Origin of the sequence: Brevibacillus fluminis, assembly GCF_052072235.1 — a bacterium.
GTDB classification, from domain to species: Bacteria; Bacillota; Bacilli; order Brevibacillales; family Brevibacillaceae; genus Brevibacillus_D; species Brevibacillus_D fluminis_A.
The window spans coordinates 481227-536990 of record NZ_CM125436.1 but is presented as its reverse complement, the minus strand read 5'-3'; the positions used below and the strand labels follow the sequence as shown (position 1 = coordinate 536990).

Here is a 55764-nt window from a genome sequence, read left to right as displayed (position 1 = left end):
CCCGCTAGCGGTTGTTTCGTCTTTGGAAATTGCTTCAATTACCACACGGTCACCTAATGGCTTTAACACAAAAAACACCCTCCTCAAAAATATGTAGATGTGTATTTCGTTGTTAGCACTCACCGGAGAGGAGTGCTAACACCCAATACCTATAATAATGAATCGACTCTCACATTGCAAGTAGTTTTCGGCAGTTTTTGTGTGAAATCCATCTTTACAATTTTCATGAAATGGAAAAAGCCTGTCAGCTCGCTTCACAGGCGGCCCGCTCCTGTCCCGAAAAATATTTCGGGTTCTAGCAACCTCTTTTCCTCATATAGTTAAGAGCAAAGCTAGTTTTACATGCAACGTTTAGGAGGGATACCTTTGCGCAAATGGATTGTCGCCGCCCTGCTTCTCGTAGTGTCTCTGGCAATCTCGCAAATTTTCGCTGGCGGTCACCAGGCACCAGTCAACGTCACGCAACGCACTCTCACTTTGTATATCGACGGCAAGCCAATCGGAAACACGAGCGCCTCTCAGCCGTCGGCTATCACGTACCAAGGCACTGTCTATGTACCACTTTCGCTTGTCGGCCAAAAATTGAACAAGCCTGTCGGAATCGACCCCGCCACCTCTACAGTATGGCTTGGCGAACGGCCCGCTAAACCTGCGGCAGTCCCGGCGATGGCGCCGCTTCAAGCCGAACCTGCCAAGACAAGCAAACCTGCTAAACCAGCTGCGGCACCCGCTCCCAAGACGGATGCCCCCTCGCTTTATGGCATATCTCTTGGCATGGGCCAACAAGAGGTGCTGACCGCCCTTGGAGCACCCGCTCGCAAGGAACCCGCTCAGCTCGGGTATGAGTGGTGGATTTACAACCGCGATCTCAGCCGCTATTTGCAGATCGGGATCATGGACGGAAAAGTGGTCGATCTGTATTCAAACGCTCCTACCGCACAGATTGAAGGCGTAGGAATCGGTACAACCTATCAATCTCTTTCCCGTAAATACTCAATTCAACCCATTGTCTCCTTTTCCTTCCAGCAAGCCGATGTCCAAATTACCAACCAGCCGAAAGATCGCCCGCTCGTGATCAGCCAAGGAACGCCGATCATTTTTTACCTCGACAAGCAAAACAGCGCAAACGTAACCGCCCTGCGTTTAATCGACCGATTGGCGCTTTTGCGGGGCGGTTTTTTCGAAACAAAATGGACGTATCAAGGCACTGCTCCCAACTTTGACCCACCACGGCTTTCTATCAAGCAGCAAGAGTACGTGAACAGCGCGCATGAGCGGCAAATTCTCGATCTGACCAACGTCATCCGCTACCGCAACAAGCTCCCTGCCCTCACAGCACTCGATTCTGCCGCCAACGTCGCGCGCCTGCACAGCAAAGACATGGAAATGAATCAGTATTTTGACCACGTCTCGACGATCACCGGGCTGGACCCATTCGAGCGGCTCAAACAAGCGGGTGTGACCTACAAGATGGCCGGCGAAAATATCGCAGCAGGCTTTCCGGATGCGATTGAAGCCTATGAAAGCTGGATGAACAGCCCGGGCCACCGGAAAAACATATTGGAAAAAGGGTTCCGTCAGCTAGGCGTAGGCGTCTACCTCGACTACTATACGCAAGACTTCGTGACCACCACCGACGCCCGCTAAGTCATGACGGCTTGTCGATCAACTGGCGCAGCCGGGCGAGCCCCTGGGTGAATTCGAGCAAAAGCGTCTCTTCCTTTTTCGTATGCACGATCAGCCACGGCTTGCGATTTTGTTGCTTGGGCATGATGACAAAAACCGACAGAACCTTTTCGTCAATTTTCGCTGCAGGCACGGCGAGCGATTTCGGCGGGGCAAGCGGAATTTTCACAATCAGCGCATGCTCCAGCGAGGGGGATAGCTCCAGCACCCTCCCAGTCACACTGTCTAAAATATGTAGCGCCTCCTCTTGAAATGCCGACGAATTCGCAAACGCCTGCACCACACGCTCCTGATCCGTATCGAACAGCTCCACCTGCTCTGCTGCCACGGACTCCAATGGGGAAAACAACAAGCAAAGCGCCAGAAAAAACTGCATCGCAATCCACCTTTCGCCTGTTTTCCCTAGTATTGCCGAAAAAGCAAAACCCTCTCCGCCTTTTTACGGCGTGAGAGGGTTTTCTTCCATTGTGTCATAATTGCGTTCCCATTCCTCGTCTTCCTTCAGCTGCTTGCGATAGACGACTTTGGACAGCCAGATGCTCACTTCATACAAAACAAGGAGCGGGATCATTACCATAAAGTCGCTGAGAAAATCGGGCGGGGTTAACGTGATGGCGATGACCGCCAGCACAAAGTACGCGATCCGTCTCATTTTCGCCAGACGCATCGGGTTCAGAATCCGCAATCGCGTGAGGAACATCACCACGATCGGGAGTTCAAACAGCACTCCGAACGGGATAACCATGTTAAACAAAAAGCTGAAATATTGGGCGATCCCATAGTTCGGATCGGCTTCCATCCCTTTTGTGATCCCGGCCATGAACTGCATGACCATCGGGAACACGACGAAATAGCCAAACGCGATCCCGGCAATAAACAGAAAGAATGCCACCGGAATGAAATAGAGGGTCATGCGTCGTTCCTGCACGCGCAATCCAGGACTGACAAACCGCCAGATATGAAACAAGGCGACCGGCAGCGTCACGATCATTCCGATAACAAAAGCAAACTGCATGTAAACCTGGAGAGCGTCGGAAGGATGGAACGACTTAAGCGGAACTCCTCCAGCCAAAGGGCTTTCTTTCAGATAGGTGATCACGGGATTCGCCAGAAACAACCCTGCGATCAGGGCAAGCGCAAACACGACAAGAACCCAAATAATCCGTCTGCGCAGCTCTGTCAGGTGTTCAATCATCGTCATATCACGGTCGACACTCATCCTTGCACCTGCCTTACGTTATTGCACTTTTTGCTGCTCCTCTTTCGCTTGCAGTCGCTCTTTTTCCAGTTTCTCACGGATTTCCGCTTCCATACGCTCGCGCTCGATTCTTTCGCGAATTTCTTTCTCCAGCTTCGCGCGGTCGATCGCATCTTTTTCTTGAGCGCTTACCGGAGCTGCTTCTACTTTTTTACGATCTTCTTCCTCGTCCTCGTCCTTGGTCAGGCCGCGCGTCGCATTTTTGAATTCTTTCAGGGTGTTTCCGACGGCACGTCCCAATTCAGGGAGCTTTTTCGGGCCAAACAGTACAAGTGCCAAAAGCAAAATAAGAATTAATCCAGGAATCCCAATCGAACTCATCACAAAACGCCCCTTTCAAATTGTGTTTCTTTTAACATTTGCGCAAGCCGCCATAGCCTAGCCGTGTCATATCATCCGCCGCGATGCGCTCGCCGGCCAAAATTCTCGGGAGAAACACATCGAACGATGTAAACGGCTCGTGCATGACTGCGCCTGGCAGGCCTAAAATCGGGATATTCCCGATATAGCCAACCAATAGCATCGACCCCGGAAGCATCGGCGTCCCGTAGCGGACCACTTCCGCCCCCGCTCCTGCGATCGCCCCTGGCGTCCGGTCATCCGGGTCAACCGACATGCCGCCGGTCACCAGAATGAGATCCACCTGCTGCTCGACAAAATAACGAATCTCCCGCTCGATCAGCGCCTTATCATCCGGCGCCAAGCGCTGCTCGACCACTTCAGAGCCGAACGCCTCCACCTTCGCCTTGATCGCCGGACCGAATTTGTCGGCGATGCGTCCGCCAAACACCTCGCTGCCGGTCGTGACCAAGCCGATGCGCCGCTTCGGGAACGGAATCACATCGACGATCGGACCTGCGAATGTCGCTGCCAGTTTTTCCAGCTCGACGATGCGCTCTTCCTCGATGATCAGCGGGATGATGCGCGTGGCCGCCACCGATCCCCCCGGCTGCACCACCTGATTGGTTTCGACCGTCGCGAGCGCAATCGCTTCCAGACTGTTGATGGCATGAATCGCCGCCTCATTGATTTTAGTCAATCCGAGGGTAGGTGTCTTCAAGCTAATTTTTCCTTCATACGGCTCTGTCTTCATCAGCGAAGGCCCTGCAACCGCTGCCGCGATACGTTCGGCAGCCTCGTTTTCGTGCAAGCAGTTTTCGGGCATGTCCAAGATGTAGATGTGCTCCTTGCCGATCGACAGCAAGGGCTCGATATCGTCTTCCGTAATCACATGCCCCTTTTTAAACAAACGCCCTTTAAACTCGCCGGGCAAAATCTGTGTCATGTCATGCGGCAGGACGAGCCCAACCGCTTCGCGGACTGGCACCTCTTTAAAAGAAGGCTTGTTTACCAACCCAATCCGCCCCAATCCTCATCCGCCTTTTCCGTTCCTTGCAGAATGTAAAGTGCGTCCGGAAGCATATCCGCAATCGCCTCAAAGCAGATTTTGACGCCTTTCGGGTGTCCTGGCAGGTTGAAGATCAAGGAATTGCCCCGTGTTCCGGCGGCTGCGCGCGTCAGCATGGCGCGTCTCGACTGCTGCATGCCTGCGCGTCTCATTTCCTCCACCAGTCCAGGCATCGGGCGGTCAATCACCCATTGGGTCACCTCAGGCGTTACGTCCCTTGGGCTTAAACCGGTTCCGCCAGCGACAATCAACAGATCGCACTTTTCACGGTCAACCAGCTCTATCATCGTTTCTTGCAGCTCTTCCATGTTGTCAGGCACTTTGCGATGAACGGCAACTTCACATTTCAACCATTCGCGAATCAGCACCTTGAGCAACTCGATGCGGTCATCCTCCCGCTCTCCGCGGGCAATTGAATCACTTGCGGTAATGACGCCGATTTTCCATTGGGACATGTTCATACCTCCAGTCAATACTCCATTATACTATATCGGTCCGCACTAGCTGCGTTCGAACTGTGGCGGAAATGTAGCAGATATACCTGATTCTGTCGCGATGTACGGAACGCGAAAATCATGGGGCTCTGTCGGAACTTCATCGACTACCTGCACGTCAAACGAAAGGCCGATCAAAAGCGGCGCTGCGGGCAATCCGGCAAGAAACCGGTCATAGTAGCCGGCACCATACCCCATCCTTCCACCTCGGCGGTCAAAAGCGACGCCAGGCAGCACGACCGCATCGAGCTTCGCCACGTCGGCGGGCGCACAGCGGGCAATGTCCGGCTCGCAGATGCCATACGATCCTAGCTTGAGGCAATCTTCCCCGGTATAAACATAAGGAATGATCCGCTTATTCTTCATATCGGTATACGGCAGCCACACCTCCTGCCCTCGCTTCTGGGCAAACGCTAAAAACGGCCGGGTGTCAATCTCGTCGCGGAACGGGTAAAACACCATCACGGTTTTGCAGGCGGCCAACTCATCAAACTGCATCAGAAACTGGACAGCCCGGGCCGACCGCTCGCATCGCTCCTGCTCGGACAACGCTTGGCGCCGTACCAAAACCTGATTTCGCAAAGCCTGTTTCCGCGCTTTCATCTCCATATGAAATTCCTCTCCCCTTGTCCACTCTCTCTTCATTGGGATACACTAGATAGAATGAATTACCTTGAGGTGAAATCATGATTTTATTACAAGCAGAACGCATCCAAAAAGCGTACGGTATCGATGTTATTTTACAAGATATTTCCCTTCAAATACAAACAGGAGAACGCGTCGGTTTGGTCGGTGTCAACGGCGCGGGCAAATCCACCCTGATGAAAATCCTCGCCGGACAGCTCAGCTATGACAGCGGCGCGGTTCGCATCCCCAAGGAAGTGACGATGGGGTATTTGGCGCAGAACACGGGGTTGGAATCGGAAAACTCGATCTGGGCGGAGATGTTGCTCGTCTTTACCGACCTGCAAAAGGAAGAAGCGGAACTGCGCAAGCTGGAAGCCATGATGGGCGATCCGGCTGTTCTCGCTGACGAGCGGCGCTACCAGCAAATTCTGGAGGATTACTCCCGGCGCTCCGAGGCGTTCAAGGAGCGCGGAGGTTACAGCTACGAGGCTTCGATCCGCGGCGTGCTGCACGGCCTGCGTTTTGCCGAAATGGACTATCAGTCTCCGATCAAGACGCTCAGCGGCGGACAAAAGACCCGCCTTGCATTGGCCAAGCTCTTGCTCCAATCGCCTGACCTTTTGCTGTTGGACGAGCCGACGAACCATCTGGATATCGAGACGCTCACCTGGCTGGAAGGTTATTTGCAAAATTACAAGGGAGCCGTCCTGATCGTCTCCCATGACCGCTATTTCCTCGACAAGCTGGTCAATGTGGTATATGAGATCGAGCGCACGCGAGCGACCCGCTATGTCGGCAACTACTCCCGCTTTCTCGACCTGAAGGCCGCCTCGCTGGAGCAGGAGCTGAAAAAGTTCGACAAGCAGCAGGAGGAAATCGCCAAGCTCGAAGATTTCATCGCTCGCAACCTTGCGCGCGCCTCCACTACCAAGCGGGCGCAGAGCAGACGCAAAACGCTGGAAAAAATGGACCGGATGGAGAAGCCGATCGCCCATAACAAATCGGCCAGCTTTTCTTTCGATATTGCCAAAATGAGCGGGCATGTGGTGATGAAAGCGTCCGGCTTGTCCATCGGCTATCCGGACGCCGTCCTCTCCCGCAACCTCAGCTTCGAGATCGAGCGAGAAGAACGAGTGGCATTGGTCGGGCCGAACGGAATCGGCAAATCGACGCTGCTCAAAACGATCGTCGGTCAATTGCAACAGCATGCCGGCACGTTCCAATTGGGCAGCAACGTGATGATCGGCTATTACGATCAGGAGCAGCGGCACCTCAATACAAGCAAAACGATTCTTGCTGAAATTTGGGATGATTATCCACTCATGCCGGAGAAAGATGTGCGCACCTTGCTCGGCAACTTCCTGTTTTCCGGGGACGACGTGCAAAAGCGGATCGGCGAGCTGTCCGGTGGCGAGCGAGCGCGGGTTTCCTTGGCCAAGCTCCTTCTGAAGCAAGCCAACTTCCTCATTTTCGACGAGCCGACCAACCATCTGGACATCCTCAGCAAGGAAGTGCTGGAAAACGCGCTGTACGACTACCCGGGCACCATCCTGTTCGTTTCGCATGACCGCTACTTCCTGAACAAGATCGCGACGCGCGTGCTCGAACTGTCGCCCGATGGCGTCACAAGCTACCTCGGCAATTACGATTACTTTGTCGAGAAAAAGCAGGAGCTGGCGGAAATGGCGGCTGAGCAAGCGGCAGCCAATGCTGCAAAACGCGGCGCTTCCGCCGAGCCTGTGGAAAAAAGCAGCTACGAGCAGGATAAGGATGCCAAACGCCGCGAGCGGCAGCGCCAAAAGCGGCTGGAAGAAATCGAAGCTGCGATCATGCAATGCGAGGAAACGATCGCCCGTCTGGAGGGTGAACTCTGCCTTCCGGAAGTATACAGCGATCATGTGCAGGCGCAGCAGCGCAACGATCAGATTCAGCAGGCAAAAACGCAAATCGAGTCGCTGTACGAAGAGTGGCAGGAGCTGTCCGAATAGCAGGATCGCGTATTCGATACGATGACAAGCTACGTGGACCGCTCAGCCGAAAGCGCCCGGTCATCAAGCGCCGCATACAACGCCGGGATGGCGAAGAAAATGATCGATGTGGCGGCAGAGATGATCCCCGAATCGTTCAAAATCAATCCGGCGAGAGAACCTGCGACGATCCCGCGGAACCCGCCGATGAGAAACGGCCATTTTCGGGCAAGGTGCTGCATGAAGCGGCCTGACCAAAATGTCAGCACGCCGAGCGCGATCAATGAGACAAAAAACCCTTTGCTCCAAAGCGAGACGCGGATCAACCTCACATTCATCGCCACTTTCCGTTCCACAATCTGCGCGATCGCTGTCCAATCGCCCGCCACGATCTGCTGGGCAACCTTGCCCACATGTGTGAGCGGTTCGGCGGACCAAAGGTTGGCTGCAATCAAAATACCGATTCCACCGGCGAGAATTCCCGCAAAGAGTAGGAGTTCTCGCCTTTTTATCGTCACTTGGCGGAATCGCAGCATCGCCATACCGAATCCGATCGCCCCCGCCAAAAACCCGCCTGCATTCGCCCCAAACGACGGCAAAGCCATATAGATGAGCACCCCCCCGAATACAAGGGCGGCAGCAAGATCACACGTCCGCCCCCGCCGCCTGCCTCCCCTTTCGTAGACAGCCGCCGCAAAAAGAATGCTGGCACCGATCAGCACGCCTTCCAGTTCGTTCCCCAATCCGTAAAAGCGTGCGCCGATGACCGGGTCGTAGCCAAGATAAGAGCGGCTGATGATGCGCCCGCCCATGAAGCCGTCCGCCACTATGCCGGCAGCCGTGAGTCCACCCGTCAGCATCAGCGCGGGGACAAACCCGCGCCCTTCCAGCCAAGTCGCGATGATCATCGTCACGAAGAACAGCAGGGCAAGAATCACGACAGGCGGCAGCCGCCAAGGAAGCAAAGGCTCCACGAGCAAAAGCCCCGGATAAAACAAAAGGGAAAACAGCACAATTCGCACAGGACGCTTCACCCCCACTGCAATCGGCACCCCCGTCTTGCGCTGCCAAAGCCAGATCGCAAGCCCGGCAACAAGCGCGACGATCTGCATGATCACATAGCCGGAAAGAACGGCGGAGCGGTACCGGTACACATGGTCGATCCAATTCACTCTCGCAAACATTTCATCCATCGATAGCCCATCCGCACCCTTGGCACGCATGACATGACCTGTCGCTTCAGCGGGGATCGGCAGATCGAGCCATGCGAGCAGCGTCGGCATCACGTCAAGACCGCTCACCAACCCGTCTTGCCGTGTTGTATAAGAAAAAAGCGAACCGCTTCGATTCTCCTGCCAGACCAGAATCGGCAGCAAAAGCGATTTCGCCTTCTGTGCAGCAGGATTGACGCCCGAGGAAGCGACCATGAGCATTTGTTTGTTCGCCTGTTGGTCGGCGGTCAGCCGGGCGAGAAATCGCCCCAGATCAGTTATCACCGCTTGGTATTGTCGTTCGAACCGCTCCGGGCTCATCATCGGCTGCAGCCTGTAGAGACGGGCCAGGTCGCCGAGTTCAATGACGGTAATGCCGCTGCCTTGCTGCATCGCCGCGCTCCGGGCCAGCTTGTCATAATCCGTTCTCACGCCATAAGGGTACGTGGGAGCCTGCCTGAGCGTTCCCGCCGTAACATCCCCATCTGCGATCATGCCGTCCCTGTCCATCGCAAAGAGCGCCGCCGGCCTCTGCCGAACGGCACCGTAGTCGTTGTTTCCCAGCAGCGTCATGCGCATGCCGTGTTCTTTCAGCGTGCTCCCGAGCAATCCGATTCGTTCCGTGAAAGGGCGATCCTGATTGTCATTCAGCAGCCGCTGGATTCCCGGAAACAAAACGGCTGCGCGTTCCGCTCCCCCTCCGTCCAAGCGCCCGACCTGCTTCATCCGTTCCCCTGCCCGCTCGCCGTTTGAAAGCAGCTCTTCCGGAGAATAAGCGGTACCGCTCGGAGCCGTATATACTGCCTGCGCGCCGCTCCCCATCAGCAAATAGGCATTTTCCGCCGTCCGGGCTCCCGGCGTACGGATACTCATCGCCCCAAAGGCTGCGGAAGAAAGCGCTGCTTGTAGCTGTGGATGATTTCTCAACTTGTCCACATCCGCAAACGAGAGCCCGTCGATAAACACGACAACCGCTTGCCTTGTGTCTGAAGCTGCCGCCAGTCCGCTATCCGCTTGAACAAGCATGGGGATAAGCAGCAATAATATCCACATTATTTGCACAATTTGTTTATAACTCATGGTGCCTCCTGTTGATAACTGCATGATAACCTGTGGATTAAAGATAGTTTATCAACATGTTTATCCACATAAATCACAGCTGACTTTGCAATGTTTCACTACCTTTAACAAGCCTTTTCCAAGGTTTATCACCATTATTCACAACAAATCATTCGGGCAATCTGTCAGCCTTCACAAAACCTGTGGATAATGTGAAAAACGCGTCTCCGCCTAACCGTCGACGGGGCCGCGCTTGCACTACTGCTGTACAAAAAAACCTCTGCCGAGCTTTACTCAGCAGAGGTTTCCAGCGACAGATTGGGTGTTCCGTTCAGATCAAGCGAAGCAAATTTCCCTTGCTGATACGAGACGAATCCCGCAGCAGCGATCATGGCCGCATTATCCGTGCAGAGCACAAGCGGCGGAATGACCAGCGGAACATTCGCCTCTTCGCATCGGTGCTGCAGCGCCGTGCGCAGCCCTTTATTCGCGGCGACGCCACCGGCCAGCACCACCTGTTTCACATCGAATTCTTTGGCGGCGCGAATGGTTTTTTCCACAAGCACCTCCACAACCGACGACTGAAAGCTTGCCGCCAAGTCGACAGGATCGATCGTTTCGCCCCGTTGTGCAGCATTGTGCAGCGTGTTCAACACCGCCGATTTGAGACCGCTGAAACTGAAATCATACGAGTCCGGCTCCAGCCATGCACGCGGCAGCGGAACGGACGGATTGCCTTCCGCCGCCATCCGGTCGATATGCGGCCCTCCCGGATACGGCAGGGAAAGCGCCCGCGCCACCTTGTCGTATGCCTCTCCGGCAGCATCGTCGCGGGTTTCCCCGAGAATGCGGAAATGGTTGTGCTCCTTCATCAGCACAAGCTCCGTATGCCCCCCCGAAACCACCAGCGCGAGCAGCGGAAATTGCATTTCCTCCACAAGCCGGTTTGCATAAATGTGGCCCGCGATATGGTGTACCCCGATCAAGGGAATCTCCCGTGCAAAGGCGATCGCTTTGGCCGCTGCCACACCGACCAGCAGCGCTCCGACCAACCCCGGGCCGCATGTGACGGCAATCGCGTCGATGTCGTCCAGCGTTTTTTCCGCCACCTGCAGCGCTTCCTCAATGGTGAGCGTAATGTTTTCCACATGACGCCGCGATGCAACCTCCGGCACTACACCGCCAAACCGTTTATGAATGTCAGCTTGCGACGCGATGATGTTGGACAGCACAATCCGCCCATCCTGCACGACTGCCGCCGATGTTTCGTCACAGCTCGTCTCGATACCCAAAATGTAAACCGGACGATCCGATTCATTCCTGTTCATCTTCATTCAATTCCACCCACATGATAATGGCATCTTCATTATTATCGGAATAATAGCCTTTTCTTACCCCGGCCGCGATGAAGCCGAGTTTGCCGTACAGATTGCGCGCCGTCGTATTGGACGGGCGCACCTCCAGCGTCATCCGTTCCGCGCCGAACAGACGGGCCAGCCCCATGATCTGACGCATGAGCCGCTCGCCGATCTTGCGCCCGCGGTAATCCGGATGGACCGCGATGTTGGTGATATGCGCCTCGTCGAGGATCACCCAGACGCCGCAGTATGCCACCACTTTCTCATCTGCGATGGCCAGCAAATATTTTGCATTTTGGTTGATCGTCAGTTCATTGACAAACGCATCGACCGGCCAAGGCGTCGGAAATGCCAACCTTTCCAGCTCCCCTACCGCTTCTACGTCATCCAACGTCATGAAGCGAAAAGTGAGCCAATCCTTTTCCGCCATGAGATTCCCTCTTTTTATGAATGTCTTATTGTTTGTTCGCCGCAAGCCATTTGGCTTCCGCCTCTGCCACCTGCAAATATTCCGGCATCAGCTCATGCGGCGATCCGGCGTCAGCCAGCAGCGGCAGCGCTGTCATACCGATGTGCGAAGCCCGCGGCAAATTGTCCGCTGGAGAAGCAAATCGCGCCTGGCTGCCCACGATCTCCACAATCGTCTCCCGATGCATCGCCGTGTCGTCGCCGAGAAACAGCAGCGGCTTTTCCCCAACTTGCTGCGAAACGATCGGGAGCCACTCTTTCAGCAAAATGATCCGCTCCGCAAGCTCTGCCTCCACCGAGGCGTTCTGACCGGACCGGAACAAGCCGGAATAAACTTGTCCGCGCCTAGCGTCAAACAGCGGCACAATGCCTCCGTCAAACCCGGCTGCATTGCAGGCCAACGCCTGCAGGCTGGAAATCCCGACGACCGGTATTCCCAGTGACCACGCCATGCTTTTGGCCGTCGCCACTCCAATGCGCACGCCGGTGTAAGAACCCGGTCCTTTGGCAACGGCAATGCCTGAAAGATCTTTTGGCTTGATCCCCAATTGCCCCATCAAATAAGAAACGCTTTCCATCAGCGTCACCGAGTGGTTTTTGTTCAGATTGGTTGTCAGCTCGCCCAAAACGCGCGCTTCTTCGACAATTGCCACACTTAATACCAAATTAGACGTGTCGATCGCCAAAACCCGCATTACGCTCAAACTCCTCGCACAATTCGACATAGCGCTTCCCTTGCGGAGACAGCGCTATGAATCGAACATCATTTTCATCGCCCCTGGCAAGCGTGATCGTCAGTCGGTCCTGGGGCAGCCACGCTTCGATCAGCGAGGCCCATTCCACGACACAAACACCGTCGCCATAAAAGTATTCATCCGCTCCCACCGACTCGATGTCCTCGCCCACGCGGTACACATCAAAATGATAGAGCGGCAGCCGGCCGGCGTATTCTTTCACGATCGTAAAGGTCGGACTGTTGACTGCGCCTTTGATCCCCAACCCTTGGGCAAGTCCTTGGGTAAAAGTTGTTTTGCCAGCGCCCAAATCGCCTTCCAACGACAAAAAATCGCCTGGCGCAAGCATCGCGGCAAGCGCTGCCGCGAAATCACGCGTCTTTCCCGCATCGTCCAGCCGCCATTTGTACGTCTTTTCCATTCGCACCCTCCTTGCCGGTTCCCTGCGGCTTTTCACCGAAAATGATTGTAGCCGTCTTTGTTCAATCGCTTGCTGCTGCCATCCGGCGCTTGCAAAAACACTTGCGGCGAACCCGCCTCAATTTTTCCGATGAGCGAAAAGGACAATCCTTGCCGGGCGAACATTTGCGCAAGAATCTCCGCCTTCGTTCCCTGCACCGTCCCGACCAGCTGGTAGTCCTCTCCCCCGTATAAAGCCCAGTCCACCGCATCTTTGCCGACCGTCTCGGCATACTCCCGTACAAGTCCGGCCATCGGGAGCATGTCCCGCTCCACAAAGATGGCCACGCCGCTTGCTTCCGCGATTTCCCACAGCTCGGAAGCGAGCCCGTCGCTTACATCGTTCAGCGCGCCAATCCCCGACGCCTGCTGCAAAAGCCTGCCAGCCATCACCTGCGCGCTCGGCCGTTGATGCAGGCGGACCAGCGGCTCCCAGTATGGATCGTACTGCATGGGCGTACCCTGTTCTTTTGCTTTGAGCAGCAGATCCAATCCAGCCGCGGCTCCTCCCACTGTGCCCGTCACAAACACCGCGTCGCCCGGTTTTGCCGCCGAACGCAGAAGCGCCATGCCCCTCTCCACTTCACCAAGCATCGTCACCGACAAATGAAGAGCGTCCGGAGCCGAAACGGTATCCCCGCCGATGATCCGAACCCCGTATTCCCTGCACGCCTCATACATACCGTCGTAAATCTGGCTGCATTCCTCCGGTGTCCAGGCAGCGGGCTTGGCGATCGTCACCATTGCGAATCGGGGAACACCACCCATCGCCGCGATATCGCTGATGTTGCTGACGAACAATTTATATCCGACATCGGTGTGATGCATCGTTTCCCGCAAAAAATGCACCGTCTCGATCATCGCGTCACAGCAAGCAATCACTTCTTTATCTGAAGACACGGAAAAAACGGCAGCATCATCCCCGATCCCCACCACCAAACCGTCTCCTGCCTGACCGGCAGATCGTCCGGTCCATTGACGGATGTAGGAGAATTCATCGTTTGCCACCGTAACCGCCTCACTTTGCCCTTGTTTTCAACCATTATACCCGTGCCGTTCCCCTATCGCAAGAAACCCCGTCGCTTTACCGCATGAAAACATTTTTCAGGCTATTTCAGCTTCAACAATGCCAGTTTTCCTTTGCAGCGTCCGCATACATAGCGCGCCGGGTCCATTTTCCGCTTCCGCTTATAGCTCATCCCGCAGTCTTTGCACTTCAGCTCATAAAGGAACGGGCGAGCGCCAGGCTTAGCGCCGACGTGCTGGCAATATCGGCTGCCTCCCACCCGCTGGAGCAACGCCTTGAACTCCGGGTCAGCGTGCTTGTAGCCTTTCTTCTGCAGATGAAGGTGATAGTGGCACAGCTCGTGCTTCAGAATACCCAGCAGCTCCTCCACCCCATGCTCTTCCAAATGCTTGGGATTAAGCTCGATGTCGTGCGAGCGGAGCAAATACCTGCCTCCGGTCGTGCGCAGCCGACTGTTGAACCGCGCCTGATGGCGGAACGGCACCCCAAAAAACTGCAGCGAGATTTCCTGCGTCAACTGTTGCAACTCCTGATCGGTCACGTTCTCCCTCCTGCTGCATTTTCTTAATTTCCCTTGAATTCCGGCTAGGGAATACGCTACACTTGTCGATGAATCACTGTCGAAAAAATGGAGGCCCTTATGCGCTATTTATTGCTGAATGAACAGGATACGCTGCGTTTTGTCGCCCTGCCTGAATCATACATGTATCAATTGGTCGCTTTGTTGAAACGGCTGCACAAAGAGGTCGACAAGCTGACAATCGCTGATCGCCCTGCCCTGCCTGTCGTTCTGGCCGAAATGAGCCAGCTGGAAGTGGTATCCCCGACCTGTCGCATCGAGGAAGGACTCGAGTATGTGACCGATCTGGAGCAGCGCTTCGCCAAGCTCAAGGAAGAAAATTACCCGCTCATCTCCTTGTTGACGGAGATCCGCGCTCTGCAAGCCCAACTGGAATTTTTGCGTGAAGAAGAATAGTACGACAGGGTAACCGCCATTGCGGCATTCGCATACACTGCTGGTAGCTTACGATACAGCAGGAGGTGCCTTCATGCCACAATGGATGCGTAGGCAACTGCAACGGGCCTTTTTCGGGAAAGACGTGAGGCAAATCCGTTTATTAAACAGTTGTTGGTTCCTGTATCTTGAAAAACACGGCGACCGTTCTCAGCAATAGGACGGTCGCTTTTTCATTTTCCTTGCATGGAAAAGCCGCGCTTGCAGCCTACGCCGGGCCGACCAACGTCAATCCGACACGCTGTCGTTTTTCGTCAATGTCCAACACCCACACATCGACAATATCCCCAACCGCCACCACATCCAGCGGATGTTTGACAAATCCTTTTTTCAGCTGCGAAATATGGGCAAGCCCGTCGTTTTTTAGACCGATGTCGATAAATGCGCCAAAATCGACCACATTGCGCACGGTGCCCTGCAGCTTCATGCCTTTGACCAAATCGGTCAGCTTCAAAACATCCTGGTGCAAAAGAGGTTTAGGCAGCTCATCGCGCGGGTCGCGGCCTGGGCGAAGCAGGCTGTCCACGATATCTTTCAGTGTCGGCTCGCCGATAGCCAGCTGCTCGGCCATGCGTTTGAGATCGACGCCAAGCAAGCGATCGCGGCATTCGTCGCTGCCCAGCTGATCCGGTTCGATGCCTGTCGCCTTCAGCAGCTGATACGTCGCGTCATACGATTCCGGGTGGATCGGCGTTTTGTCCAGCGGATTCGTGCCATCCATCACGCGCAGAAAGCCGATGCACTGCTCGAACGTTTTGGCTCCGAGCCGCGGCACTTTTTTCAGCTGGGCGCGCTGAGTGATCCGTCCATTTTCTTCACGAAACTTCACGATATTGCTAGCCACCTGTTTGCTGACGCCTGACACGTACTGCAAGAGAGAGGGAGAAGCGGTGTTCACATCGACGCCAACATGGTTTACCGCCGATTCCACGACAAATTGCAGGCTCTCGGCCAAGCGGGATTGCGAGACGTCATGCTGGTATTGCCCCACCCCGACCGATTTCGGATCGATCTTCACCAGCTCCGCGAGAGGGTCTTGAATGCGGCGGGCAATCGAGACGGCGCTCCGCTCCGCTACGTCCAGCTCCGGAAACTCTTCCTTTGCCAGCGGCGAGGCGGAGTACACCGATGCGCCGGCCTCGTTGACGATGATATAAAAAATCTTGCGGTCGATTTCCTTCAGCGTATCGGCGATGAACTGCTCGGTTTCCCGGGACGCCGTGCCGTTTCCGATCGTGACCAGCTCGACGTTATACTTGTCGATCAGCGCCTTTACTTTCTTCCGCGCTTCTTCCACTTTGTTATTTGGAGGAGTCGGATAGACGACAGCAACCTCAAGCAATTTCCCCGTGTCATCCACGACCGCGAGCTTGCAGCCTGTCCGGTACGCAGGGTCGACGCCGAGCACGACCTTTCCTTTCACAGGCGGCTGCAGCAGCAAGTTGCGCAGATTTTCCGCAAAAATATGAATGGCCCTCTCCTCAGCCGCTTCCGAAAGCTGGGCGCGCACTTCCCTTTCGATGGAAGGGGCGATCAGGCGCTTGTACGCATCATCGATCGTAGCCTCCAGCAGCTCTTTGGCTACGGTCGGCTTTTTGATCAGCCTGCGCTGGATGAAGCTGCGGATCTCTTCTACAGGAGCCTCGATGGTCACTTTGAGAATCCCTTCATTTTCGCCCCGATTGATCGCCAGAACGCGGTGCGGCACAACTTTTTTCACCGGCTCGGTATAAGCGTAATACATTTGATAAACGTTTTTGCCGTCCTCCTCCGCTTCCTTTTGCTCGGTGGTGAGGACGCCTTTTTGATAGGTTGTTTCCCGAATCCATTTGCGGATGTCGGCATCGTCGGAAATTTGCTCGGCAATGATGTCACAGGCTCCGCTGATGGCTTGCTCGGCCGTTTCCACTTCTTTTTCCGGATTGATGTAACGCGCCGCTTCAGCCAACGGATCACCGTCCCGCGGCAGGCTCATCAAATAGTTGGCCAGTGGCTCCAGCCCTTTTTCCTTGGCGACAGTCGCACGCGTGCGGCGTTTTTGCCGGTAGGGGCGATACAGATCCTCCACCTCCTGCAGTTTCGCCGATTGGTTGATCGCGGCGCGCAGCTCGTCCGTCAGCTTGCCTTGCTCCTCGATCAGGCGCAGCACCTCTTCCTTGCGCACGCTGAGGTTGCGCAAGTAGCGCAGGCGCTCTTCGATGTCGCGAATTTGCGTCTCATCCAGCTGTCCGGTCATTTCCTTGCGGTAGCGTGCGATGAAAGGAACGGTGTTGCCCTCATCCAGCAACCCGATCGTCTGCTCCACTTGGCCTTGCTTGATTTGCAGCTCGTTTGCAATCGTATGTATCATCAAGCTCATTTCCATCAGCCACATTGCCTCCCGTAAGTTTATTAGCTGTAATATTGTACCACAAACGCATTTCGCCGCGTCGGTAAAACAAAAAACTCGACATGAGCTTCTCTCATTCGAGTTGACTTTTCCTTATCGTTCCACGAGATCACCGCTATCGATTCGCATCGCTTCCCGCAGCTTCATCAAAGCGCGCCGTTGCAAGCGCGACACATGCATTTGCGAAATGCCGAGCAGATCACCCGCCTGCTTTTGGCTCAGGTTTTGATAGAAGGTGAGCTGAATGATTTCCTTTTCTCTTTCATTGAGCACATGCAGCACTTTTGTCAGCATAAGCTCCCGTTCCACGCGCTGATAGCCTTCGTCCGGCTTGCCCACCAAATCGAGCAGCGTCATCGAGCCGCCTTCCTGGTCCGCATCAATTTCATTATCCATGGAAAGCGCCTGATAGCTTCGGCCCATCTCCATCGCTTCCAGCACATCTTCCTCGCTCACTTGCAAATAGTTGGCGATGTCGCTGATTTGCGGAGATCGCTGCAGCTCGATCGTCAGGGCATCCACCGCTTTTTTGATGCGGGGGCTCAGCTCCTTGATTCGGCGCGGAACATGAACACTCCATGTCTTGTCACGTATGTATCGCTTGATTTCTCCGACAATCGTCGGCACGGCAAAGCTTTCAAAATTACGGCCGTACGATTCATCGTATCGCCTTAGCGCTGCCAACAGCCCGATCATCCCTACCTGGCTGAGGTCTTCCACCGATTCTCTCCCTTTGGCAAAACGGCTCGCAAGCGACAGAACCATATCGCCAAATTGAGTTATTAGGCAATTCTGAATATCTTCAGTGGGCTCGCATTGGAATTTCTTGATCAATCGGTATATTTCGTCGCGGCTAAATCTCTGTCCTTGTGTATGCATCGACATCTTCTGCCACCCCGTCTCGCTGCACATACTTCACCATCGATACCACAATTCCTTGATCATTCCGCACGTCAACTTCATCCATCAAAGAATGAATGAGAAAGAGCCCAAGCCCCCCTTCCGTCAGCGTTTCAATGCTCGCCTCCCGATCGATCGGCCCCATTTTCATTTTTTCCCGCTCCGCATCAAAACTGACCCCATCATCCGCGACCTGGATCAGCAAACGGTCACAAAACAGCTGGCATTGGATGCGGATGCTGCCTTCCTGCTCCAGATAGGCATGCTGGACGGCATTCGTGCACGCCTCTGCTACTGCCAGCTTGACATCCTCAATGTCGTCATAGGTGAGGCCAGCGCGATTGGCAACACCTGATACAAGCAAACGAGCGACCCCTATGTACTCCAATCTGGCAGGGATCGTTAAATCGATCACATCGGCAGAACCGTTTATGTTCATTTCGTTTCCTTTCCTCCTTCAGACGACACAATGGTAAGAATATCCTTCAAGCCGGTAATCTGAAACAACCGATCGATCCGCGACGGAATCCGGCGCACCAGCATGCTGCAGCCGCTTTGTTTGGATGCCTTCAACGCTCCGATCAAAACGCCGATTCCGGTGCTGTCCATGTACGTGACCTCAGCCAGATCAATCGTTACAGATGCAAAGCGATTGCTCAGGATAATCGGCGTCAAACGCTCGCTCACCATCGGTGCTGTATACGCATCCACTTCTCCTTGCAAAAACAAGATTACTTCGCCTTGCTCATTTTCCTGCTCCCGCATCGTCAAATTCATATCTATCCCCCCTCTTAGCGAGCGTATTATCACCATGCGGCTTTAAAGCCGATGAATGATGATCATCGTATAGTCATCCTGCAATTCGAAATTGGACAGGAGCAGCAAGCGCCGGTAAATCCGGTCAGCCATCTCCTGCGCCGAGAGACCGATTTCAGCATGCAGGTAAGGGAGCAGATCCTCGCGCTGGAAATAGCGTGTCCCGATCTTCCGCTCGATGACCCCGTCTGTCATCAAGATAAGCATGTCCCCGCTTTCCAGTGCCACTTCCTTTTCGCTGAAGCCCGTTTCCGGCAGCATGCCCAGGACCAACCCTTTGCCTTCCAGATCGGTAAACTTCTCTTCACGCGCGCAAAACAAAAAACCTGGCTCATGTCCCGCTACCGCATAACGAAAACGGTGGCGCATTGTATCGTATCGGCCGAACAACATGGTGACAAACATGCTGGGATCGATGTTCCGTTCGACAACCCGATTCAAATGGTGGAGCATCCGTCCTGGCTTGACACTGGATTCATAAAACGAATCCATCGCAAATTTGATCATCGACATACAGAGGGCGGCTGGCATCCCTTTTCCAACGATGTCGGCAATCGCAACGCTGAACGCATGATCCTCGCGCTGCACAAAATTATAATAATCCCCGCTCACCTGATTCGCCGGAACATGCACGACCCCGATGTCGAGACCAGGGAAAGCCGGCACTTCATCAGGAAGCATCGTTTGCTGCATCGCGACGGCGATTTCGAATTCCGCTTCCATCTGCTTTTGCCGCGAGCGCAAGCTTCGATTTTCCCGTATCGCATTTCCGTACTCAATCATGATTTCCGTCAGCATTTCAAAAGACGCGCGAATCTCCTCAGAAACCTCCGTCTTTTTTGACAATGCCCCCAAATGAAGCTCAATAACCTCTTCCGGCGTCACATTTTCCGCGAGCAGCCATTTGCTCAGCTGCTGCCCGAGATAAAGCTGGTTTTCTCCGCCCCCCTGGAGGTACGCCTGCAAGATCTCCTGATACTGAGTCAGCAGGTTTTCTTTCTGCATTGCTGCTCCTCCTGTCCTAATCGCGCCACTTCACGATTTCAACCCGTGTTCCTTTGCCTGCCTGACTTTCAATCGAAAACTGATCCATCAAACGCTTGACTCCCGGCAGTCCGGCGCCAAGCCCACCCGAGGTGCTGTATCCGTCTTCCATCGCCTTTTTTATATCTCGAATGCCTTGCCCCTGATCCTCGGCAACGATCGCCAATCCTACTTTTCCTTCTTTTTCAATGATATTAATTTTTACGCTTCCACTATCAGCGTACAGGTAGATGTTACGGGCCAGCTCTGAAATCGCAGTTGCAATACGGGACTGAAAAATCATGCCATATCCCAAATCCTTCGCCAGTTTTCGCCCCATTTGCCTGGCTGTTACAATATCCTGCTCGGTAAGAATTGGGATACAGTATGGCATCTCCATATTCGTAAGGCGCTCCTTCCCGTCTCCTGTGGCGTAAAATGTTGTCACTTTTTGTCACCCAACTAGTACATTAAGTATACAACGTATTCTCTTAAAAAGAATAGGATTCGTTTCGATTTTCGTTTCCGTAAATCACGGAAATACTTTCCACATAAATATGCAGATCGACAAAAAAATTTTTAAACAAAAGAAAAAGAGCCACTTCCGGCTCTCCGTTAAAAATCGATTAATCCCAAACTGATTTGCAGGGATTCATTCACACGTTCCATCATTTCTTCGTCCAAATGTGTAATCTTATCAGTGAGACGCTGTTTGTCTATGGTCCGAATCTGTTCAAGCAAAATAACAGAATCGCGGTCAAAACCATAGGTTTTCGCATCAATTTCCACATGCGTCGGCAACTTTGCCTTCTGAATCTGGGCCGTTATCGCTGCTACGATAACCGTAGGACTGAACCGATTGCCAATATCGTTTTGAATCACTAATACTGGTCGGACGCCCCCTTGTTCGGAGCCTACCACAGGGGAAAGATCCGCGAAAAAAACATCGCCACGTTTTACAATCACACGTTACACCCCGCTTACTAAGCGGTCCAAGGTGAGATCAGCTTCTTCTTCAGCTCCGAATGCTTCCGACGCCATTCTCAAATTGATTTTTGCCATTTCCATATATCCTTTTTGCATCGTCTCACGAATGAAACGTTTCTTACGCTCTTTTAAATATAAACTCATCGCTTGGCGTACAAATTCACTCCGATTGGACTTCTCTTTTTCTATAACCCCGTCTACTTCCTGTAGTAAATTTTGCGGCAAGCTGATCATGATGCGTTTTGTATTTGGCTTAGACAAGACAAATCCACCTCCAACCAATACCCACGGAAATAAAAGATTATACCGGACTTCCATTCGCGACAATACCATTATGTCGAACAAGATGCAAAAATATACCTCATACCTATTCGACTTTTTTACCTTAATTCCTGCTGAATCATGCAAGCGGATCGGTTAGAAAATTACATGCATCTTATCCCTTCACGATCCCTTGGCATATTTCGACACACTCGTAGTTTCGCAAATAGATTCTAGGCACGCGCGCATTCAGCATACACGGAACTTCATAATTGATGGTACCGAGGATCGCAGCAGCCTCATCAAGCGAAATCTCCTCGGCCCCTTGCTTCCCATACAGGACGACCTCATCACCGACACGGGCGTTGCCTTGATCAATCCGAACCATCGTCTGGTCCATGCAAACCCTGCCGACGACAGGCGCGCGCATTCCGTTGTGCAGCACGATGCCGCGGTTGGAAAATGCGCGGGAAAATCCGTCCGCGTATCCAATCGGCAATGTCGCGACCTGCTCCCCTGGCTGCGCCGTATATGTCGCGCCGTAGCTCACCGTAAACGGCTCCTCCGCCGTTTTCACATGCGCGATGCGCGTTTTCAAACTGAGCGCAGGGACAAGTTGAATATCTTGACGCTCTTTCAGGTATGGCGACGGGTATAATCCGTATAAGCTTATGCCCAGACGGATTGTATCATAACCCCATTCCGGAAAAACGATCGCAGCCGCTGAATTGCAGCAGTGCACCAATGGCAACTGATAGCCAATTTCGCGCAGCGCCGCCAGCATCTCTTGAAAGCGTTCATGCTGCGCATTGACATGGCTAGTATCCGGTTCGTCCGCACAGGCGAAATGGGTGAAGATCCCGGTCCAGGCGAGTCGCTTGGCAGCTGCCAGCGCTTCCGTCACCTCGAGCAATTCCGGAATCTCCCTTACACCGATGCGTCCCATGCCTGTATCGGCTTTCAAATGAATGCCGAGCGGCTTAGCCGGATTTTCGCTTTGCAAGAGCAGCCGATCCGCTTCGCGAATCCAGTCTGCCTGGTACGCGGTCAACTCTACGTCCCATCGGTGCGCCTTCTCCACACTGTCAAGCGGCGTGTATCCGAGCACCAGCACCGGTTCCGTGATGCCAGCCTTCCGCAAGACAATCGCTTCATCCAGCATGGCCACGCCCAGTGTGTTCGCCCCGGCCGCAATCGCCTCCCGGGCCACCTGTACAGAGCCATGACCATACCCATCCGCCTTTACCACTGCCATAATGCCCGTCTGTTTCGGGATATGCGCGCGAAACGTACGGACATTGGCCCTGATCGCATCAAGATTCACTTCAACCCATGTATCCCTGCAATATGGCTTCATCGTTTATCGCCTCTTATTTTTTCGCTGGAATAGGAAAATGCGCTCATTCAAATGAGCAAGAAAATCGCGCGACACCATGAGGGCCTCGCGTTTACCCGATAATCGATACATATGACGCCCTTCGATGATTGCTTCCACTTCATTGAGCGGAAAGGAGCGTTCCTTGCCGGAAATGGAGATGACCAAGTGAGATTTCGTCAGCGTATAGCGCGGCCGCAGCACAACTTTGTAAACAAACGGCGCCAAACCGACGACGGCAAATGCGATAACAAAAGCGCTTATTTTGAAAACAAGCGTTTGCGAATTAAACACCGCAGAAGCCAAAAGCATCCCCACTATGAAAACAACGGTCTCTAAGATGCGCAACCCGAACGATTTGCGCAATAACAAATCCTTATACTGAGCTTCCGCTTGATACAGAATTTCGTCCGTTCCTTTTTTCATAGATTCTTTCTCTCACCTCATCATTTGCTATGCGTATCTTATCCTTTTTTGCCACGGCGTGTCAATGAACAAAGACTGTCACTCCCCCGGTAAAATCAAGGATTCGAAAATGATTGGGCAACCTTGGAAAAAATTAATTGACAATGATTATCATTTGATTTTACATTGATAATGATTATCAAACTCAACAAATGACAAGGAGGAGAAACTTTTGAACAGGCACTATTTATCTTGGGCAGCACTTATTCTCGTTTTCGCGTTACTCGCTACCTCTGTTGTATCGGCAAGCGGCTCTGCGAATCGCGCCAGTGCGGCAGCGAAATCAAAGATCGGTTTTTTGGCTTACTGGCACAGCATGCCGAACGATCCGGGCGAACGCACAGAGAGCGCACGCATGGTCGCCGAACTGGAAAAGAAAACGGGAATTCCCGGTTATTTCGTCAGCCACATGCCGCTCGCGACCTGGTGGGACGGGATCAGTTACCTCGAAGCCAAAGGGGTTAACCAGTTTATCGTCATTTATATGGACAACCAGCCAACCTACGGCTCTACGCTGACCGATGTCGTGCAATGGATGCTGGATCTGCCTGGCGGACGGGCTCCGGGCAAAGATGTCCCGAACGGCTGGGGGACGGTGATGCCTTCTTCCATTGATCCGGAGAAGTATGGCGACGTCGTCTCCTATATGGGCGAAACCCACTACAAATTCAAGACGTTCTCCAACAGCGTCTTCACCTTTACGACCACGCCGGGCGATCCGGGCGATACCGCGTTGGACTCCCTCGAAAATCAGGTCCGCGAAGCGCTGAAAGCAAACAAGATCAAAAATCCGGCAAAAGTCTCGATCATGCTGGTTGACCACGGCGCAAGCGTCGATGAAGTCAACCAGCGCTGGGTCGACTACCGCCAAACACAGGCAGATGCGCTGAAGGAACGCCTCGGACTGAAGCGTGCCGGCGCTTTTAACATCCGCGAAGACTGGCCGAATCTGTGGCCCGAATCCGTTGCCGCCATCGTCGATACCGCAAACACGTGGGCAAAAGACAGCACCGTCATCCATGTGCCTGTAAGAGAGATGGGCCGCGTAGGGGGTTCTTCCACCCCGCAAATTTTGGCTGAATTCGAGAAAGCAAAATGGAAATATGCGCCGGCCATGCTCGAGGTTGAAAAGAACAAGGAACTTTTAACGGACTGGGCTGTCGCTACGATCAAAGGTGCGGTTGCGCAGATCAAAAAGAACAAGCCGAAGGAAAACGGCTTCTACGGCCGGACCGCTGCCGGCGTTGAAGGCGGCATCGAATCTGTCACAATGAATCCGAGCGATGGGTCAGCAAATGGCGGCACCGGGGATGGCGGGCATCATCATATGGACGCCAGCGATGAACCTGAAGAAGAGCCCCTTGCGGAATAAGCCTAGCGGAACTCACTGATCTGTTTGCCGATGGTGAAAAGAAAAGAACCAGAGTCCAACTCGACTCTGGTTTTATTTCTTGCAGTTTCTTTCATTGGTGTTGCAGTGGATACGGCTTTCACACAGGTTACTGACGGTTATTCCAGCGGAACAAGATTGCGATCATCTCGACAATCGTCGCCATATTAATACGCCTCCCTTGAGACGCTCCCTATCAAAGCCGTTACAATCGGTACAGTCCTAACCATATTGCCTGATGTAACAGGTAAAAGTTCGATTTTTTCGCAATGACAGCTTGCAATCGTGGTACATCGCTTCGTTGCGTTGATGAGAGCTTTGGATCAAAAAACGGATTTTTTGTCTTTACGCATCCACTTGCTTCTATTGTAATCATCCGTATTTTCCCATGCAAATCGGCAACCCCCGCAAAAAATGGCGCTATCTCGCATGAAAGCGGTGACAATATTAACCAATGCTAATGAGCTCATTGATTCGTTGGAATCCTCACGATTTGGCTCAATCGCGCGTGCATTTGCAAATTGGACAGCTTGGATTCTCGTGTTCCGCTTAGAAAACGCGGCTTGTACTCATACAAAAAGCCCCCTGCTGAGAAGCATGGCACCAATCGGTCGAATCGCAGACTCACGGTTCGGGAAAATGCGAATGACTCTTTCCCGCCGGTGAATTCCTTCGTCCAGCCTTTCAATCGAGTTCGTTGTACGCAGTCGTTTTCAGAAGTGTATCTGGCACCGTTGCCAAACTTATTTTTTACGGAATCACATGGATGCAACCACGAAAAAACGCTGCAAGATGACGTGCACAAACATGTCCGTGCGATTCTGGGTTCCCAGTATTTTAGCCACACGGACGTTTCTGGACGAAACCAAAGTCCATTAAGTATATAAGGCAAATAAATACAATTATATAAAATCATTGAAATTCACACCAAATTTATGCATAATGGTAAAAGTTGTATAAAATTATATTAAGGGAGATGCTTAGCCTTGAAAAAGATCACGTCTATTGTTTTGAGCCTATCGTTGTGCTTAGCTGCCTTGGGTAGCGTATCAGCAGAAGGGAAGAAATCAATCAAAGCGGAGGATTCAGCAGATTTAAATGCCCTTTTTCAAAGAGCCAAAAATAATGTAACAGATGTTCAACTGGAGAATGCACCCAAGGCTAAGCTCAATGGTAACGGTAGTTCTAAAAACATTCGAGTTTATACAACCACTGTACGTAATGAAAAAACTTTAAAAGCTTTTAACGACAGTCTACCGTCAGAAGAATATACTACCTATTCTTTTGTCATAATTCCTAAAGAAGAACTGGAAATGACGACAAATCAAATTACACCATATGGTTCAAAAGACGATGATATTTGGGATAGCGCATACGGATTGCACGCATATTCAAAGTATAGTTGGACAAGTACACAAGATATAAATGGGTTACCATATGTAAAACTAACTAGTTGTTCGGGTGGATGGGAACTTGCGGATAGTTCATACACTCTTTCCAACCGAAAGGTTATATTTGGTGGTTCTGGTGGCGCCATGGATAGCAATGGGATTCCGATGGTATCGCCAGCTAAAAAGAAGGTAAACGATACACTTACATCCAATACTTTTAGTATGAGTGCAGATAGCAACTGGCCTGCTTTTCAAAAGACCAACGCATCTTATGGTGTTATCACGTACATAGACTATAAGAGAGGAACAAAAACTTATACTCTTCAGTTAGATAATCAAAATTGAGAAGTTAGAAACAAAATGTCGATAACAAGTTTAATAGTTATCGACATTTTGTATTAGTTTCAATCTTTGTCTTTTCAAAAGTTAGGAAAGAGGGAGAATTTATGACTAAACATGCTAATAATCTGATGAGACTAATAATGTACCTCATTATGTTACTGATTTTAACCAATTGCAGTAGCAAAGAAACCCAAAAACATGTTTATTCGTTTTATGGAGAAAGTCAACATTGGAGCGCAGAATTAAGCGTTGATGCTATCGAGGAATTTAGTAAAGGGGATGTAGGCACTAATTATAATTCAGAACAAACGCGAAAATTCACAGTAACATATAAGGGGGATTTGTCAGAGTTATCAAACATTAAAAAAATCGAGTATTCATATCAAGTTGAAGGAGTCGGAGGGGGGGCCTATCAAGATGATTTTGCTTCGCCCCCTACTCAAAAGGTTTTTACCTTTGAATCCTCTGATAAAGGAGGAGCCATTATAGGCGAGAATCAAGTGGTTAAGGCTACTGTCATCGTAGATGGGGTAAAGGAAAACTTGGAACTAACAATAAAAAAGAATAAATAAGAAAGGATGAATAAAGAAGCCCACCATCAAGAGGGGCTGTTGACAAAATGGGTTAGGGATTTTTGTCCCTAACCCATTTTGTATTCTTTGCGTATTTTCGCTCGCAGATCGTCCGCAACATCTTATGCTGCTAGCGGTTTTGGTTATTTCCCGCCTAACCCGTACATCGAGTCAGCGATTTTGACCATCTCTTCCTCAGGCAGGTCGCCTTTCAGCTGAAACTCCACCCCATCCAGCTCCCATGTCAGCATCCTGCGGTTCTCACCCATCTGCGTCAGTACCCCGACCGTGAAGCCGAGATCAAGCGGCATGCCTTGCTCATAGGAAACAGAAGCTTCTGTAGGGCGGGATTCAGACAGCAGGTAGTTGTAAGCGCCCTGGTACTTCAAGACGACAACGCGCTGTCCATCGACTTTCACCGGTTCGATGTCCACCTGCTGAACGCCTTTTGGCAAGTAGGTTGGCTCGATGACACCGAATTGGTCGTTCGGCTGCTTCAGCGGAGTTCCGTTTGTCGCCAATGTCGGAACGGCTGTGATCGCGCTGGTCATATTACGATCTTTGTCAAAGGCGTCCTTGTCAAAAGTCGGATTGAAGGTGAATTCGTTAAATTTGATATTGACCAAGGTGTTCATATTGTTGTCCATAATTTCCGCTTGCGTCGGTTTGAAATCTTCTGTCATCCATATTTTTTGTTTCGCCAGCGAACGATTCCCGCTGTAATTGGCTTTCACCTCGAAGACATACTGCTTGTCAGCCATATTTACGACGCGTTCGTTGTCTTCCACGATGCTGTGCACCAACGTTTCGTACAAGTAGAGAGGCCCGTTGTTTTCCGGCCAGCCGCTTTGGAAACGGAAGCTTTTGTTCAGGTGAGGCGTGAGGACAAAAACCCCTTCATCGTTGCGCAGGATGATCTGGGTAATATTGCGCTGCTTGGATGTCAGCGCGACACGATACTTTGTCGGCTTGGCATACCATACTTCCACATTGTACTCCTGTGGTGTCGATCCCATTTGCAGCGTGAGCACCGCGCTGGACTTGTAGCCATTGATTTTATTGAGGTTACTGCTTAGATCCTCCACTACGTCCTCCGGCGTTTTGGCGCCAAAGCAGCCGGTGGAAATAAGAGATAACATCAACAATAGCGCGATCCAGATTGCCCTTCGTCTCATGTAACTCAACTCCTCCTAGTCTTTTTCGACACTGGAGGGAGGCCTGTCAATTTCCCAGGAAATTTGGCAGCCTGCAGCTGGCCGGACTTGTCTCTTTTGACGAAAAAGATCATGATAGATCGCCCGTTTGGCTGGCGGACAACGTGTTCCCGAACCCGTCAGGTCGTCCCTCCTACTCCATGCGATATATATCTATGTCCATTCTCGTCCCAGTATGCAGACAAGTTAGGTTCGTTCGACGATGACTTGCGCGACGACGAACTGCTTGCTGTGGGAAATGCTGACATGAAAACGCAAACGGGTCGGATCTTCTGCTGGGAAGCATCGAGCCACCGCTTCTTTTGTCACATCGAGGCATGGCTTGCCGAGCTGGTCCTTGCGAATTTCAATATCATGAAAGCCGAGGGAAGCCCCAATTCCTGTCCCAAACGCTTTGGAGGCTGCCTCCTTAACGGCGTAGCGGCTTGCTATGTATTCGGTTCTGCGCGGTTCCTTTACAGGTACCGCTGCCATTTCCCTTTCTGTCAGCACCCTGCTCGCAAGCTTTGGCTGCCGCTTGTCGATCTGTGAGATCCGTTCGATTTCCAATAGGTCGATGCCTGTTCCAATAATCACCGTATCACTCCCTGTTTCATCACGCTCCCATTGTGGCAAGTTCCAACGAAAAAATCAAATCCCTCCACAAATGGTGGAGGGATATTACAGTCGACTATTGATTGATGTTGTTTTGCTGAGCAGAACGGGCAGCAGATTGTTGGTTTTGTTTACGAACCTCTGCTACGTTTGTTTCGCTCGCAAATTCAGTCGCTGTGTTTTGCGTTTGCGCTTGTTGCGCAGCGCGAGCAGCAGATTGCTGGTTTTGGCTACGAACAGCTGCTACGTTTGTTTCGCTTGCGAATTCAGTCGCTGTGTTTTGCGCTTGTTGTTGCGCTGCTTGATTCATGTTCATTCCAGCGGTTTTATTGCGTTTCGCCATGTTTGATTCACCTCCTCCGGTACGACTATAATGTGTGCACCTTACGCGGGATGTATCCATGGAGGAAATAGTAAAAAAGAGCGGAAGGCTTTACGCCTCACGCTCTTTTATGAGCCAGCTTCTTAATAAGCGGCTTTAACTTGTTCATTTTGCATGGTTTTAATCATGTGCTGCATATCTGGCACTTGGTCCAAGATCATTTTGACAATCGGCATATGCTCGGAATTGATCGAGTAGAAAACCCATGCACCTTGGCGCGTTTCTTTCACTAATCCCTGAATACGCAGTTTGGCTAGATGTTGGGATACCGATGGTTGCGACACTTGCAATATTTCCACTAAATCACGAACACACAGGGATTGAACGTACAGCAGAGCCATGATCGTAAGACGAGTCTTGTCACCAAGCAGCTTAAACAGGTCTGCCAGATACATTAGTTGAACGATTTCTGAACCTTCCATTCTTCTCCCCCGCTTTTCCCTTTATTACATGTAACCAGTATACTATAGGAATAGTGGGATAGGGAACGAAACTTTTATGCGAAATTTTTCATGCGAAATATTTTTTTTACAATTCCCCTGCCCGCATCACCTCGACCAAATGATCCGCTGTGCGGGCTGCCAGCGCCATGACCGTGTTGGTGGGATTGCCCCCGCTGGATGTGACAAACGTGCTTGCGCCGGCGATATACAGATTCGGGATGTCGTGGCAGCGGCCGAATGAATCGACGACAGAGGTCTCGGGGTCATCCCCCATCCGACAGCCTCCCATCAAATGCGCCGTATCCTCGACAACATGCGCAGGTTTGCCCCCCATCGCCAAAATCAGCTCGTTCATCTGCTCAATCGCGTGCGAAATCAGTCGTTTGTCATTTTCTCCATAGCTGAACGTCACCCGCGCCAACGGCATTCCGTATTCATCTTTTTCATTCGCCAACGAGACTTTGTTATCGGGATTGGGCAGCACTTCGCCCACCAAGGTAATGCGCGCATACCAATTGTAATCAAGCATGGTGCGGCGCAAGTTCTGGCCCCACAGCATGGTTCCGTTTTGCTGTTCGGTCGCAATCGCGGAAGCCATTCCCACCGGCCGGGAGCCATGGGCGCTCAGCGTATAGCCGCGCGCGAATCCTCGGTCGCGGTCGGTTTCATAAAAATGCTGGGTGAGGGCGAGAACCGGCGTGCCTTTGTACAAGCGCACTTCCTCTGGAAGCAGGCCGTACACATCCTGGCTGGAATGCGGCATGATCGCTTTGCCCACCCATCCGCTGGAATTGGCCAGGCCATCGGGAAAATGCGGCGTTGCCGAATGCAGCAAAAGCCGCGGCGTCTCGACCACAAATCCCGCCAGAATCACCACTCGCGCCTTTTGGACATAACTCTCCCCATCGTGGTCAAATACGACGCCGGTTGCCCTTGTCCCATCCGTGAGCACCTGTGTCACCATGCAATCCGCCAACACTTCCGCTCCCAGATCGATCGCTTTGGGGATGTGGTGGATCAACCCGCTATACTTCGCATTGGGCATGCACCCCTGATTGCAAAATCCCCGATTGATGCAGGGCGGCCGACCGTCAAAAGGCGCTGACAAAATCGCCAGCGGAGCGACAACGCTCTCGATCCCCCGCTGCTCGCAAGCTTCGCGGAACAGCTGTGCATTGGCGCTGATCGGTTCGCGGACTGGATAAGGATACGGGCCGTTGTAAGGACCCCAGGGAAAATGCTTGGGGCCTGAAACGGCGATTTCCCGCTCGATGTAATCGTAATAAGGGGCAAGGTCCTGATAGCGGATCGGCCAGTCCTCACCGACGCCATCCACGCTTTTTGTCATGAAGTCGCTTTCGTGAAAGCGCAGGAAGACCCCGGTAAAATGTACGGTGCCGCCGCCGACACCGCGCCCGGAATTGTTGTGTCCAAGCTTGAGCGGATTGGCTCCGTCCACAAGGCGCGTTGCCTGCCAAGCCAACCGCCGGGTCGCAAGCTCGTCGCTGGCAAAATCGTGCTGCGGGTCCCAAAATGGCCCGGCCTCCAGGACAACGACCTTTAGCCCTTCCTTCGCGAGTTCGTAAGCGAGCACGCCACCTGCCGCGCCTGCCCCTACAATGCAGACATCGGCCCCATCGGCATATTTCCGCTTGGCTGCAAAATCGAGTCGCTCTTTATTCGCCATGTCGCTTTGCCTCCCACGGGTCAACCAGTCCTTTTTCCACCCGCACGTACCCGCGCGGATAAGCCGGACCGCCGTAGCCGATTTCCGACCAAATCGCCGGATGCGAGTAGCACGCGCTCACCACGTCATGGAGAAGCGTTTTGAAGAACTCTTTTTGCGGCAATGCCTCCCATGCCGCCGTCTGCGCCACCTTGCCCTCCGCAATATGGGACAAAATGTCCAGCTGGCGCTCCCGGTCAAGTGCGAGGAAGCTTGCGCGGTAAGCGGCATGACTCGCTTCGTCAATTCCCGCCAACCCTTTCCGATAAAGCTCGGGCCGCACGGGAATACCCACTTTTCGCTGCGATTCGCCGATCGGGCTGACAAGCTTTTCATCGAGATGCTCCATGACAAAGGAGAGCACTTCCTGACGATTCTCATCGATCAAAAGCGCAGCTACCGTCTGCATCTGCAACCCTTCCGCATGGGTGAAAAACCGGTTTGCCAGCTTGGCCATCCGCCGCTTGCCGACAACGTGCTGGGTATGTTCGTCCCATTCCGCATGCTGCTCCCACACGTCAAATGCCGGGTACCTTGTCGTCTCCGTCATCCCCTCACCCCCAATAAAGCGCGAGCAAACCTAATCCGCTCATCGCGCTGATCAATAATGGCAAAATGATGGGCGGCCCCACGAGGAAATTTTGGCTTTGCGAAAATCCCCCGACGCGCTGCCTCACCCCTGCGGCATGCAGCGAGGCGCCGTACAAGCCGCCTGCAACGCCAACCCACATCAAGATGGTAAACGTCCACAAAAGCCACATCGGCTGCGTAAAAGCCAATGCGATGGCCAGAACGGCAAAGACCGGCGTTTCAATGACCGGCACCCACATGGCCCAATGCCGAAAGTTTTGGCGCGAGTGAAACATGGTAACTTGGATGAAAATCAGAGCAAAAGCAAGTCCGACAAAAATCAGCAACACTCGTTCTATCGGCCATCCTTCCCACATAGCGCGATCCCCCTGTTCAGTTCGATGCAAATTTGGAAAAAAACGTTTGCTTCCTCCGTATTTTTTCCACAAACTGAGAGAGTATGCGAAATTTCTAGTGGAGGCAATCTAATGAAGATCAACCATCTGTTGTTTTCCGTATCCGATCTGGAAGCGTCCATCGCTTTTTACCAAAACGCGCTGGGCGCAAAGCTGCTGGTAAAAGGGCGCAAGCTGGCTTATTTTGATTTGGATGGTCTCTGGCTTGCCCTGAACGTCGAAGAATCGATTCCGCGAAACGAAATCCGGCACTCGTACACCCATATTGCGTTTTCGGTCACTGAGGACGAATTCGATTCGTTGGAGCAAAAACTAAAAGACCTGGGCGTAACCATCCTCCCAGGCCGTAAGCGTGATGAGCGTGACCGACGCTCCCTCTATTTTACCGATCCGGACGGACACAAGTTCGAGTTCCATACCGGCACGCGTGAAGACAGGCTGAATTATTACAAAGAATCGATGCCGCACATGACGTTTTACGAATGAGGTCCGTTTACGGAGATCGCGTTCAGCTTCCCTTGATCAACAGTGCCACGATAAGACCGGCCAACGTGAACAGTAAAGTCGGCAGCGTCAGCACGATTCCCGTTTTAAAATAAGTTCCCCAGCCGATCTTGACCCCTTTGCGCTGGAGCACATGCAGCCACAGCAATGTTGCCAAGGAGCCGATTGGCGTTATTTTTGGACCGAGGTCACTTCCGATTACATTGGCATAAATCAGTGCGTCCTGCACAATTCCGGTTGTATGCGCGGCTTTTATCGCCAGCGCATCAAACATGACCGTCGGCAAATTGTTCATGACAGACGAAAGGAACGCTGCCAAAAACCCCATGCCCAAAGCAGCTGCTACAACGCCCTGATCAGCCAGCGTACGAATCCAGCGAGCCAGCAGATCGGTTAAACCGACACCGCCAAGCCCCCAGACGACGACATACATCCCGATGGAAAACACGATGACAACCCAGGGCGCATCCTTAATCAAGCTCCACGTCTGGACGGACTTGGAGCGACGGGCCATGAGCAGGAAAAACAACGCCACCGCGTTGATAATCAAAGATACCGGGACATGCATCCATCCGCTGCAAAACAGGCTCAGTAGCAACACACCAAGAATACCCCAGGACAGACGAAACAAGGGCATGTCTTTGATCGCTTCCCGTGGCTGTGCCAGACGGCTCGTGTCATAGCTCGCGGGAATGCTCTTGCGGAAAAAGAGCAGCAGCACGACAATGCTAGCCGCAATCGAAAACAGGTTGGGCAATAGCATATGCAGCGAATACTCGGCGAATCCGATGTCAAAATAATCGGCAGACAAAATATTCACCAAATTGCTGATGATGAATGGCAGCGATGACGTATCCGCAATAAAACCGCTTGCCATGACATATGCCAACACCATCCGCTCATCGAGCTTCAATGCCCTGACCTGTGCCAGTACGATCGGCGTCAGGATGAGGGCGGCGCCATCATTGGTAAAAAAGGCGGACACCACAGCCCCGAGCAGAATCACATAGACGAACATCAAACGGCCGTTTCCTTTGGCGATATGCGCCATATGCAAAGCTGCCCATTCAAAAAAACCAATCTGGTCAAGCAGCAGTGAAATCAAAATGATCCCCACCAGCGAAAACGTCGCGTTCCAGACGATCGAGGTAACGTCCCACACGTCCTGAAAAGAAACGACGCGGGCCAAAATGGCGACGACCGCTCCTCCCATCGCGGACCATCCAATGGAAAGATTGCGCGGCTTCGTAATAACGGCAGCCAGTGTACAGGCAAAAATAACAAAAGCGACGACAGACATTCCCACGATATGAGGTCCTCCTCAGATGCATCACTATCAACAGATACTCATTATGTGTGATGGGCGAATCGCTGTAAAGGACAAAAAATGGTTGGACCCCAGGCTGTTCTCACAAAAAAGACGCCCTGTTTTAAAGGCGTCTGTTGTCTTAGCCGAATCGTCCGGTAATATAGTCTTCCGTACGCTTGTCGCACGGATTTTGGAAGATGGTTGGGGTGACATCGTATTCGACAAGCTCCCCATGCAGGAAAAACGCCGTTTTGTCGGAAATACGGGCCGCCTGCTGCATGTTGTGTGTCACGATCACAATGGTATAGGTCGCTTTCAGCTCTTCTAACAAATCTTCGATCTTGGCAGTCGAGATCGGGTCGAGCGCCGAGGTCGGTTCATCCATCAGCAAGATTTGCGGGTTGACCGCCAAAGCGCGAGCGATGCAAAGGCGCTGCTGCTGTCCGCCGGAGAGGCCGTGCGCCGGCTTTTTCAAGCTGTCCTTCACCTCGTCCCACAGTGCGGCTGCGCGAAGGCTTTTTTCCACGATCTCGTCGAGAACGCCCCGCTGGGTTACCCCATGCAACCTGGGGCCGAACGTAACATTATCATAAATGCTTTTCGGAAAAGGATTGGGCTGCTGAAACACCATGCCCACATTTTTGCGCAAAATTTCTACATCGACGGAGGATTGGTAAATATCCTCCCCTGCAATGCGCACCTGCCCTTCAATGGTGACGCCGGGAATCATATCATTCATCCGGTTCAAGGTCCGCAAAAAGGTCGATTTCCCGCAGCCGGATGGTCCGATAAACGCTGTAATGCTATTTTCCTGCATTTCGATTTGAATATTGGTCAAGGCATGTTGCGTGCCGTAATGGAGATTGAGGTCGCGTACGTCAATGATACTCATCGAGGAGCAGCTCCTTTTTTTCCTAACTATACACGCGGATTGTTGTCGTTTTGTGGTGCGAATGTAAAGGTTTTTTAAAGAAATGCGGCAAACTTTCCCGGAAAAAGAGAAAAAGCCCGAGAAATTCTCGGACTTTTTCCGGTCGATTACCGGGTAATTGGCTCGCTCACATCGACATGGCCCATCAACGATTCCACAGGTTTGCCATCCTGAATGATCCGAATGGTTTGCACCTCAGGGAATTGGAACATGGTCATGCGCAACGCTTCGATCGCCATCATTTCGCCGGTCGATCCCATGTTGTACTGGTTTTTGCCATCAGCATCGATGGTCAGCTCGCCTTTATTGAACGTGATGGAGTGGAAAGCAAAATTCGCCCAAAGCGGCTGATCCCCTTTGTTGGCCGGTTTCCCTAACAGCTCCATCGCCTTTTTGTACTTCTCGTCATCTTTTTCAAAGGTGATTTCGTGCTCTTCCTTTTCCATTTTGGTTAAATTATCGTCTGAGTAGTAAACCAGCACTTTCTGTTTTTGCTCCGCCGGTTTTGGAGCCGTCGTCTGACCCGTTCCGCTGTTTTGCTCCCCTGCCGGTGTTTCAGTTCCTTGCTGTGGTTGCGTTTGCGGTGTCGTTCCCGTCCCACATGCTGACAGAAACAGCATCGCGGCTACCACAGGCAAAAGCAATCGGCCTGTTCTCATACGTTTCATCATCCAAAATCCCCCTTGCGCTTATATCCGCTTATTGATGCTGCAAGTAATATTCGCGGATTGCTGTAGCCAACGCTTGCGCGATTTTATCCTGGAACGCAGGTGACATCAGCTGTTTGTTCTCAATCTCGTTTGTCAAAAATCCTGTCTCGGTCAACGTAGCCGGCATTTTGGTATTTTTGATCACATAAAACGGTTGAATCTGCACGGTTCGATCAGGGAAGCCGGTGGCCTTCACCAGATAGCTGTGAACGAGGCGGGCAAATGCTTCGCTGTTCGCATTGTAATAAAATGTTTCCGTTCCGCGAGAGGCAGGCGTAAACGAGTTGGCATGCACCGAAAGGAACAAGTCTGCCCCCATGTTGTTCGCAATCTCCACCCGCTGCTGCAAGGTCAGATACACATCTGTCGAGCGTGTGGCAACGACCTGGAACTCTTTATACTGCGAGAGCAGCTTGACCACTTTATTGGCGACAGCCAGATTATAATCTTTCTCTTTGTTGCCTGCTACACCGGACGCTCCATTATCATGCCCGCCATGTCCGGCATCGATGACAATCAGGTAGCCGGTTTTTCGCGGGGCCGGCTTCAGCGTTACGGACACCCCGTCCTCCTGTTGAGACAGGTCGTAATTGCTTTTTTGCGACAGCTCGACAACGACACGGACCACATCCGGCTGATATTGGCTGTAGCGGATCGTCGTGACCAGAGGCGGCTTCGGATCCGAGGCTACCGGAGCTTCAGCTGCCGTTACCTGGTTGAGCGCATCTGCCGCTACATCCTCTGATTCATTGTCGGACTCAATCCCCGAGAGCCAGGACGGCATTTCGGATTGATCGTTTACCCGGTTATTTTGCGTAGTTTCCCGGTCAGCGGAATCGTTTGCCGCGCTGGCTTGGTACGCGATTCCTTGATAGGAGCTATCCAGTCCATCCTGCATTTTGCCAGACAAATGCGTTTGCGGGAAGTCCATGACAATCCGGTGCGGCCCTTCCAATGTGAACGATGCGGGGATGACCCGGTTCGTTGTTTTGATCGTAACTTTTTCCCCGTCAACCTCTACCCCGGTAAATTTCGTATCGCGTGTAAAAGTAATGCGGCTGTTTTGTTGATCCCACTGCGTATCCGCCCCTAAAAGATCTCTCATCTCATCAAGCGGTGCAACCCGTACGGAATCAATTGTCCGCGTCTGGCGAATCGTTTGCTTATTCACCCAATCTTTCAACCCAAATGAATTGGCAAGCGCATCGACAGGTACAAAAGCTGTCCCATCGATTACGTAGACAGGAGAAGCGGCAGCCAGTCCGGAACCGTTGACAGAGACGGTCTGCGGGCTATTCACAATAACCGTTCGCGTCGCATCTTCCCAACCGACCGTAAGCCCCAGCGATTCGCTGACAAAACGCAAAGGCAACAGCATTCGGCCATTATGTACTTTCGGTGCGGTATCAAGTTGTACGTCCTTGCCGTTCTTCCGAGCAGTCTTGCGATCAAGCGTCAATTCCAGCGTGGTTTGTCCACGCACAATCGTTGCCGACCGCGATCCATCATCCCAGGTCACCGTAGCGCCCAATTGCTCGGCCACTACACGGACCGGCACAAGTGTCCGTCCCTGGTCAAGTATCGGCGGGACATCCGCATCGACATTTTTCCCTTCTACCATCAGCTTCAATTGATCTTGTGCCTGGGCTGGTGCTGCCATTGCCAGACCGGGCAGCAGGCAAAAGCTGAACAGCAGAAGCATCCATGCTGCATAACTCTTTCTCATCGCTGTCCTCCCTTAAGCTGCGTATTCTTCACACTCTATATTAGACGATGCTTGTCCATAAAAAGTTTGTAGTCTTTTCGAACTAATTGACCGAATCTGCACAATGGCGCCGAATTTTGCGGTAGCGCAGCAGCAGTACCCCGACTATAAAAAAAGAGAGAGCCGCTTCTCACAGAAGGGCTCTTCTCCTTTGGACTTGGGCTACTGCTGGCGAATTTTGCTTCAGCAAGCCGCCCATATTCCCCTGCAAAAATTGTTGAATGAGCGACATAACCGCCGGACTGGACAGCATCTTCATCGCATCTGCGACCTTTGGGTTGCCCAACTGCGGAATCACGCCGCTTAAGTGCGGCAGGAGCGGCAGCAAGTCGTCCAGTTTGATGGACGGTACTTGCACGGGTGCTTGCTCGACGACAGGCTGTGAACGCGAACGGCTGAACAGCCGGGGGGCACGGAAGCCGGATCGCCTCGCCCGCTCCTTATTTTTTTTCGCCAGCTCTGCTTTCAACAAAGCCATGTCCTGTCTCATGCCGGACAATTCCCGAACCAAGTGATCATTATGTGATTGCGACGCAACGGATAATTGATTGATCTTGGTCGTTAATTCCTTGATCTGGTCTTTTTGGGAGGATGATTTTTTCTTTTTCGTAGCGATCTCGCTCGCCCTCCCTACCTGTTCAGCCGTTTTTTGATGCTTTTGATATCATCGCTCTTTACGCCTTTTTTCTGCAGCTTGCCGAGCAAGCTTCCGACGTCTTCGGTTTTGGCCATTTTCCGGAACATCGATGCGTATTTGTTCACATCGTCGTCGGAAAGAGATTTGCCGGCTTTTTTCCCCAAATCACGGATGACTTCCTTCAAGCCGGAATCGGTTTTCAGCTTATCTTTCGAAATCCCTTTCGCAATGTTCATCCACTTATTGATGTCCATGCTTCTCCTCCTCTTGGAACAGCACTGATTGCTCACATTACACTATGACAAGAGAAGGGAACTGGATTGGTCAGATGTCCATGGCCACGAAAAAAAGAGGCACCTGACTGGCAGGTCCTCTTTTTGTATGCGTATCTTACTACTCGATGGAAGCCCATTTGTAATCGATGAAGCCCAAACCATCCATCAAAACGCCTTTTACGTTGTCCTTTTTCACGTAGGAGTTCGTATAGAAGTAGATAGGCGCGATTGGCATTTCATCCATCAAGATTTGCTCGGCTTGCGCAAGAATCGCTTTCCGTTTTTCCGAATCAGATTCCAGGGCAGATTTGTTCAACAGGTCTTGGTACTGTTTGTTTTCCCAGAACGTATCGTTGTTACCGCCATTTTTCTCTTTGAAGAGAGCCAGGAAGTTGATTGGATCGTTGAAGTCGCCGGTCCAACCGGAACGGAATACATGCGTGTTACCTTGGTGCATATCTTCCAGGTAAACTTTCCACTCTTTGTTTTCCAGTTTCACGTCAGCGCCCAATTCTTTTTTCCATTGGTCCTGGATCGCTTCAGCGATTTTCTTGTGGCCCTCGGATGTGTTGAAGGACAGTGTGATCGGCGGCAGCTTGGTGATGCCGAGCTCTTTCATACCTTCAGCCAACAATTTTTTCGCTGTTTCCACATCATGATCTTTGAAGTAGCCATCTTTGTTCAGGATCATGGATGTTGGCACCAAACCGGTTGCCGGAGCTTGTTCCGCTTGGGTTACGTTATCGATGATCGATTGACGGTCAATCGCGTAAGCAAACGCTTTACGGATTTTCGCGTTGTTGAATGGCGCTTTTGTCGTATTGAACTTGTACATATAGGTTGCAGCGATTGGCTGGATGTTCAGCTTGCCGGAATCCTTGAGCGATTGCATCGCATCGGTCGGGATTGTGCTCAGCGGCGCACCTGCCCAGTCAAGTTCACCGTTATCGAACATGGACAGTTCGGTGTTCTCGTCTTCAACCATGGAGAAGTCGATTTTGTCCAATTTGACAGCATCTTTATCCCAGTAGTTATCGTTCTTGACCAGCGTCAGCTTGCTCTTATGCTCCCAAGCCTCCACTTTGAATGGACCGTTACCCACGTGGGTTTTCGCTTCTGTCGCCCATTTTGGATCAGCAGTTACGACTTTTTGGTCAACCGGGTAGTACGTGTAGAAAGCGGTCAGCTCCAGGAAGTATGGAGTTGGGTTTTCGAGTGTGACTTGAAGCGTTTTGTCGTCCAACGCTTTTACGCCAACATCATCGATTTTCGCCTGGTTTTTGTTGAATTTTTCACCGTTCTTGATGTAGTACAGCTGATAAGCATAGTTGGAAGCTGTTTTTGGATCGAGCGCGCGCTTCCAGGCGAATTCAAAGTCTTTCGCTGTTACAGGATCGCCATTGCTCCATTTGCTGTCGCGCAGATGGAACGTGTACGTCAGCATGTCTGGCGAAACATCCACTTTTTCTGCAACGGATTCATGCGGTTTGCCGTCTTGACCGGTACGAGTCAAACCGTCAAACGTCGCGCGGATTACCGCACCGGAAGTCGAGTCTTCCGCGATGCCTGGGTCGAGCGTTGGCGGCTCGGAGTGCAGGTTCAGACGAAGAGTTTGTGGGCCGTTATTTTTCGCTGGTTGTGCAGCGGAACCATTGTTATTTTCAGCAGGTGCTGGAGCTGCCGAGTTGCCACCGCAACCTGCAAGCGCAGCGCCTAAGACGAGAACAGAGCTGACAAGGACAAAAACATTCTTTTTCAACTTATTTTTCCCCCTTAATCAAAAATCTTTTATTAGAATACAACTATTTGAAAAATTTTTAAACTATATTGAAGTTTATTTAATTATGTTTTATATTTGGTTATTTTCATTAACATCGATAAAGAGAATTAAAGTTGCGATTAAAATTTATTTGTTTATAAACTTTTTCATTTACTAAGTGTTTCATAAAGAAGTATACTGGTGCTACTTACCATTCGCAGAAATCAGGTGAAAAACATGAAATGGCTTTCCGCCTATCCAAAAGAGGCGATCGTGTTCGTTGCAGCTAGCTTTGTGAACTCTTTAGGTAGCGCTTTCATGTGGCCGCTGACCACACTGTATGTCTATCATGAGCTTCACCGTCCTATGGCTGATGCGGGATTCGTTCTCATGCTCCAATCGTTGGCCGGAATCGCGGGGCAATTTATCGGCGGAAGCCTGTTTCACCGCCTTGGCGCCAAGTCCCTGATCGTCGGCTCGTTGTTATTATGTGGCATCTCTCAGCTTTCCATACTTTTTACCCGTGATTGGTCTGTCTATGTTTTCATCATGTCTCTGCTCGGGCTATTAAACTCTGTCTCCACTCCGGCGATTCAGGCGTTCATCGGGTTTCGCTGGAAAGAAAAGCGGAATGAGCTGTTCAATATCGTGTATGTGAGCAACAACATCGGGATGGCGATCGGTACGTCGTTGGCCGGGGTCCTCGCTTCGCTCAGCTTTTCGTTCACGTTTCTGTTCAACAGCTTGAGCACGATCGGTTTCGCGCTTTTTATTCTTTGGTTCATGCGGGGCATGACGCTGGTGGATAAACGGGAGGTCAGCGTAAGCGCGATTTCCAATCTATCGGAGCAAAGCCCCCTCTATCTCTTGATGCAATACCGGATTTATTTGTTTATCGGACTTGGCTCCGCCTCCATCTGGTTTTCGATGGCGCTGTGGAATTCGGGCGTCGCGCCTTACTTGACCGATATGGGCTACAATTACACCGCCTACAGCTTCCTTTGGACCGTGAATGGCGTGGTGATTTTTTTCGGACAGCCGATCACTTCTTTGATCAAACGGCTTTGGGCCCGCACGATTTCCGCCCAACTGGTGGCGAATGCGATCTGCTACGGCTGCGGGTTCGGCTTTATCCTGTTTTATCATGACAGCTATTACATGCTCGTGCTGGGCATGGTGATCATCACATTGGGCGAAATGCTGATGGCCCCGGCGATTCCCGCTTTCATTAGCGAAAAAACCGGCCTCGCCGCCCCGTTTTATCTCGGCGTCGCAGGTAGCTTCGGCAGCATCGGCAGGGTTCTCGGACCGCTCTTGTTCGGACGGCTGTACGATGAAGGCGGTATCACCCCGGTGCTTTTGCTGGGTACCGTCGTATCGGTCGTGGCGATCTTTCTCTTTTTGTTCCATGCCGCATTCAATCGCGAAACCCCAGGAAAACATGCCAAAAACCACCCTGCCTCATAAACGGGGTGGTTTGTTTGTTACAACAGTGCTGCTATCATCGACACCGCTGCCTGCAAAAGCAGCAACAGACGGCATCCCCATTGAAAGGAACGCTTGCGCTCGGTCTCATTGATCGGAAAAATTGCAAGCCGGCCAGGGGCCTGCAGATGCTTCCGAATTCCGGCAAGCTGACTGCGCGCGATCAGGAGAAACAGTGCGGCTACGATGATTTTGACATACGGATTGGGCAAAATCATGACCAAGAAGGCTCCTAGCAAAACGAGCCGGACATAGACGCCCGCATAGTCTCCCGAACGGATGAATGTCTTGAAAAACAACATGCGCGCCGCATTCGACTGGCGGTACGGGATCAGCGTGGCAACCCAATCGAGCCAGCGGCGCGGCTTGACACGGTGCTGCAGTGCAGGAATGTCGGTGAACTGGTTGACGATTCGATAAAACCTGTTTTTCAGTCCGTTTTCCATCTCCAACAGCGCGTACCATTTAAGCGAATGCCGCGACCGTATCCTTTGCAGCCGGACGTGAAACCAGAAGAGCGGAACGATGCACAAAAGGCCGCCAAACGGAATGTGCCGATAAGCGAACAGCTGCCCCTCACCAAGCGTCCAAGCGATCACATAGTACGTATAAACGAATCGCGCCAGCGTCAGCAGCCGCTGACCTCGCCTCTCAGGCAGCCGCAGCACGATCCAGCTGCTGTACACATTCCAGCCTTTCAGCACCAACGGCACACACCAGTAAAACACCAGCTGCGTCTGCCCCACCCCCATCGTCCCCGTATACATCGGTGAACAGATGAGAAGCAGGACGCACAGCCAGACGCTCTGCACGAAAAAATTGTAGCGCTTCGTCTTTTGAAAATACCGGCTCATGTCGGTTTCGAGCGGCGTGAGGAAAAGCAGGTCGGCCTCCAGCAGAAACGTCCGATGCGGACATCTTGCAGTGAAGACAGCGAGCAAAAGCGCGAGAACATACGGAACCGGCAGCCACGGTGGAATCAACTCAACGAAGCTGCGGTAATAAAAGGCGAGGATTCCGCCCAGAATGATGGTGAAAAAAAGCACGCCTCCATTGGCCAGATACTGCGAATAGCGCACGAATTCGATGGAGAACCGTCTGAACCGCTCGTGAAATAACGCATCAACATCCAGCTTCACGATTGATCCCCATCCTCTACGATCTGAAGATAAATGTCATCCAGCGAATGGTTGTGCAATCCTGTGGAACTGCGGAGTTCTTCCAGCGTCCCTTGGGCCTTGATCTCGCCTTTGTGCATAATGAGAAACCGATCGCATACTTTCTCGGCCGTTGCCAAAATGTGCGTCGACATCAAAATGCCTGCCCCTTGCTCCTTGCACCGGTTGAGCCAGTTCATCAGCGACCGGATCGCCAGCGGGTCCAATCCCAAAATCGGCTCATCGATGATATAAAGAGGCGGCTCGACGAGCAAGGCCATCATAATCATGAGCTTTTGCCGCATGCCCTTGGAAAATTGCTGGGGGAATCGCTCCTTCATCCCCTCCATCCGAAACTCTTTCAAGAGCGGCTCCGCACGTTCCATAAGGACTGATCGCTCCAGCCCGTGGCTCATGGCCATTAATTCCAAGTGCTCCCATAGAGAAAGTTCTTCATAATAAATGGGCGACTCGGGAATGTAGGCGTACGAGAACCGATATGTATCGGGATCGGTTTGAAACGTTTTTCCCGCGATGCTGACTACCCCTTCTCTCGGCTCCAGCAACCCAAGAATATGTTTGATGGTCGTGCTTTTTCCCGCGCCATTCAAGCCGATCAGCGCCACGATTTCCCTTTCGTTGACACGGAAGGAGACATCCTTGATGACCGGCTGGCTCGCAAAATACCCGCCTGATACGCCTTTCACTTCCAGAAGGCCCGACACCTGATCCCCTCCTTTTTCTTGTAAAAAAACCACCCAACGAAAATGGGTGGTCTTGTTGTGGTTACGATTTCGGAAAATGCAGCTCAGGCAGCTTGTACCACTCGCCCGACATCCATTCGCCCGCTTTCCAGCGCAGCACATCCGCGCGAACCAGCGGCATGATCTCCTGGAAAAACGCCAGGCGTTCGATCTCGTCCATCGGCGTGAAGGCATTCGCCTCCGCCACATCCTGCTCCAGCTCGCTCATCTTGCTTACGCCGAGAATCGCGGTGCTGACCGGCAAACTCCATGTATAGCGCAATGCCTGGCTGGTCCATGGCGCAAGTTTGCCGAGCGCCATCACCTTCATCCCGATGACAGCGACACCTTTTTCCACTGCCAACGGAACAAAATCGTGCGCAAAGCTGTAGATGAAATGATCCAATGCCGAGAGCGCCACCAGCGCGCTGTCAAACGGGAAGCGACGGATCGCTTCGGCCAGCAAGCGCGGATCGGTGTGGCCGCTGATGGAGAGCTTGCGGACAAGCCCTTGCTCGCGCGCCTCCATCAGCGCCTGAATCGCACCGTCTTTGGCGAACGCCGCTTCCAGATCTTTGGGCTGCATGACATTGTGGATGCGCCATTCATCGACATAATCGGTTTGCAACCGCTTCAAGCTGCCTTCCAGATCGCGCAAGGCGGCATCCCGCGTGCGGCCGCCGGTTTTGGTCGCGATGTGAACGCGATTGCGCAGTCCTTGAAGCCCAAGGCCCACCCGGGATTCCGACTGACCGTCGCTATAGCTGGGGGCGGTATCAAAATAATTGACCCCCAGCTCTACCGCACGGCGAATAATTGCGACCGCCTGCTCTTCGGTACAATCATGTTCATCAACGATGCGCTGTGCACCAAAACCGAGCAGCGATACTTGAAACGGGTCTCGTCCGTACGCTCGCGTTTGCATTTATTTGCAGTATTTGTCAAAGGCAGTCGTGAGCAGATGAGAAATGCCTTCCAACGAGTTGTTTTCAATTTGATGGCGCTCCACCATTGCAACCAGCTCGCCGTCTTTCAACAGGGCGAAGGATGGGGATGATGGCGGATAGCCTGTGAAGTATTCGCGCGCTTTTGCTGTCGCTTCTTTGTCTTGTCCAGCGAACACCGTGTAGAGATGATCCGGTTTCGCTTCGTTGTTCAGCGAGTGCACCACGCCTGGACGCGCCAAGCCCGCTGCGCAACCGCAAACGGAGTTCACGACAACCAGAGCGGTACCTTTCATGTTGGAGAAAGCCTGTTCCACTTCCTCTGGCGTACGCAGTTCGGTGAATCCGTGGCGCGTCAATTCATCGCGCATCGGCTGGATCACTTGGTTCATATATGCCTCATAAGACATCATCTTTGGATCACTCCTCTTGTTTTGGTAAAAACGCCTCGGCGTTTTTGGTGTGATGCATTCGGTGCTTCTATTATACCCTGCTCATGTATCAGCAGAAAATAGCGTAAGTGTCGTTACACTTCCATCAAAATAGTCAAGATCATCGGGTTGCGTCCCGTCTTTTCAAAGATGTACGGCTTCAGCACTTCATTGATCTGCGCTTTCAGCTCCGACCAGTCTTTGACCTTTTTATCCATGGCTTCCAGCAGCTTTTGTTTTACCAGAACCGTCGCTTCCTGAATCAGCGATTCCGAGCCGCGCACATAGACGAATCCGCGGCTTACCAGGTCTGGCCCCGTCAGCACTTTGAAATTTTTCATGTCGATGCTGACGACGACCACGATCAAGCCGTCTTCCGCCAAATGCTTGCGGTCGCGCAGCACGATATTGCCGACATCGCCGATCCCGCTTCCGTCGATCAGCACGACGCCTGCCGGCACCTTGCCCATCGTAACCGATTCGCGGGTTGCACGCAGACACTCGCCGTTGTCCATGACAAAAATGTTTTTCGGTTCAATCCCGACTTGCATGGCAAGCTTGGCATGCGTTTTGAGCATCCGGTACTCACCGTGAATCGGGATGAAGTAACGCGGACGGATAAAGCTGAGCATCAGCTTCAGCTCTTCGCTGCTGCCGTGACCGGACGCATGGATGTCAAACACGGAACCGTGGATCACGTTGGCGCCAGCGCGGTACAGCTTGTCGATCGTCCGGCTGACATTCACCGTATTCCCCGGAATCGGCGATGCAGAGATGATCACGGTATCGTCCGGGTAAATTTGCACGGTGCGGTGCGATCCCGAAGCGATCCGGGTCAGCGCTGCCATCGGCTCCCCTTGGCTGCCTGTGCAGATGATCAAAATCTGGTTGTCCGAATAATTGTCGATCGTTTTGATGTCGATCAGCATGCCTTCCGGAATCTGGATGTAGCCCAGCTCCTGTCCGATCAAAAAGACTTTTTCCATGCTGCGTCCGATCACCGCGATCTTGCGGTTCTGCGCCTTGGCTGCATCCACGACCTGCTGCAGACGATGCACGTTTGAGGCAAACGTCGCCAAAATGATGCGTCCTCTCGCTTTCGTCACCACATCGAGAATGCCCTCGCCAACGGAACGCTCAGACATCGTGAAGCCAGGACGTTCGCTGTTTGTGCTGTCAGAAAGGAGCGCGAGCACATCGCCGTTGCCGATCTTCGCCATTTTGGCAAACTCCGTGGAATGGCCGACCGGCGTCATATCCAGTTTGAAGTCGCCGGTGTGCACAACTTTCCCTTGCGGCGTTTCGATGCAGATGCCGTATGAATCCGGAATGCTGTGGTTGGTGCGGAAAAACGAAACCGTCATATGGTTGAAAGCGATCACCGAGTCTTCGTTGACGAAATTCATTTCCACTTCCGCCACCATCCGGTGTTCTTCCAGCTTGGACTTCACCAAGCCAAGCGTCAGGCGCCCGCCGTAAATCGGCATTTTCACCTGCTTTTGCACAAAAGGAATCGCGCCGATATGGTCCTCATGGCCATGGGTCAAAAACAATCCCTTGATTTTGTGCTTGTTTTCGATCAAATAAGAGACGTCTGGGATGACGAGATCAATGCCGAACATCTCGTTTTCCGGGAACTTGACGCCGCAGTCGATGACGATGATTTCGTCTTCGTACTCTACGCAGTACATGTTTTTCCCGATCTCGCCCAAACCGCCAAGCCCAAAGATTTTTACTTCACTCAAAAAAATACCTCCTACCGTTCCTCTACTTCCTATCTATTGTACCATAATGCTGGTGATTTCTTTCCACTCAATTGGACAAGCCATCCCGCTCGCTGTTTGCATAACCGCAATGACTGCGGTCAGACTAGGAAGATCACAGGTCCGCTGTAAACGAAAGGAGCAGTCATGAAACGTCTCTCTTGCCTATGGCTTTGCTGCGCGCTTTGTTTTGCCGCCGTTCTGCCTGGCCAGCCCGAAGCTCATGCGCATTCGCTGGTCGCAGCACCTGCGCCTGAACCGGGTTATGCCAAATGGGGTCGGCTGGCGGTAACGGAAACGATGAAGCGGTATCCGAATACCGCAATCATCGATTATCTTCATGTAGGCCGAACGTACCCAGCACCGGGCATCGCCCAAGAAACGTTCAAGCTGCTGCTCAAAAAGAACGGACGAATCTGGGCTGTTTATGTGCGAATCCAGTTTGAGCAAACATCAGAAAAACTGATTCGCCTGCAGGTGGATGAGGCGGAAGGCACCGCTTATTCGTCTGCCAATCGCTTCATGTCCCCGATGATTTTGTCCATATCCATCTCTGCGGCCATGCCATAAATGGCGCGCATTTTTTTCTCCTTGTCGATCAAAAAAATCTTCATCGTATGGACAAACGTGCCATCCGGCTGCTTCAAGACGCCGACCCCAAAGCTTTGCGCGACCTGGGCCACCGTCGCTTCCTCACCGCGGAGGAAGTGCCAGCCTGTCTGATCTGCGCCAAAGCTGTCCGCGTATTTTTGCAAAACAGCCGGCGTATCCCGCTCCGGATCAAACGTGACCGTCATCAGCTGCACATCTTTGCCGAACAATCCTTCGGCCTTCAACTCCTTTTGAATTTTGGCCATGTTCAAGGTCGTCGGCGGGCAAACATCGATGCAATTGGTGAAAATAAAGGCGACAAGACGCACCTTGCCGTCAGTATCGCTGAAATGGAACGGCGATCCGTCCAAATTTTCCAGGGCAAAATCAGGCATGGTTTTATAGACCGGCAATCGGTGCTTCTGCTCGTAATAGCTGTATCCGAAATAACCGATGACTGCTAGTCCAATCACACTTGCCAAGATGGCAAGCCAATACTTCCGCATGGGTGTCCCTCTCCTTTGACTCTATCTACTAGTTTTGTACGGTGACGCTGTACGTAAACGTGTGCACGTTCTGTTTTTCGTCGGTCCAGATCAGCTTGACATCCCACGTGCCGTCCATCATCAGATGCGGGCCTTCCGCCGTCCATTTGCCGTCTTTTGCTTTCAGCTGCTGTTCGCTTTTTCCGTGGTCACCCATCCCCTGCATCGCGAAAGTCAGCTTGGCGCTGCCCGTATCCATCTTTTGCTGCTTGTCGTCTGTGATGGTGATCTCATATGTATTCGGTCCGACAATGCCCGGTGTGATGAGCAGATCTGCCGTATACGAATCGGCGCTCGCCTGCTGCTTGATCGGTTCTTTTTGCGTCTCATCCTTTGCTCCGCAGCCTGCGAGCATCGCCAGCACAAGCGCGAATACCGGCAGCAATCGTCTCCAACTCTTCATGGTTCCTTTCTCCTTCTTTTCCGATTTTGTGATCGTTTCGGTTCGATTGCACACGAAACAAAGGCATCAGGCCAAAAAGCCCAATGCCTGCACGCTACCATTTTATTTCTCCACTTCGCCCGGCCAAGCAAGCATGCCGCCTACCAGATTGGTCGCATCAAACCCCAGCTCCGTCAAATACTCGCATGCGCGATGGCTGCGCGCTCCGCTGCGGCAGATCATGATGAGCGGCGTTTCTTTGTCCAGCTCATCCAGTCGGTGTGGCAAAAAGCCGAGCGGGATCAGCTTCGCTTCTTTCATGTGGCCCGCGTTCCATTCCTCCAGCTCGCGCACATCGATCAGCTGCAGCTTTTCGCCTTTTTCCAGCTTGGCGATCAGTTCATCCGGCAATATTTCCTTTACTTGTTGTTCCATCTATGTCAGCCTCCTGTATGATGATTCCCAGCAAACTACAATCCTCGCATCATCATACCACATCTTTCCGTTATTTTCGACTCGGCTACGGCCGTCCCTGAACATAGCGCGCATCGAATAAAAACAGGCGCATCAGCAGGATTAGTGATGGGATCAGCAACAGCAAGCCAGCGATGAAACCGATTATCAGCGCCGTGCCCATCGCAGGGCTGGTCACACTATCCGTAATGGTAATGAACGGATACAGTAAATACGGCAGATGGGAGACGCCATAGCCGAAAAATGCAAAGGCGAATTGCAGCATGACCGCGATAAATGCCCATCCGTAATACTTTTTCATAAAAATCAGGGCAAGCGCAACGAGAAAGCACGCGAACGACAGCAAAAACAGCCAGCTCACATCAAGCATGCGCTCGAAATGATCAAGGTTGTGATTACGGATGGACAAAAACACCATGAAGCTGGCAAAAATCGTCGGCAAACTCCAGCCGAGCGCATAGGAGCGCAGCAGCTTGACAGCATCATGATCACGAGCCCGATCAGCATAATACGTCAGGAAGCTGGCGCTGATAAACAGGATGCTGACCAACGCGAGGAATACGACCGCCCAAGAATACGGGCTCGTTAACAGCCGATCGGTCAAGAGAACAATCTGATCGCCCTGCTTGTCGATGAATCCCCCTTCGGAAATGGTCAATATCGTCGCCAGCGATGCCGGAATGAACAATCCCGTCAGGCCATAGGTCGCCAAATAGGTCAGATTGTCCCTCGCCCCGTAATGAGCAAAGGCGTAAAACGAGCCTCTGAGCGAAAGCAGCACCAAAAATATGCTTCCCGGTACCAGCAGCGCGGTTCCATAGTAATAAGCCGTACTGGGGAAAAAGCCGACAAGCCCAACGATGAAAAAGATCAAGAAAACGTTGGTAACTTCCCACACCGGCGACAAATAGCGTTCGATCGTATTGTTGACAAGGTGGTCTTTGCCCAGCATCTTGCAGTAGAACGCGAAAAATCCTGCACCGAAGTCGATAGACGCGACGATGATATAGCCGTACAAGAAGACCCAGAGCACCGTGATCCCCAGCATTTCAAGCGACATTCCCCTTCACTCTCCTACCTTTGCAAATTCGGCAGCGGCTCATGAGCGGAGTTCCGCTTCTGCCGGCTTATTTTTGAACATCCGCATCAAGACAAGCGAGGACACGATCCCAAGGAACAGGTACAAAAGCGTAAACAAGATCAGCATCTCGCCAACATGGCCCGCAGTCGTCGCGGCATGCTGCGTTTTCATGTACCCCACCAGTATCCACGGCTGGCGGCCGACCTCCGCGAATATCCAGCCCGTCTCGATCGCCAGCATCGCCAGCGGCGCTCCCCCGATGATCAGCCGCAGTACAAACCGGGGAATCGCTCCTTTTTTCAATCGGCGATAGAGGAAATACAGCAAAGGCACAGCTAAAAGATAGCAGCCGATGGCGACCATGGAGTCGAATAAATAGTGAACGATGAGCGGCGGCCACTCGTCTCGTGGAATCCGGTCAAGCCCGGTCACCTCGGTGTCGGGTGAACTGCCTGCGAGAATGCTGAGCGCATACGGCAGCTTCAACCCGTATTTCACTTCCATCGTCTCTTTGTCCAGCACACCGCCGAAGACCAGCTCGGCCTGCGCTTTCGTCTCAAAATGCCATTCAGCTGCTGCGAGCTTCGCCGGTTGGTATTCGGCCAAATATTTGCCGGCGATATCCCCCCACAGCGCGGTTCCACCGGCAAATAGCAGCCCTGTCACCATCGTGAGCGTCAACGCTTTGCGATAGTATTCGTGCTTGTTGCCCTTCAGAATACGGTAGGCGGCGATCGCAGCCAGCACAAACGCCGATGCTACATAAGAAGAGAGGATCATATGGCCTGCCTTCGACGGCGTCGCCGGATTGAACATGGCAACTAGTGGCTGGATATCCACGATGCTCCCATTCTTCAGCGTAAAGCCCTGCGGCGCATTCATGAACGCATTGACCGTCATGATGAAAAATGCGGACGCGGTCGAGCCGATGATGACAGGAATGGAAATCAGCCAGTGCACGTACGGATTTTTGAATCGATCCCATGTATACAGATAAATGCCAAGAAAGATGGCTTCAAAGAAAAAGGCGAACGTCTCCAAAAACAGCGGCAGCGCGATCGCTTCCCCCGCTATTTTCATGAAGCTGGGCCACAGCAAGCTCAACTGCAAGCCGATACAGGTGCCCGTCACAACCCCAACCGCTACCGTAACCGTAAAGCCTTTCACCCAACGGCGGGCCATCAGCGTGTACATCGGGTCTTTTCGGCGGATGCCAAGCCATTCGGCAATCGAAATCATGACCGGAATACCAACGCCTAACGCTGCAAAAATAATGTGGAACCCTAAAGTCAGCGATGTCAAAATTCGTGCCAGTACGGTGTTGTCCAAATCCATTCCTATCTCACCCCTGTTTGTCTCTATATCAGACTTTGTTTATATGCCATATTCATAATGTAAGCAGTGGAAGCGCTAGCAAAGCAGGTAGTTTGTGAACGGGCAACGGCGAATCGGTTACAAATTTGAAACTTTGATAATTCCCATCCGTTTACTTGTAATTAACCGGTTGACACCCACCCAATCATCCCTTACAATTAGAATCGTTCCACTAATTTTAAAATTCACAACTCATCAAGAGTGGCGGAGGGACTGGCCCTTTGAAGCCCGGCAACCGGCATGATCCACATGCAAGGTGCTAAATCCTGCAGAATCGATGGATTCTGAGAGATGAACTTGGCGTTTGGCGTTCGTTCGCAAACAAAAGCCTTCTTCTCCTCGGAAGAAGGCTTTTTTATTTGATAAATGAGAAGGAGAAAGAGCTATGACTACCAATCCACAATGGAAGCCTGAAACACTCGCACTGCACGGCGGACAAGAGGTTGATCCGGTTACCGGTTCCCGCGCTGTGCCGATTTACCAAACCAGCTCGTATGTTTTCCGCGATGCGGACCATGCGGCAAACCTGTTTGCGCTAAAAGAGTTCGGCAATATTTATACCCGCATCATGAATCCGACCAACGACGTATTCGAGAAACGCGTGGCATTGCTGGAAGGTGGCGTTGGCGCATTGGCGACCGCTTCCGGACAGGCGGCGATCACGTTCGCGCTGCTGAATATCGCTGTGGCCGGTGACGAAATTGTCGCCTCCAGCAGCCTGTACGGCGGTACCTACAATCTCTTCTATCACACGTTCCCGAAACTGGGCATCAAGGTTCATTTTGTCGATCAGTCCAACCCGGACAATTTCCGTGAAAAAATCAATGAAAAAACAAAAGCGGTGTTCATCGAAACGATCGGCAATCCGCGCATCAACGTAGCGGACCTGGAAGCGATCGCTGCGATCGCGCACGAAAATGGCCTGCCGCTCATCGTCGACAACACATTCGCGTCCCCGATCCTGTGCCGTCCATTTGACTTCGGCGCTGACATCATCGTGCATTCCACGACCAAATTCATCGGCGGACATGGCACCTCGATCGGCGGCATCATCGTCGATTCCGGCAAATTCGATTGGAACAATGGCAAATTCCCGGGCCTGACTACCCCGGACCCAAGCTATCACGGCGTGAACTATTCCGAGGCTGTCGGCAACCTGGCCTATATCATCAAGGCTCGCGTGCAGCTGCAGCGCGACCTCGGCGCTGCCCAATCGCCGTTCAACTCCTTCTTGTTCCTGCAAGGCTTGGAAACCTTGCACCTGCGCATGGAGCGCCACAGCCAAAACGCGCTGGCTGTCGCCAAGTTTCTGTCCGCGCATCCGCAAGTGGAATGGGTCAACTACCCAGGGCTTGAAAGCGATTCCCAATACAAGCTGGCGCAAAAGTATTTGCCGAAAGGGCAAGGCGCCATCCTTACATTCGGTGTCAAAGGCGGCGTGAATGAAGGCCGCAAGCTGCTTGAGTCGACCAAGCTGTTCTCCCATCTGGCAAACGTCGGCGACTCCAAGTCGCTCATCATCCATCCGGCAAGCACGACGCATCAGCAGCTGAACGAAGACGAGCAGCGCGCTGCGGGCGTGAATCCGGAAATGATCCGCCTGTCAGTCGGTACGGAAGCGATCGATGATATTTTGGAAGATTTGGATCAAGCGTTGAAGCAGACTGTGTAGGAAAAGACCGCTTGTCTTGCTTCACGTTTCCTCGAGAAAGAGGTCAGTCAGAGAAATCTGGCTGGCCTTTTTTGTGTTTCGCGCTGATCCTCTCATTCTATTTTTATTGAATTATACATTCGAAAATATTAGAATGTAAAAAAACGGAATGCGGTGATGATCATGAAACTTTTGCAGCTCTCCCATGAACGCGAAACATACGATGTCGTTCTACAGCATTCGCTTCTTTTCGAATGTGCACTTGGTTTGGCCGCCGTCACCTATCATGAAATACATCCGTCTTTGGAAAAGGATACGTCTTACTGGGCAAACGCCCGCCACTCCCTCTCACTGGACATGCAGGTGCAGCTCGATTATGTCGAACGCAACAATACGTGGAAAACGCTGCTGCAGCTGCTGCACGCAGATGACTTCGCCGATCTGGAGTCGTTTCTTGGATTCATCCGTTCCCTGTCCGACGAACAGCTGCTCTACCATAGCTATCCATACGTAGGAAAGAAACAGGAAGCGCTGCGAAAAAAAGCTGCCTCAGGCGATGCTGACGCCATCGATCAGCTGGTGGAGCACTGCCGGCATCACAAATTTTTCCCCGCTTACCTGCGCTTTTTGCAGCGGGTCGATCCAGACGAACTCCGCGCGCATCTGCTCGCCGTGATGGAAGGCTGGTACCAAGCGCATGTTTTTCCGGAGCAGGAGGAGCTTGCGGCCATTCTTGCCCGCGATCTCGCGGCAAAACAGCACATGCAGCATAAGCTCGCTTCCGAGCAATTTGTGGAGTGGGCAACCGGTGGCATTCGCTATGTCCCCGAACCTTCCGTCACTCGCGTCGTGCTGATTCCCCACGTGGCCTATCGCCCGTGGAACATCCAGTCCGACTGTGCAGGCACCAAAATTTTTTACTATCCGGTCGCCGACGACAGTTTAACGGAGACGCCGGACTTGTACGCGCCGCCTTTGCGGTTGACGGGCGCATACAAGGCACTTGGCGACGAGCACCGGCTGCGTTTGGTCAAGCATCTGTACCACCGGGATCATACGCTACAGGAGCTGACGGAAAAGCTGTCCTTGGCCAAATCGACCGTCCACCACCATCTGATGCTGCTTCGGTCAGCCCGCCTAGTCACAACCGAGGGCACTGCCTATCGACTGGAGAAACAAGCGCTGGAGCTGCTTGCAAACGATTTGCTCGCCTTTTTGCAAAAGGAACAGCCGGAGGGCCAAACGGATGATGCCAACGCCTAGTCGCGCGCTCTATCGCAATCCGTCTTTTACCAGCGTCTGGATCGGCGAGGCCGCCTCCTCGCTTGGCGGCAGCTTTGGGACAGTCGCCAATTCCTGGCTGCTGTTCCAAATCACCGGAGCGGGACTGGAAGCCGCGCTTGGCAGCATGTGGCTGATCTACATGCTCCCCTCGCTTTTGGTCCAATTGGTCATCGGCCCTTATTTGGACCGCTGGAACAAGCAGCGTGTCATGCTTTTTTCCCAGTTTGCCCGCGCCTTGCTCTTCTGCTTCCCGCTCCTGATGAGCCTGGCCGGACATTTGCAGCCTTGGCACATCTATCTGGTTTCACTGGGGAACGGGCTGATTCAGCCTCTCTATGTGCCTTCCAGCATGGCCTTGCTCCCCTCCTTGCTGGAAAAAAGCCAGCTGCCCCAGGCCAACGCAGCGATCGACGGAACGTCCCGGCTGATGATGTTCATCGGCCCACCCGCAGGCGGGCTGCTTGTCGCGCTCATCGGAGCCGAGTATACACTGGTCGGTATCATCGCGCTATATTTGCTGAGCAGCGCAATGCTCGCCGTGTGCAACACCCCTGCGGCGCAGCTCGGCCAGCCACCCCGGGAAAGCTGGAGCCAACAACTCTTCGCAGGCTATCGCTATTTTTTTGCGCAGAAAAAGCTGGTGTGGCTCAGTGTGTTTTTGTCCTTTGTGCAATTTGCCGTCGGCGTCACGATGGTGCTTAATCTGCCCTATGTTGTGCAGGAGCTTGGAGGAACATCGGTCACGTACGGGCTGTTCATCGCCATGTTTCCGTTAGGGTATTTTCTCGGCAGCCTGCTGGTGCCCCGCCTCAAGCACAACCTCTCCCTCCGCTTCGTCATGCTCGGTTCGATCTTTTTGGGTGGAACGACGTTTCTCGCGCTGTCGTTTGTCCATCATATCGGGGTTGCGCTCGCCATCGAGCTTTTTGCCGGCGTCACTTCGCCCTTTTTTCAAGTGCATAGCACCACGCTCTATCAGCGGATGGTACCGGCTGAATTGCGCGGACGGGTGTTTTCGATGCGCCTGCTGATCATTCGCAGCGTGATGCCGCTTGGGACGCTATTCGGCAGCTACTGTGCGCCAACGATGGGGATTCGGGGGATTTTTGCGGTGATCGGCGGGGGGATTTGTGTGGCGGCAGTTGTGGGGATGGTGGTGCCGTGGTTTCGGTTTTTGGGGGGAGGGGAAGGTGGGGGGAGAGGGTGAAAAAAGGGGCTACATGCAAGCTTTGTGCTTACATGTAGCCTTTTTTCGTAAATCGTTACTTCGCTTTTTTTCGAATCCATTCCTCAACCGCTTGCTTTAATCCGCCTTCTTCTTCCTTATTTGGGTTTTCTAAATCTTCACCCGTCAAATCTTTGATGGCGCGGTACAAATATTTCTTAGCGTCTTTCTCGTAATCGCGGACATCCTCTAGATCACGTTTATCCGAGGACGACACCCAATCTTCTAGCGAATCAATTGCTTTCTCTTTAGAATTGACTGCCTTTTGAATATCATCTGCTACATGTTCCATATCTCGTCGTTTTGATGAGCTTATTTGTCGTCCAAGCTCATCAGCCAACGACTGCATACGGTCTTGCATGATATCAAGCGGGATGGTCCGGTACAAAATGCCTTGTCGCACTAACGTCAAGTTGGGCAATTTATTTTGGCTAAGTCTCATCTGAATAACATTTTCGATGGAATCGGATGTCGTCAGCAGCCCTTTTGCCAAAGCTGTAATATTGGTGATATCCTGCATCATCATCCCTGAATGGTAATCATCGGTTTCATACGGAATTCCCTGCATGATCTCTTTGGCGATCTGGTCCCGGTTTTTCATGCTGCTGGTATACATCGCCACACTGGCAGCAACCGTTTTTTCGCTATCGCCACCGCCTGAAAAAAGATAGGCATTGTAGGAATCTTTGTCATAGTAAAAGGCGATTTTCTTCTGGT

General features: G+C 52.3%; 62 protein-coding genes, 1 pseudogene and 1 riboswitch (2 of these 64 running past the window's edge). Of the genes and pseudogenes, 13 read left to right on the top strand and 50 right to left on the bottom strand.

The genetic code is table 11. The features are described from left to right. Positions 1–69, bottom strand: partial view of a co-chaperone GroES gene (gene groES, locus ACTID9_RS03035; RefSeq protein ID WP_122916905.1) — the start only. Its footprint begins 216 nt before the window's first position; the window shows 69 of its 285 coding nt (coding positions 1–69); its start codon is at positions 67–69; its stop codon lies off the left edge, out of view. Between the two features lie 297 nt (positions 70–366). Between groES and ACTID9_RS03030 the strand changes: the two genes are divergently transcribed. Next, complete coding sequence (locus tag ACTID9_RS03030) at positions 367–1647, top strand: CAP domain-containing protein (RefSeq protein WP_441069782.1); 1281 nt, start codon at positions 367–369, stop codon at positions 1645–1647. 1 nt (position 1648) lies between these two features. Here ACTID9_RS03030 and ACTID9_RS03025 read toward each other — a convergent pair whose 3' ends face one another. From ACTID9_RS03025 to ACTID9_RS03000, 6 genes are all read right to left on the bottom strand, one after another. Next, positions 1649–2062 carry a hypothetical protein gene (locus ACTID9_RS03025; RefSeq protein WP_441069781.1) on the bottom strand — a complete coding sequence of 138 codons (414 nt, stop codon included), beginning with the start codon at positions 2060–2062 and terminating at the stop codon, positions 1649–1651. Positions 2063–2125: 63 nt separating this feature from the next. Beyond that, positions 2126–2905: a twin-arginine translocase subunit TatC gene (tatC, locus tag ACTID9_RS03020; RefSeq protein ID WP_441069780.1), complete on the bottom strand. Its 780-nt coding sequence runs from the start codon at positions 2903–2905 to the stop codon at positions 2126–2128. Between the two features lie 18 nt (positions 2906–2923). Beyond that, positions 2924–3265 carry a twin-arginine translocase TatA/TatE family subunit gene (gene tatA, locus ACTID9_RS03015; RefSeq protein ID WP_441069779.1) on the bottom strand — a complete coding sequence of 114 codons (342 nt, stop codon included), beginning with the start codon at positions 3263–3265 and terminating at the stop codon, positions 2924–2926. A gap of 31 nt (positions 3266–3296) precedes the next feature. Then, entirely contained in the window at positions 3297–4298 is a 1002-nt protein-coding gene (locus tag ACTID9_RS03010) for a molybdopterin-binding protein (protein WP_441072381.1), read from the bottom strand. Continuing rightward, positions 4292–4807 (bottom strand): MogA/MoaB family molybdenum cofactor biosynthesis protein, encoded by a 516-nt coding sequence (locus ACTID9_RS03005; RefSeq protein ID WP_441069778.1) that lies wholly within the window; start codon positions 4805–4807, stop codon positions 4292–4294. The genes ACTID9_RS03010 and ACTID9_RS03005 overlap by 7 nt, the downstream gene beginning before the upstream one ends. Before the next feature lie 45 nt (positions 4808–4852). Continuing rightward, a complete protein-coding gene (locus ACTID9_RS03000; protein WP_441069777.1) occupies positions 4853–5455 on the bottom strand; it encodes a 5-formyltetrahydrofolate cyclo-ligase in 603 nt (200 codons plus the stop codon). Positions 5456–5532: 77 nt separating this feature from the next. Here ACTID9_RS03000 and ACTID9_RS02995 point away from each other — a divergent pair, with 77 nt between their 5' ends. Further along, entirely contained in the window at positions 5533–7461 is a 1929-nt protein-coding gene (locus ACTID9_RS02995) for an ABC-F family ATP-binding cassette domain-containing protein (RefSeq protein ID WP_441069776.1), read from the top strand. Positions 7462–7490: 29 nt separating this feature from the next. On the opposite strand, the gene ACTID9_RS02990 is transcribed toward ACTID9_RS02995, so the two are convergent. From ACTID9_RS02990 to ACTID9_RS02960, 7 genes are all read right to left on the bottom strand, one after another. After that, positions 7491–9731 carry a hypothetical protein gene (locus ACTID9_RS02990; protein WP_441069775.1) on the bottom strand — a complete coding sequence of 747 codons (2241 nt, stop codon included), beginning with the start codon at positions 9729–9731 and terminating at the stop codon, positions 7491–7493. A 269-nt stretch (positions 9732–10000) separates the two neighbouring features. Continuing rightward, a complete protein-coding gene (gene tsaD, locus ACTID9_RS02985) occupies positions 10001–11044 on the bottom strand; it encodes a tRNA (adenosine(37)-N6)-threonylcarbamoyltransferase complex transferase subunit TsaD (protein ID WP_441069774.1) in 1044 nt (347 codons plus the stop codon). After that, complete coding sequence (gene rimI, locus ACTID9_RS02980; RefSeq protein WP_441069773.1) at positions 11025–11498, bottom strand: ribosomal protein S18-alanine N-acetyltransferase; 474 nt, start codon at positions 11496–11498, stop codon at positions 11025–11027. Before rimI ends, tsaD begins: the two co-directional genes overlap by 20 nt. 25 nt (positions 11499–11523) lie before the next feature. After that, positions 11524–12231 (bottom strand): tRNA (adenosine(37)-N6)-threonylcarbamoyltransferase complex dimerization subunit type 1 TsaB, encoded by a 708-nt coding sequence (tsaB, locus tag ACTID9_RS02975; RefSeq protein WP_441069772.1) that lies wholly within the window; start codon positions 12229–12231, stop codon positions 11524–11526. Beyond that, positions 12203–12691 carry a tRNA (adenosine(37)-N6)-threonylcarbamoyltransferase complex ATPase subunit type 1 TsaE gene (gene tsaE, locus ACTID9_RS02970; RefSeq protein ID WP_441069771.1) on the bottom strand — a complete coding sequence of 163 codons (489 nt, stop codon included), beginning with the start codon at positions 12689–12691 and terminating at the stop codon, positions 12203–12205. The genes tsaB and tsaE overlap by 29 nt, the downstream gene beginning before the upstream one ends. A gap of 32 nt (positions 12692–12723) precedes the next feature. After that, positions 12724–13737: a thiamine-phosphate kinase gene (thiL, locus tag ACTID9_RS02965; RefSeq protein WP_441069770.1), complete on the bottom strand. Its 1014-nt coding sequence runs from the start codon at positions 13735–13737 to the stop codon at positions 12724–12726. Positions 13738–13838: 101 nt separating this feature from the next. After that, a complete protein-coding gene (locus ACTID9_RS02960; RefSeq protein ID WP_441069769.1) occupies positions 13839–14297 on the bottom strand; it encodes a SprT family protein in 459 nt (152 codons plus the stop codon). A gap of 99 nt (positions 14298–14396) precedes the next feature. Between ACTID9_RS02960 and ACTID9_RS02955 the strand changes: the two genes are divergently transcribed. Together ACTID9_RS02955 and cmpA are read left to right on the top strand one after the other, a co-directional pair. Then, positions 14397–14732, top strand: a complete 336-nt coding sequence (locus ACTID9_RS02955) for a hydrolase/acyltransferase (protein ID WP_122916891.1) — start codon at positions 14397–14399, stop codon at positions 14730–14732. A gap of 73 nt (positions 14733–14805) precedes the next feature. Then, positions 14806–14931: a cortex morphogenetic protein CmpA gene (gene cmpA, locus ACTID9_RS02950; protein ID WP_122916890.1), complete on the top strand. Its 126-nt coding sequence runs from the start codon at positions 14806–14808 to the stop codon at positions 14929–14931. A 48-nt stretch (positions 14932–14979) separates the two neighbouring features. Here the strand turns inward: cmpA and ACTID9_RS02945 are convergent, their stop codons facing one another. The 10 genes from ACTID9_RS02945 to ACTID9_RS02900 form a co-directional block, all read right to left on the bottom strand. Beyond that, a complete protein-coding gene (locus tag ACTID9_RS02945) occupies positions 14980–17136 on the bottom strand; it encodes a Tex family protein (protein ID WP_441069768.1) in 2157 nt (718 codons plus the stop codon). Between the two features lie 117 nt (positions 17137–17253). Further along, positions 17254–18039: an RNA polymerase sigma factor SigB gene (sigB, locus tag ACTID9_RS02940; RefSeq protein ID WP_441072379.1), complete on the bottom strand. Its 786-nt coding sequence runs from the start codon at positions 18037–18039 to the stop codon at positions 17254–17256. Further along, a complete protein-coding gene (rsbW, locus tag ACTID9_RS02935; RefSeq protein WP_441069767.1) occupies positions 18014–18499 on the bottom strand; it encodes an anti-sigma B factor RsbW in 486 nt (161 codons plus the stop codon). Before rsbW ends, sigB begins: the two co-directional genes overlap by 26 nt. Then, positions 18496–18837, bottom strand: coding sequence for an STAS domain-containing protein (locus ACTID9_RS02930; protein ID WP_441069766.1), 342 nt, complete (start codon positions 18835–18837; stop codon positions 18496–18498). The genes rsbW and ACTID9_RS02930 overlap by 4 nt, the downstream gene beginning before the upstream one ends. A gap of 42 nt (positions 18838–18879) precedes the next feature. After that, complete coding sequence (locus ACTID9_RS02925) at positions 18880–19881, bottom strand: PP2C family protein-serine/threonine phosphatase (protein WP_441069765.1); 1002 nt, start codon at positions 19879–19881, stop codon at positions 18880–18882. 16 nt (positions 19882–19897) lie between these two features. Next, positions 19898–20299, bottom strand: a complete 402-nt coding sequence (locus ACTID9_RS02920) for an anti-sigma regulatory factor (RefSeq protein WP_441069764.1) — start codon at positions 20297–20299, stop codon at positions 19898–19900. Between the two features lie 215 nt (positions 20300–20514). After that, positions 20515–20865 carry a type II toxin-antitoxin system PemK/MazF family toxin gene (locus tag ACTID9_RS02915; protein WP_122916883.1) on the bottom strand — a complete coding sequence of 117 codons (351 nt, stop codon included), beginning with the start codon at positions 20863–20865 and terminating at the stop codon, positions 20515–20517. A gap of 3 nt (positions 20866–20868) precedes the next feature. Further along, entirely contained in the window at positions 20869–21120 is a 252-nt protein-coding gene (locus ACTID9_RS02910; RefSeq protein ID WP_122916923.1) for a CopG family ribbon-helix-helix protein, read from the bottom strand. A 202-nt stretch (positions 21121–21322) separates the two neighbouring features. After that, positions 21323–22504, bottom strand: coding sequence for an alanine racemase (gene alr, locus ACTID9_RS02905; RefSeq protein WP_441069763.1), 1182 nt, complete (start codon positions 22502–22504; stop codon positions 21323–21325). 3 nt (positions 22505–22507) lie between these two features. Then, positions 22508–22948 carry a hypothetical protein gene (locus tag ACTID9_RS02900; RefSeq protein ID WP_441069762.1) on the bottom strand — a complete coding sequence of 147 codons (441 nt, stop codon included), beginning with the start codon at positions 22946–22948 and terminating at the stop codon, positions 22508–22510. 211 nt (positions 22949–23159) lie between these two features. On the opposite strand from ACTID9_RS02900, the gene ACTID9_RS02895 reads away from it, so the two are divergent. After that, a complete protein-coding gene (locus ACTID9_RS02895) occupies positions 23160–24359 on the top strand; it encodes a hypothetical protein (protein ID WP_441069761.1) in 1200 nt (399 codons plus the stop codon). Between the two features lie 587 nt (positions 24360–24946). Here the strand turns inward: ACTID9_RS02895 and ACTID9_RS02890 are convergent. Continuing rightward, positions 24947–25087 (bottom strand): annotated as a pseudogene (locus ACTID9_RS02890) (transposase); the annotation flags it as partial. A 276-nt stretch (positions 25088–25363) separates the two neighbouring features. On the opposite strand from ACTID9_RS02890, the gene ACTID9_RS02885 reads away from it, so the two are divergent. After that, positions 25364–26113, top strand: coding sequence for a hypothetical protein (locus ACTID9_RS02885; protein WP_441069760.1), 750 nt, complete (start codon positions 25364–25366; stop codon positions 26111–26113). 101 nt (positions 26114–26214) lie between these two features. Continuing rightward, on the top strand, positions 26215–26682 hold the full coding sequence (locus ACTID9_RS02880) for a hypothetical protein (protein WP_441069759.1): 468 nt from the start codon (positions 26215–26217) through the stop codon (positions 26680–26682). Between the two features lie 143 nt (positions 26683–26825). Here the strand turns inward: ACTID9_RS02880 and ACTID9_RS02875 are convergent, their stop codons facing one another. The 7 genes from ACTID9_RS02875 to ACTID9_RS02845 form a co-directional block, all read right to left on the bottom strand. Further along, positions 26826–27857, bottom strand: coding sequence for a DUF4367 domain-containing protein (locus ACTID9_RS02875; RefSeq protein ID WP_441069758.1), 1032 nt, complete (start codon positions 27855–27857; stop codon positions 26826–26828). A 225-nt stretch (positions 27858–28082) separates the two neighbouring features. Beyond that, positions 28083–28472, bottom strand: a complete 390-nt coding sequence (acpS, locus tag ACTID9_RS02870; protein ID WP_441069757.1) for a holo-ACP synthase — start codon at positions 28470–28472, stop codon at positions 28083–28085. A gap of 94 nt (positions 28473–28566) precedes the next feature. Continuing rightward, the gene (locus tag ACTID9_RS02865; protein WP_441069756.1) at positions 28567–28833 is read right to left on the bottom strand and encodes a gamma-type small acid-soluble spore protein; all 267 of its coding nucleotides are present in this window, start codon (positions 28831–28833) and stop codon (positions 28567–28569) included. Between the two features lie 122 nt (positions 28834–28955). Next, positions 28956–29294, bottom strand: a complete 339-nt coding sequence (locus tag ACTID9_RS02860; RefSeq protein ID WP_441069755.1) for an ArsR/SmtB family transcription factor — start codon at positions 29292–29294, stop codon at positions 28956–28958. A 106-nt stretch (positions 29295–29400) separates the two neighbouring features. Then, positions 29401–31002, bottom strand: a complete 1602-nt coding sequence (locus tag ACTID9_RS02855; RefSeq protein ID WP_441069754.1) for a GMC family oxidoreductase — start codon at positions 31000–31002, stop codon at positions 29401–29403. After that, on the bottom strand, positions 30992–31591 hold the full coding sequence (locus ACTID9_RS02850; protein WP_441069753.1) for a gluconate 2-dehydrogenase subunit 3 family protein: 600 nt from the start codon (positions 31589–31591) through the stop codon (positions 30992–30994). The genes ACTID9_RS02855 and ACTID9_RS02850 overlap by 11 nt, the downstream gene beginning before the upstream one ends. A 4-nt stretch (positions 31592–31595) precedes the next feature. Beyond that, positions 31596–31988 carry a hypothetical protein gene (locus ACTID9_RS02845; protein WP_441069752.1) on the bottom strand — a complete coding sequence of 131 codons (393 nt, stop codon included), beginning with the start codon at positions 31986–31988 and terminating at the stop codon, positions 31596–31598. Positions 31989–32099: 111 nt separating this feature from the next. On the opposite strand from ACTID9_RS02845, the gene fosB reads away from it, so the two are divergent. Next, positions 32100–32513, top strand: a complete 414-nt coding sequence (gene fosB / locus ACTID9_RS02840) for a metallothiol transferase FosB (RefSeq protein ID WP_441069751.1) — start codon at positions 32100–32102, stop codon at positions 32511–32513. Between the two features lie 22 nt (positions 32514–32535). On the opposite strand, the gene ACTID9_RS02835 is transcribed toward fosB, so the two are convergent. The 7 genes from ACTID9_RS02835 to ACTID9_RS02805 all read right to left on the bottom strand — a co-directional run bounded on the left by ACTID9_RS02835 (position 32536) and on the right by ACTID9_RS02805 (position 39917). Beyond that, on the bottom strand, positions 32536–33831 hold the full coding sequence (locus ACTID9_RS02835; RefSeq protein ID WP_441072376.1) for an arsenic transporter: 1296 nt from the start codon (positions 33829–33831) through the stop codon (positions 32536–32538). 148 nt (positions 33832–33979) lie between these two features. Beyond that, positions 33980–34732 carry a phosphate ABC transporter ATP-binding protein PstB gene (gene pstB, locus ACTID9_RS02830; protein WP_441069750.1) on the bottom strand — a complete coding sequence of 251 codons (753 nt, stop codon included), beginning with the start codon at positions 34730–34732 and terminating at the stop codon, positions 33980–33982. A 146-nt stretch (positions 34733–34878) separates the two neighbouring features. Further along, positions 34879–35442 carry a GerMN domain-containing protein gene (locus ACTID9_RS02825; RefSeq protein WP_441069749.1) on the bottom strand — a complete coding sequence of 188 codons (564 nt, stop codon included), beginning with the start codon at positions 35440–35442 and terminating at the stop codon, positions 34879–34881. Positions 35443–35470: 28 nt separating this feature from the next. After that, positions 35471–37207 carry an N-acetylmuramoyl-L-alanine amidase gene (locus ACTID9_RS02820; RefSeq protein ID WP_441069748.1) on the bottom strand — a complete coding sequence of 579 codons (1737 nt, stop codon included), beginning with the start codon at positions 37205–37207 and terminating at the stop codon, positions 35471–35473. A 169-nt stretch (positions 37208–37376) separates the two neighbouring features. Further along, a complete protein-coding gene (locus tag ACTID9_RS02815; RefSeq protein WP_441069747.1) occupies positions 37377–37724 on the bottom strand; it encodes a hypothetical protein in 348 nt (115 codons plus the stop codon). A gap of 152 nt (positions 37725–37876) precedes the next feature. Then, complete coding sequence (locus ACTID9_RS02810) at positions 37877–38137, bottom strand: hypothetical protein (RefSeq protein ID WP_441069746.1); 261 nt, start codon at positions 38135–38137, stop codon at positions 37877–37879. 139 nt (positions 38138–38276) lie between these two features. Further along, the gene (locus ACTID9_RS02805; RefSeq protein WP_441069745.1) at positions 38277–39917 is read right to left on the bottom strand and encodes a peptide ABC transporter substrate-binding protein; all 1641 of its coding nucleotides are present in this window, start codon (positions 39915–39917) and stop codon (positions 38277–38279) included. A 237-nt stretch (positions 39918–40154) separates the two neighbouring features. Between ACTID9_RS02805 and ACTID9_RS02800 the strand changes: the two genes are divergently transcribed. Continuing rightward, a complete protein-coding gene (locus tag ACTID9_RS02800; RefSeq protein ID WP_441069744.1) occupies positions 40155–41384 on the top strand; it encodes an MFS transporter in 1230 nt (409 codons plus the stop codon). 17 nt (positions 41385–41401) lie between these two features. On the opposite strand, the gene ACTID9_RS02795 is transcribed toward ACTID9_RS02800, so the two are convergent. The 5 genes from ACTID9_RS02795 to rnjA all read right to left on the bottom strand — a co-directional run bounded on the left by ACTID9_RS02795 (position 41402) and on the right by rnjA (position 46422). Further along, entirely contained in the window at positions 41402–42541 is a 1140-nt protein-coding gene (locus ACTID9_RS02795) for an ABC transporter permease (protein WP_441069743.1), read from the bottom strand. Then, positions 42538–43284: an ABC transporter ATP-binding protein gene (locus tag ACTID9_RS02790; RefSeq protein WP_441069742.1), complete on the bottom strand. Its 747-nt coding sequence runs from the start codon at positions 43282–43284 to the stop codon at positions 42538–42540. Before ACTID9_RS02790 ends, ACTID9_RS02795 begins: the two co-directional genes overlap by 4 nt. 61 nt (positions 43285–43345) lie before the next feature. Then, positions 43346–44227: an aldo/keto reductase gene (locus tag ACTID9_RS02785; RefSeq protein ID WP_441069741.1), complete on the bottom strand. Its 882-nt coding sequence runs from the start codon at positions 44225–44227 to the stop codon at positions 43346–43348. Continuing rightward, positions 44228–44659, bottom strand: coding sequence for a BrxA/BrxB family bacilliredoxin (locus ACTID9_RS02780; protein ID WP_441069740.1), 432 nt, complete (start codon positions 44657–44659; stop codon positions 44228–44230). A 113-nt stretch (positions 44660–44772) separates the two neighbouring features. Further along, positions 44773–46422 carry a ribonuclease J1 gene (gene rnjA, locus ACTID9_RS02775; protein ID WP_441069739.1) on the bottom strand — a complete coding sequence of 550 codons (1650 nt, stop codon included), beginning with the start codon at positions 46420–46422 and terminating at the stop codon, positions 44773–44775. Between the two features lie 165 nt (positions 46423–46587). Here rnjA and ACTID9_RS02770 point away from each other — a divergent pair, with 165 nt between their 5' ends. Continuing rightward, positions 46588–47010 (top strand): DUF3889 domain-containing protein, encoded by a 423-nt coding sequence (locus ACTID9_RS02770; protein ID WP_441069738.1) that lies wholly within the window; start codon positions 46588–46590, stop codon positions 47008–47010. On the opposite strand, the gene ACTID9_RS02765 is transcribed toward ACTID9_RS02770, so the two are convergent. From ACTID9_RS02765 to ACTID9_RS02745, 5 genes are all read right to left on the bottom strand, one after another. Continuing rightward, positions 46941–47537 (bottom strand): SCO family protein, encoded by a 597-nt coding sequence (locus tag ACTID9_RS02765; protein WP_441069737.1) that lies wholly within the window; start codon positions 47535–47537, stop codon positions 46941–46943. The genes ACTID9_RS02770 and ACTID9_RS02765 overlap by 70 nt on opposite strands. Positions 47538–47565: 28 nt before the next feature. Further along, positions 47566–47979, bottom strand: a complete 414-nt coding sequence (locus tag ACTID9_RS02760) for a FixH family protein (protein ID WP_441069736.1) — start codon at positions 47977–47979, stop codon at positions 47566–47568. A 102-nt stretch (positions 47980–48081) separates the two neighbouring features. Beyond that, a complete protein-coding gene (locus ACTID9_RS02755) occupies positions 48082–48393 on the bottom strand; it encodes a rhodanese-like domain-containing protein (RefSeq protein ID WP_441069735.1) in 312 nt (103 codons plus the stop codon). Positions 48394–48478: 85 nt separating this feature from the next. Next, complete coding sequence (locus ACTID9_RS02750) at positions 48479–49492, bottom strand: cytochrome d ubiquinol oxidase subunit II (RefSeq protein ID WP_441069734.1); 1014 nt, start codon at positions 49490–49492, stop codon at positions 48479–48481. A 39-nt stretch (positions 49493–49531) separates the two neighbouring features. Next, complete coding sequence (locus ACTID9_RS02745; RefSeq protein WP_441069733.1) at positions 49532–50848, bottom strand: cytochrome ubiquinol oxidase subunit I; 1317 nt, start codon at positions 50846–50848, stop codon at positions 49532–49534. Between the two features lie 228 nt (positions 50849–51076). Then, a riboswitch (SAM riboswitch) is annotated at positions 51077–51185 on the top strand. 87 nt (positions 51186–51272) lie between these two features. On the opposite strand from ACTID9_RS02745, the gene ACTID9_RS02740 reads away from it, so the two are divergent. The 3 genes from ACTID9_RS02740 to ACTID9_RS02730 all read left to right on the top strand — a co-directional run bounded on the left by ACTID9_RS02740 (position 51273) and on the right by ACTID9_RS02730 (position 55029). Further along, a complete protein-coding gene (locus ACTID9_RS02740) occupies positions 51273–52559 on the top strand; it encodes a homocysteine synthase (protein ID WP_441069732.1) in 1287 nt (428 codons plus the stop codon). 162 nt (positions 52560–52721) lie between these two features. Then, positions 52722–53801: an ArsR/SmtB family transcription factor gene (locus ACTID9_RS02735; protein WP_441069731.1), complete on the top strand. Its 1080-nt coding sequence runs from the start codon at positions 52722–52724 to the stop codon at positions 53799–53801. Continuing rightward, complete coding sequence (locus ACTID9_RS02730) at positions 53785–55029, top strand: MFS transporter (RefSeq protein ID WP_441069730.1); 1245 nt, start codon at positions 53785–53787, stop codon at positions 55027–55029. The genes ACTID9_RS02735 and ACTID9_RS02730 overlap by 17 nt, the downstream gene beginning before the upstream one ends. Before the next feature lie 55 nt (positions 55030–55084). Here the strand turns inward: ACTID9_RS02730 and ACTID9_RS02725 are convergent, their stop codons facing one another. Next, positions 55085–55764, bottom strand: partial view of a hypothetical protein gene (locus tag ACTID9_RS02725; protein ID WP_441069729.1) — the 3' portion only. The gene runs 196 nt beyond the window's last position; the window shows 680 of its 876 coding nt (coding positions 197–876); its start codon lies beyond the right edge, outside the window; it ends in the stop codon at positions 55085–55087.

Coding starts and splice junctions, on each gene's coding strand:
- ACTID9_RS02810 (WP_441069746.1), bottom strand. CDS start 38,137: ATGGACATCAATAAGTGGATGAACATTGCGAAAGGGATTTCGAAAGAT.
- sigB (WP_441072379.1), bottom strand. CDS start 18,039: ATGCATACACAAGGACAGAGATTTAGCCGCGACGAAATATACCGATTG.
- rimI (WP_441069773.1), bottom strand. CDS start 11,498: ATGGCGGAAAAGGATTGGCTCACTTTTCGCTTCATGACGTTGGATGAC.
- pstB (WP_441069750.1), bottom strand. CDS start 34,732: ATGAGTATCATTGACGTACGCGACCTCAATCTCCATTACGGCACGCAA.
- ACTID9_RS02855 (WP_441069754.1), bottom strand. CDS start 31,002: ATGGCGAATAAAGAGCGACTCGATTTTGCAGCCAAGCGGAAATATGCC.
- ACTID9_RS02820 (WP_441069748.1), bottom strand. CDS start 37,207: ATGAGAAAGAGTTATGCAGCATGGATGCTTCTGCTGTTCAGCTTTTGC.
- ACTID9_RS02825 (WP_441069749.1), bottom strand. CDS start 35,442: ATGATGAAACGTATGAGAACAGGCCGATTGCTTTTGCCTGTGGTAGCC.
- cmpA (WP_122916890.1), top strand. CDS start 14,806: ATGCCACAATGGATGCGTAGGCAACTGCAACGGGCCTTTTTCGGGAAA.
- ACTID9_RS02850 (WP_441069753.1), bottom strand. CDS start 31,591: ATGACGGAGACGACAAGGTACCCGGCATTTGACGTGTGGGAGCAGCAT.
- ACTID9_RS02995 (WP_441069776.1), top strand. CDS start 5,533: ATGATTTTATTACAAGCAGAACGCATCCAAAAAGCGTACGGTATCGAT.
- tsaD (WP_441069774.1), bottom strand. CDS start 11,044: ATGAAGATGAACAGGAATGAATCGGATCGTCCGGTTTACATTTTGGGT.
- fosB (WP_441069751.1), top strand. CDS start 32,100: ATGAAGATCAACCATCTGTTGTTTTCCGTATCCGATCTGGAAGCGTCC.
- ACTID9_RS03005 (WP_441069778.1), bottom strand. CDS start 4,807: ATGTCCCAATGGAAAATCGGCGTCATTACCGCAAGTGATTCAATTGCC.
- ACTID9_RS02755 (WP_441069735.1), bottom strand. CDS start 48,393: ATGGAACAACAAGTAAAGGAAATATTGCCGGATGAACTGATCGCCAAG.
- rsbW (WP_441069767.1), bottom strand. CDS start 18,499: ATGAACATAAACGGTTCTGCCGATGTGATCGATTTAACGATCCCTGCC.
- ACTID9_RS02875 (WP_441069758.1), bottom strand. CDS start 27,857: ATGAGACGAAGGGCAATCTGGATCGCGCTATTGTTGATGTTATCTCTT.
- ACTID9_RS02780 (WP_441069740.1), bottom strand. CDS start 44,659: ATGATGTCTTATGAGGCATATATGAACCAAGTGATCCAGCCGATGCGC.
- ACTID9_RS02930 (WP_441069766.1), bottom strand. CDS start 18,837: ATGAATTTGACGATGCGGGAGCAGGAAAATGAGCAAGGCGAAGTAATC.
- tatC (WP_441069780.1), bottom strand. CDS start 2,905: ATGAGTGTCGACCGTGATATGACGATGATTGAACACCTGACAGAGCTG.
- ACTID9_RS02900 (WP_441069762.1), bottom strand. CDS start 22,948: ATGAAAAAAGGAACGGACGAAATTCTGTATCAAGCGGAAGCTCAGTAT.
- ACTID9_RS02910 (WP_122916923.1), bottom strand. CDS start 21,120: ATGATCAGCTTGCCGCAAAATTTACTACAGGAAGTAGACGGGGTTATA.
- tsaB (WP_441069772.1), bottom strand. CDS start 12,231: ATGCGGGTTTTGGCGATCGACACGTCTAATTTGGTATTAAGTGTGGCA.
- tsaE (WP_441069771.1), bottom strand. CDS start 12,691: ATGGAAAAGACGTACAAATGGCGGCTGGACGATGCGGGAAAGACGCGT.
- ACTID9_RS02925 (WP_441069765.1), bottom strand. CDS start 19,881: ATGCAGAAAGAAAACCTGCTGACTCAGTATCAGGAGATCTTGCAGGCG.
- ACTID9_RS03025 (WP_441069781.1), bottom strand. CDS start 2,062: ATGCAGTTTTTTCTGGCGCTTTGCTTGTTGTTTTCCCCATTGGAGTCC.
- alr (WP_441069763.1), bottom strand. CDS start 22,504: ATGAAGCCATATTGCAGGGATACATGGGTTGAAGTGAATCTTGATGCG.
- ACTID9_RS02865 (WP_441069756.1), bottom strand. CDS start 28,833: ATGGCGAAACGCAATAAAACCGCTGGAATGAACATGAATCAAGCAGCG.
- ACTID9_RS02785 (WP_441069741.1), bottom strand. CDS start 44,227: ATGCAAACGCGAGCGTACGGACGAGACCCGTTTCAAGTATCGCTGCTC.
- ACTID9_RS02770 (WP_441069738.1), top strand. CDS start 46,588: ATGAAACGTCTCTCTTGCCTATGGCTTTGCTGCGCGCTTTGTTTTGCC.
- ACTID9_RS03000 (WP_441069777.1), bottom strand. CDS start 5,455: ATGGAGATGAAAGCGCGGAAACAGGCTTTGCGAAATCAGGTTTTGGTA.
- ACTID9_RS02760 (WP_441069736.1), bottom strand. CDS start 47,979: ATGAAGAGTTGGAGACGATTGCTGCCGGTATTCGCGCTTGTGCTGGCG.
- ACTID9_RS02750 (WP_441069734.1), bottom strand. CDS start 49,492: ATGTCGCTTGAAATGCTGGGGATCACGGTGCTCTGGGTCTTCTTGTAC.
- ACTID9_RS02990 (WP_441069775.1), bottom strand. CDS start 9,731: ATGAGTTATAAACAAATTGTGCAAATAATGTGGATATTATTGCTGCTT.
- ACTID9_RS02920 (WP_441069764.1), bottom strand. CDS start 20,299: ATGGAGATGCCATACTGTATCCCAATTCTTACCGAGCAGGATATTGTA.
- ACTID9_RS02745 (WP_441069733.1), bottom strand. CDS start 50,848: ATGGATTTGGACAACACCGTACTGGCACGAATTTTGACATCGCTGACT.
- ACTID9_RS02740 (WP_441069732.1), top strand. CDS start 51,273: ATGACTACCAATCCACAATGGAAGCCTGAAACACTCGCACTGCACGGC.
- ACTID9_RS02945 (WP_441069768.1), bottom strand. CDS start 17,136: ATGGAAATGAGCTTGATGATACATACGATTGCAAACGAGCTGCAAATC.
- ACTID9_RS02835 (WP_441072376.1), bottom strand. CDS start 33,831: ATGTCTGTCGTCGCTTTTGTTATTTTTGCCTGTACACTGGCTGCCGTT.
- ACTID9_RS02800 (WP_441069744.1), top strand. CDS start 40,155: ATGAAATGGCTTTCCGCCTATCCAAAAGAGGCGATCGTGTTCGTTGCA.
- ACTID9_RS02955 (WP_122916891.1), top strand. CDS start 14,397: ATGCGCTATTTATTGCTGAATGAACAGGATACGCTGCGTTTTGTCGCC.
- ACTID9_RS02845 (WP_441069752.1), bottom strand. CDS start 31,988: ATGTGGGAAGGATGGCCGATAGAACGAGTGTTGCTGATTTTTGTCGGA.
- ACTID9_RS02730 (WP_441069730.1), top strand. CDS start 53,785: ATGATGCCAACGCCTAGTCGCGCGCTCTATCGCAATCCGTCTTTTACC.
- ACTID9_RS02815 (WP_441069747.1), bottom strand. CDS start 37,724: ATGGCTTTGTTGAAAGCAGAGCTGGCGAAAAAAAATAAGGAGCGGGCG.
- ACTID9_RS02880 (WP_441069759.1), top strand. CDS start 26,215: ATGACTAAACATGCTAATAATCTGATGAGACTAATAATGTACCTCATT.
- ACTID9_RS02765 (WP_441069737.1), bottom strand. CDS start 47,537: ATGCGGAAGTATTGGCTTGCCATCTTGGCAAGTGTGATTGGACTAGCA.
- ACTID9_RS02860 (WP_441069755.1), bottom strand. CDS start 29,294: ATGGAAGGTTCAGAAATCGTTCAACTAATGTATCTGGCAGACCTGTTT.
- ACTID9_RS02735 (WP_441069731.1), top strand. CDS start 52,722: ATGAAACTTTTGCAGCTCTCCCATGAACGCGAAACATACGATGTCGTT.
- tatA (WP_441069779.1), bottom strand. CDS start 3,265: ATGAGTTCGATTGGGATTCCTGGATTAATTCTTATTTTGCTTTTGGCA.